The 57671-nt window shown below is 67.0% G+C and carries 43 protein-coding genes (2 of these 43 running past the window's edge); 19 read left to right on the top strand and 24 right to left on the bottom strand.

Annotated features, from left to right (window positions below):
- Positions 1 to 34, bottom strand: the 5' portion of a protein-coding gene (gene serB, locus F3I16_RS04920; protein ID WP_160492596.1) for a phosphoserine phosphatase SerB. Its footprint begins 1181 nt before the window's first position; the window shows 34 of its 1215 coding nt (coding positions 1–34); the start codon lies at positions 32 to 34; its stop codon lies off the left edge, out of view.
- Between the two features lie 166 nt (positions 35 to 200).
- Here serB and F3I16_RS04915 point away from each other — a divergent pair, with 166 nt between their 5' ends.
- Both F3I16_RS04915 and F3I16_RS04910 read left to right on the top strand, forming a co-directional pair.
- Complete coding sequence (locus F3I16_RS04915; RefSeq protein ID WP_160492595.1) at positions 201 to 1733, top strand: AhpA/YtjB family protein; 1533 nt, start codon at positions 201 to 203, stop codon at positions 1731 to 1733.
- Positions 1730 to 2284, top strand: a complete 555-nt coding sequence (locus F3I16_RS04910) for a metal-dependent hydrolase (RefSeq protein WP_160492594.1) — start codon at positions 1730 to 1732, stop codon at positions 2282 to 2284. The genes F3I16_RS04915 and F3I16_RS04910 overlap by 4 nt, the downstream gene beginning before the upstream one ends.
- On the opposite strand, the gene waaA is transcribed toward F3I16_RS04910, so the two are convergent.
- The gene (gene waaA, locus F3I16_RS04905; protein WP_160492593.1) at positions 2252 to 3532 is read right to left on the bottom strand and encodes a lipid IV(A) 3-deoxy-D-manno-octulosonic acid transferase; all 1281 of its coding nucleotides are present in this window, start codon (positions 3530 to 3532) and stop codon (positions 2252 to 2254) included. The genes F3I16_RS04910 and waaA overlap by 33 nt on opposite strands.
- Positions 3533 to 3672: 140 nt before the next feature.
- On the opposite strand from waaA, the gene F3I16_RS04900 reads away from it, so the two are divergent.
- Genes F3I16_RS04900 through F3I16_RS04890 form a run of 3 tightly spaced genes read left to right on the top strand, consistent with a single transcriptional unit; the run spans position 3673 to position 6635 of the window.
- On the top strand, positions 3673 to 4848 hold the full coding sequence (locus F3I16_RS04900; RefSeq protein ID WP_160492592.1) for an FAD-dependent oxidoreductase: 1176 nt from the start codon (positions 3673 to 3675) through the stop codon (positions 4846 to 4848).
- The gene (locus F3I16_RS04895) at positions 4845 to 5663 is read left to right on the top strand and encodes an aldo/keto reductase (RefSeq protein ID WP_160492591.1); all 819 of its coding nucleotides are present in this window, start codon (positions 4845 to 4847) and stop codon (positions 5661 to 5663) included. The genes F3I16_RS04900 and F3I16_RS04895 overlap by 4 nt, the downstream gene beginning before the upstream one ends.
- Positions 5664 to 5711: 48 nt before the next feature.
- A complete protein-coding gene (locus F3I16_RS04890; protein WP_160492590.1) occupies positions 5712 to 6635 on the top strand; it encodes a metal ABC transporter ATPase in 924 nt (307 codons plus the stop codon).
- Between the two features lie 100 nt (positions 6636 to 6735).
- On the opposite strand, the gene hldE is transcribed toward F3I16_RS04890, so the two are convergent.
- Positions 6736 to 8157 (bottom strand): bifunctional D-glycero-beta-D-manno-heptose-7-phosphate kinase/D-glycero-beta-D-manno-heptose 1-phosphate adenylyltransferase HldE, encoded by a 1422-nt coding sequence (gene hldE / locus F3I16_RS04885; protein WP_160492589.1) that lies wholly within the window; start codon positions 8155 to 8157, stop codon positions 6736 to 6738.
- A gap of 117 nt (positions 8158 to 8274) precedes the next feature.
- Positions 8275 to 10098, bottom strand: a complete 1824-nt coding sequence (msbA, locus tag F3I16_RS04880; RefSeq protein WP_160492588.1) for a lipid A export permease/ATP-binding protein MsbA — start codon at positions 10096 to 10098, stop codon at positions 8275 to 8277.
- Between the two features lie 34 nt (positions 10099 to 10132).
- Between msbA and F3I16_RS04875 the strand changes: the two genes are divergently transcribed.
- On the top strand, positions 10133 to 10747 hold the full coding sequence (locus tag F3I16_RS04875) for a lipopolysaccharide kinase InaA family protein (RefSeq protein WP_160492587.1): 615 nt from the start codon (positions 10133 to 10135) through the stop codon (positions 10745 to 10747).
- Here the strand turns inward: F3I16_RS04875 and F3I16_RS04870 are convergent.
- From F3I16_RS04870 to glnE, 17 genes are all read right to left on the bottom strand, one after another.
- Complete coding sequence (locus F3I16_RS04870) at positions 10717 to 11535, bottom strand: lipopolysaccharide core biosynthesis protein (RefSeq protein ID WP_160492586.1); 819 nt, start codon at positions 11533 to 11535, stop codon at positions 10717 to 10719. The genes F3I16_RS04875 and F3I16_RS04870 overlap by 31 nt on opposite strands.
- Positions 11532 to 12692 (bottom strand): O-antigen ligase, encoded by a 1161-nt coding sequence (locus F3I16_RS04865; RefSeq protein WP_160492585.1) that lies wholly within the window; start codon positions 12690 to 12692, stop codon positions 11532 to 11534. The genes F3I16_RS04870 and F3I16_RS04865 overlap by 4 nt, the downstream gene beginning before the upstream one ends.
- A 34-nt stretch (positions 12693 to 12726) precedes the next feature.
- Positions 12727 to 13836 carry a capsular biosynthesis protein gene (locus F3I16_RS04860; protein ID WP_160492584.1) on the bottom strand — a complete coding sequence of 370 codons (1110 nt, stop codon included), beginning with the start codon at positions 13834 to 13836 and terminating at the stop codon, positions 12727 to 12729.
- 57 nt (positions 13837 to 13893) lie between these two features.
- Positions 13894 to 14970, bottom strand: a complete 1077-nt coding sequence (locus F3I16_RS04855) for a polysaccharide pyruvyl transferase family protein (RefSeq protein WP_160492583.1) — start codon at positions 14968 to 14970, stop codon at positions 13894 to 13896.
- Between the two features lie 6 nt (positions 14971 to 14976).
- Entirely contained in the window at positions 14977 to 16242 is a 1266-nt protein-coding gene (locus F3I16_RS04850) for a capsule biosynthesis protein (RefSeq protein WP_160492582.1), read from the bottom strand.
- The gene (locus F3I16_RS04845; protein ID WP_160492581.1) at positions 16239 to 17375 is read right to left on the bottom strand and encodes a glycosyltransferase; all 1137 of its coding nucleotides are present in this window, start codon (positions 17373 to 17375) and stop codon (positions 16239 to 16241) included. The genes F3I16_RS04850 and F3I16_RS04845 overlap by 4 nt, the downstream gene beginning before the upstream one ends.
- Entirely contained in the window at positions 17362 to 19116 is a 1755-nt protein-coding gene (locus F3I16_RS04840; RefSeq protein ID WP_160492580.1) for a carbamoyltransferase, read from the bottom strand. Before F3I16_RS04840 ends, F3I16_RS04845 begins: the two co-directional genes overlap by 14 nt.
- 11 nt (positions 19117 to 19127) lie before the next feature.
- Positions 19128 to 20573: a lipopolysaccharide kinase InaA family protein gene (locus tag F3I16_RS04835; RefSeq protein WP_160492579.1), complete on the bottom strand. Its 1446-nt coding sequence runs from the start codon at positions 20571 to 20573 to the stop codon at positions 19128 to 19130.
- Positions 20573 to 21316 carry a lipopolysaccharide kinase InaA family protein gene (locus tag F3I16_RS04830; RefSeq protein WP_160492578.1) on the bottom strand — a complete coding sequence of 248 codons (744 nt, stop codon included), beginning with the start codon at positions 21314 to 21316 and terminating at the stop codon, positions 20573 to 20575. Before F3I16_RS04830 ends, F3I16_RS04835 begins: the two co-directional genes overlap by 1 nt.
- Positions 21313 to 22047, bottom strand: a complete 735-nt coding sequence (locus F3I16_RS04825) for a lipopolysaccharide kinase InaA family protein (RefSeq protein ID WP_160492577.1) — start codon at positions 22045 to 22047, stop codon at positions 21313 to 21315. The genes F3I16_RS04830 and F3I16_RS04825 overlap by 4 nt, the downstream gene beginning before the upstream one ends.
- Positions 22047 to 23042: a glycosyltransferase family 9 protein gene (locus F3I16_RS04820; RefSeq protein ID WP_160492576.1), complete on the bottom strand. Its 996-nt coding sequence runs from the start codon at positions 23040 to 23042 to the stop codon at positions 22047 to 22049. The genes F3I16_RS04825 and F3I16_RS04820 overlap by 1 nt, the downstream gene beginning before the upstream one ends.
- Positions 23043 to 23092: 50 nt before the next feature.
- Positions 23093 to 23914: a lipopolysaccharide core heptose(I) kinase RfaP gene (gene rfaP / locus F3I16_RS04815; protein ID WP_160492575.1), complete on the bottom strand. Its 822-nt coding sequence runs from the start codon at positions 23912 to 23914 to the stop codon at positions 23093 to 23095.
- Positions 23911 to 25032 carry a glycosyltransferase family 4 protein gene (locus tag F3I16_RS04810; protein ID WP_160492574.1) on the bottom strand — a complete coding sequence of 374 codons (1122 nt, stop codon included), beginning with the start codon at positions 25030 to 25032 and terminating at the stop codon, positions 23911 to 23913. Before F3I16_RS04810 ends, rfaP begins: the two co-directional genes overlap by 4 nt.
- Positions 25032 to 26036 carry a lipopolysaccharide heptosyltransferase I gene (waaC, locus tag F3I16_RS04805; RefSeq protein ID WP_160492573.1) on the bottom strand — a complete coding sequence of 335 codons (1005 nt, stop codon included), beginning with the start codon at positions 26034 to 26036 and terminating at the stop codon, positions 25032 to 25034. Before waaC ends, F3I16_RS04810 begins: the two co-directional genes overlap by 1 nt.
- A 1-nt stretch (position 26037) precedes the next feature.
- Positions 26038 to 27072, bottom strand: coding sequence for a lipopolysaccharide heptosyltransferase II (gene waaF / locus F3I16_RS04800; protein ID WP_160492572.1), 1035 nt, complete (start codon positions 27070 to 27072; stop codon positions 26038 to 26040).
- Positions 27073 to 27130: 58 nt separating this feature from the next.
- The gene (locus F3I16_RS04795; protein ID WP_160492571.1) at positions 27131 to 28054 is read right to left on the bottom strand and encodes a branched-chain amino acid transaminase; all 924 of its coding nucleotides are present in this window, start codon (positions 28052 to 28054) and stop codon (positions 27131 to 27133) included.
- Positions 28055 to 28146: 92 nt separating this feature from the next.
- Positions 28147 to 31050, bottom strand: coding sequence for a bifunctional [glutamate--ammonia ligase]-adenylyl-L-tyrosine phosphorylase/[glutamate--ammonia-ligase] adenylyltransferase (gene glnE / locus F3I16_RS04790; RefSeq protein ID WP_160492570.1), 2904 nt, complete (start codon positions 31048 to 31050; stop codon positions 28147 to 28149).
- A 242-nt stretch (positions 31051 to 31292) separates the two neighbouring features.
- Here glnE and aceE point away from each other — a divergent pair, with 242 nt between their 5' ends.
- The 3 genes from aceE (at position 31293) to F3I16_RS04775 (ending at position 36017) form a co-directional block, all read left to right on the top strand.
- Positions 31293 to 33938: a pyruvate dehydrogenase (acetyl-transferring), homodimeric type gene (aceE, locus tag F3I16_RS04785; RefSeq protein WP_160492569.1), complete on the top strand. Its 2646-nt coding sequence runs from the start codon at positions 31293 to 31295 to the stop codon at positions 33936 to 33938.
- 11 nt (positions 33939 to 33949) lie between these two features.
- Positions 33950 to 35623, top strand: a complete 1674-nt coding sequence (gene aceF, locus F3I16_RS04780; protein ID WP_160492568.1) for a dihydrolipoyllysine-residue acetyltransferase — start codon at positions 33950 to 33952, stop codon at positions 35621 to 35623.
- Positions 35624 to 35810: 187 nt separating this feature from the next.
- A complete protein-coding gene (locus tag F3I16_RS04775) occupies positions 35811 to 36017 on the top strand; it encodes a hypothetical protein (RefSeq protein WP_160492567.1) in 207 nt (68 codons plus the stop codon).
- A gap of 83 nt (positions 36018 to 36100) precedes the next feature.
- On the opposite strand, the gene F3I16_RS04770 is transcribed toward F3I16_RS04775, so the two are convergent.
- Complete coding sequence (locus F3I16_RS04770) at positions 36101 to 36634, bottom strand: hypothetical protein (protein WP_160492566.1); 534 nt, start codon at positions 36632 to 36634, stop codon at positions 36101 to 36103.
- 79 nt (positions 36635 to 36713) lie between these two features.
- Here F3I16_RS04770 and F3I16_RS04765 point away from each other — a divergent pair, with 79 nt between their 5' ends.
- The 3 genes from F3I16_RS04765 (at position 36714) to F3I16_RS21000 (ending at position 41498) form a co-directional block, all read left to right on the top strand.
- Positions 36714 to 39413: a bifunctional diguanylate cyclase/phosphodiesterase gene (locus F3I16_RS04765; protein ID WP_160492565.1), complete on the top strand. Its 2700-nt coding sequence runs from the start codon at positions 36714 to 36716 to the stop codon at positions 39411 to 39413.
- A gap of 100 nt (positions 39414 to 39513) precedes the next feature.
- Complete coding sequence (msrA, locus tag F3I16_RS04760) at positions 39514 to 40161, top strand: peptide-methionine (S)-S-oxide reductase MsrA (protein WP_160492564.1); 648 nt, start codon at positions 39514 to 39516, stop codon at positions 40159 to 40161.
- Positions 40162 to 40442: 281 nt separating this feature from the next.
- The gene (locus tag F3I16_RS21000) at positions 40443 to 41498 is read left to right on the top strand and encodes a methyl-accepting chemotaxis protein (RefSeq protein ID WP_178116639.1); all 1056 of its coding nucleotides are present in this window, start codon (positions 40443 to 40445) and stop codon (positions 41496 to 41498) included.
- A 79-nt stretch (positions 41499 to 41577) separates the two neighbouring features.
- Here F3I16_RS21000 and F3I16_RS04750 read toward each other — a convergent pair whose 3' ends face one another.
- Positions 41578 to 42417, bottom strand: coding sequence for a 23S rRNA (adenine(2030)-N(6))-methyltransferase RlmJ (locus F3I16_RS04750; RefSeq protein ID WP_160492563.1), 840 nt, complete (start codon positions 42415 to 42417; stop codon positions 41578 to 41580).
- 143 nt (positions 42418 to 42560) lie between these two features.
- Here F3I16_RS04750 and F3I16_RS04745 point away from each other — a divergent pair, with 143 nt between their 5' ends.
- Positions 42561 to 44363, top strand: a complete 1803-nt coding sequence (locus tag F3I16_RS04745; RefSeq protein WP_160492562.1) for an acyl-CoA dehydrogenase — start codon at positions 42561 to 42563, stop codon at positions 44361 to 44363.
- Between the two features lie 32 nt (positions 44364 to 44395).
- Here F3I16_RS04745 and F3I16_RS04740 read toward each other — a convergent pair whose 3' ends face one another.
- Entirely contained in the window at positions 44396 to 44968 is a 573-nt protein-coding gene (locus F3I16_RS04740) for a transposase (protein ID WP_160492561.1), read from the bottom strand.
- A gap of 651 nt (positions 44969 to 45619) precedes the next feature.
- Between F3I16_RS04740 and F3I16_RS04735 the strand changes: the two genes are divergently transcribed.
- From F3I16_RS04735 to F3I16_RS04710, 6 genes are all read left to right on the top strand, one after another.
- The gene (locus tag F3I16_RS04735) at positions 45620 to 46996 is read left to right on the top strand and encodes a sodium:alanine symporter family protein (RefSeq protein ID WP_160492560.1); all 1377 of its coding nucleotides are present in this window, start codon (positions 45620 to 45622) and stop codon (positions 46994 to 46996) included.
- 736 nt (positions 46997 to 47732) lie between these two features.
- The gene (locus tag F3I16_RS04730) at positions 47733 to 49481 is read left to right on the top strand and encodes a potassium/proton antiporter (RefSeq protein ID WP_160492559.1); all 1749 of its coding nucleotides are present in this window, start codon (positions 47733 to 47735) and stop codon (positions 49479 to 49481) included.
- Between the two features lie 237 nt (positions 49482 to 49718).
- Positions 49719 to 53078 carry a mechanosensitive channel MscK gene (gene mscK, locus F3I16_RS04725; RefSeq protein ID WP_160492558.1) on the top strand — a complete coding sequence of 1120 codons (3360 nt, stop codon included), beginning with the start codon at positions 49719 to 49721 and terminating at the stop codon, positions 53076 to 53078.
- Positions 53079 to 53158: 80 nt separating this feature from the next.
- Positions 53159 to 54622, top strand: a complete 1464-nt coding sequence (gene selO, locus F3I16_RS04720; RefSeq protein ID WP_160492557.1) for a protein adenylyltransferase SelO — start codon at positions 53159 to 53161, stop codon at positions 54620 to 54622.
- A 165-nt stretch (positions 54623 to 54787) separates the two neighbouring features.
- Positions 54788 to 56578, top strand: a complete 1791-nt coding sequence (locus F3I16_RS04715) for an SLC13 family permease (protein ID WP_160492556.1) — start codon at positions 54788 to 54790, stop codon at positions 56576 to 56578.
- A gap of 123 nt (positions 56579 to 56701) precedes the next feature.
- Positions 56702 to 57671: the 5' portion of a bifunctional O-acetylhomoserine aminocarboxypropyltransferase/cysteine synthase gene (locus F3I16_RS04710; protein ID WP_160492555.1), read on the top strand. The gene runs 308 nt beyond the window's last position; 970 of the gene's 1278 nt are visible here — the first part of the coding sequence; its start codon is at positions 56702 to 56704; the stop codon falls past the right edge of the window.

Genomic DNA, 57671 nt, shown 5'->3' with positions numbered 1-57671 from the left:
CCCCGGTGATGTTGATCAGGACGATTTCGCGCAAGGCGTTCACTCCCAGCTTGGCAGATGATCCGCACGGGGCCGGCGGCCCCATGAAAAGGCGCACATTCTAACCAGTTTCAGCGCTGCCGGGGCATGCACGGCGCTTTGCCCGCCTGGGGGTGGTGGTTATACTGCGCGGCAATTCCATTCAAGAAGAGCCGCGCTCTGTGAACCGGCCAGCCCAGGTCAAACCCGACAATTTCTTCCTGCTGCTGTTTCACGCCCTGCGCCAGCGGCGCGTGCCTCTGGCCCTGCGCATCGCCAGCCACAGCCTGCTGCTGGTGGCCCTGGCCCTGGTGATCTACGCCTGGGTGATGGGCATGCAGTTCAAGCAGGCCATGCAGCAGCAGGCCGACGCCCTCGGCCAGAGCCTGACCGTGCAGACCGCCGCCTCGGCCACCGAGCTGCTGGTGTCCAACGACATCCTCAGCCTCAACGTGCTGCTCAGCAACCTGGCGAAGAACCCGCTGGTGGCCCATGCGGCCATCTACAGCGTGGACAACCGCATCCTCGCCGAAGCCGGCTCGCGTCCGACCCAGGGCCTGCTGGGCGACACCGAAGGTCTCTACTCGACGCCGATCACCTTCCAGGAAGTGATCGCCGGGCAGCTGCGCATCAGCCTGGACATGCAGCAGTTCCAGCAGCCGATGACCATCAGCCTGCAGAGCATGGGCCTGCTCAGCCTGATCCTGCTGGCCCTGGCGCTGTCGCTGAGCCTGCGTCTGGGCCGCTACATCTCCACCCCGCTGCTGCAACTGCGCCTGTGGCTGCGTGACCCGGACGACCCGGCGCCCGGCGCCGGCCGCCAGGACGAGATCGGCGACCTCGCCCGCCAGCTGCAGGCCCGCCTGGTGCCGGAAAGACCAGCGGTGGTGGCGCCCGCCGCCGCTGACGACTTCGCCGACGAGCAGGCGTTCTACGTCGACGAGCACGCCGAGCCCGAGTTCCGCGCAACCGACCTCCACGAACCGGACTTCGACGAGCAGGCCGGCGACTACCTCGAACAGGGCGAGCCGCAGCAGCTGGCCGAGGACGATCCCTTCGCCGACCTGCGCCCGGTCGAGGACAGCACACCGCCGGAGGCCGCCGCCGCAGACTTCGCCGAGACGCCGGCCAGTGCGCCGGTGCTCAGCGCCGTGCTGGCCATCCAGCTCGGCGCCCAGGAGCAGCTGCGCCATCTGCCGCGCTCGCGCCTGCTGGAACTGCTGCAGCGCTACCGCGACTGCCTGGAACAGGCCGCCGCGCTGTACCAGGGCAAGCTGTACACCCTCAACGACGGCAGCAGCCTGATGCTGTTCAGCAGCGCCCACAGCGGCGAGGACTACCTGACCCACGCCCTGTGCTGCGGCGAACTGATGCGCGCCCTCGGCCATGCCCTGCAGATCGAGGTCGCGGACAGCGGCATCACCCTGCAACTGCAGCTGGGCCTGACCTGCAGCGACCAGGAAATCATCCCCAGCCAGGCCGAACTGCTGCTCAGCGAAGCGGCCCAGGACGCCCTGGCCCTGTCCCAGCACAGCCGCAACCTGCTGCTGGTGCAGCGGGCGATCGGCGATGACCCGCTGCTGCGCCAACGCGCACGCATCCGCCCGATCGCCAGCCCGGAAGGCGCCAGCTGCGTCGAGCGCCTGCTCGAACCCTACCCCTCGCTGCTGGAACGCCAGCTGACCCGCATGCACGAGCACCGCGGCCAGCCGTGACCACCCTGATCACCCACCCGCTGCCGCTGCTGGCCGTCGGGCTGGCCCTCGGGGCACGGGTGATTCCGCCGCGCCTGTTGCTGGCCGGCCTGTTCTGTACCCTGCTGCCGGATGCCGACGTGCTGGCGTTCAAGCTGGGCATCGCCTATAGCGACGCGTTCGGCCACCGCGGCTTCAGTCATTCCCTGCTGTTTGCCGGCCTCAGCGGAGTGCTAGGCGCACTGTGCTGCCGCCTGCTCGGCTGCGGCCCGCTCAAGGCCGGCGCCTGGATCGCCCTGGCAAGCGCCTCGCACAGCCTGCTGGATGCGGCCACCGACGGCGGCCTGGGCGTCGCCTGGCTGTGGCCATGGAGCGAACAGCGCTTCTTCCTGCCCTGGCGGCCGATCGAGGTGTCGCCGTTCGTGCGCGGCTTCTTCAGCACCCGCGGCCTGGCCGTGCTGGCCAGCGAGGCGCGCTGGGTCTGGCTGCCCTGCCTGGCCCTGGCGCTGGGCGGCATCGCCCTGCGCGCGTGGCTGGCCTCAGGCCGGCGCGTGCGGCAAGAGGCGCTCTAGGCCGTCGAGCAGGCGGCCCAGCGCGCCCTGGTTGGCGCGCAATACGCCCAGCCCGCCCGCGGCCATCTGCGCGGCCCGCTCGGGCTCGGCGAACAGCTGCTGCAGGGCGCCCAGCAACTCCCCGGCATCGCGCACCTGCAGCAGATCGCCGGCGGCCCGCAGCTGGCTGGCGATCTCGAGGAAATTGAACAGGTGCGGCCCGCTCAGCAGGGGCTTGCCCAGGGCGGCCGGCTCCAGCAGGTTGTGCCCGCCGTTCTCGACCAGGCTGCCGCCGACAAAGGCCAGGTCGGCCAGGGCATAGAGGAACAGCAGCTCGCCGAGGGTATCGCCGAGCAGCACGCGGGTCTGCGCCGACACCGCTTCCTGGCGTGAACGCCGCGCCGTGGCGAAACCTTCGCCCTGGCACAGCTCGAACACCGCGGCGAAGCGCTCCGGATGGCGCGGCACCAAGATCAGCAGCGCCGCGGGGAAGCGCGCCAGCAGCTGGCGATGGGCCGCGAGGATGATCTCGTCCTCGCCGGCATGGGTGCTGGCGGCGATCCACACCGGCCGCGCCTGCGCACCCCATTCGCCGCGCAACTGACTGGCGCGCTGCTGCAGCGCGGCATCCACCTGCAGGTCGAACTTGATCGAGCCGGTCACCGCGACGCAGCCCGGGCGCGCGCCGAGCTGGCGGAAGCGCTCGGCCTCGGCCTCGGTCTGCGCAGCGATCAGGCTCAGTTCGGCGAGCATCGGCGCGGTCAGCCCGGCAAAGCGGGCATAGCCACGCGCCGAACGCGCGGACAGCCGCGCATTGGCCAGCACCACCGGCACGCCCTGCTTGGCGCACTGGTGGATATGGTTCGGCCACAGCTCGGTTTCCATGATCAGAGCCAGTTGCGGCTGCACCCGGCGGAAAAAGCGCGCGCAGGCCCAGGGCAGGTCATAGGGCAGGTAGCAGTGCTGGATTCGGTCGCCGAACAGCGCCTGGATCCGCTCCGAGCCGGTCGGCGTCATGCTGGTGACGGTGATCGGCAGGTGCGGGTAGCGCAGCAGCAGCTCGCGGATCAGCGGTGCGGCGGCGATGCTTTCGCCCAGCGACACGGCATGCACCCAGATGCCGCCGCGGCGCAGGGGGGGCAGGCCCAGGGCGAAGCGTTCGCCGATACGCCGTGCGTAGGCCGGCGCCCGCCAGGCCCGCCACAGCAGACGCAGACAGATAATCGGCAGGGCCAGGTGCAGCAGCAGGGTATAGAGGGTTCTGTTCATGGGCGCGCAGCTTAGCAAAGGCGCGTGGCGCAATGCGCGCCAACCTGCCGGCCTGCGCTCGGCGCCATGGATCGCGGGGCCGCCGGCAGACAGCCGAGGGGGTTATACTGCGCGCCTGTTTTTTCAGCGAGCCGTTGCGCATGTCCCAAGCTCTCAGCACCGATGTCCTGATCGTTGGCGGCGGTATCGCCGGCCTCTGGCTCAATGCCCGCCTGCGCCAGCTGGGCTACGCCACCCTGCTGGTGGAAAACGCCAGCCTCGGCGGCGGGCAGAGCGTGAAGTCTCAGGGCATCATCCACGGCGGTGCCAAGTACGCCCTGCACGGTGCGCTGACCGGCGCCTCGGAGGCCATCGCCGACATGCCGCGGCGCTGGCGCGAGGCCCTGGCCGGCAACGGCGAGCTGGACCTCTGCGGCGTACGCCTGCTGTCCGAGGCCCACTACCTGTGGTCGCCGGGCAGCCTGGCCGGCAACCTGACCAGTTTCTTCGCCAGCAAGGCGGTGCGCGGGCGGGTCGACCAGGTCAAGGGCGAGCAACTGCCGCCGGCGCTGCAGCATGCGAAATTCAAGGGCAAGGTCTATCGCCTGGCCGAGCTGGTGCTCGACGTGCCCAGCCTGATCGCGCGGATGGCCACGCTCGCTGGCGACAGCCTGCTGGCCGGCCGCGAGATCGCCCCGCTGCGCGAGAACGACGAACTGGCCGGCCTGCTGGTGGATGGCCGCGAGATCCGCGCCCAGCGCGTGGTACTCAGCGCTGGCGCTGGCAATGCCGCCCTGCTCGCCGCCCTCGGCGTCGGCCAGCCGGCCCAGCAGCTGCGCCCGCTGCACATGGTGCTGGTCAAGGGCCCGAGCCTGAAGCCGCTGTACGCCCACTGCCTGGGTGGCGGGCCGAAACCGCGGGTCACCGTGACCAGCCATCCGGCGGCCGACGGCCAGTGGGTCTGGTACCTCGGTGGCGATATCGCCGAGGCCGACGGCGTGGCCCGCGACACAGCCGCACAGATCAGCGCCGCGCAGAAGGAACTGGGCGACCTGCTGCCGTGGATCGACCTGGCCGACGCACGCTGGGCCACCCTGCGCGTCGACCGCGCCGAGCCGGCGCAATCCGGCCTGGTGCGCCCGGACAATGCCTTCCTCGCCGACCAGGGCAGGCTGCTGGTCGGCTGGCCGACCAAGCTGGCCCTGGCCCCGGACTTCAGCGACCGGGTACTGGCCGCCCTGAGCCGCGACGGCATCCGCCCCAGCGCGCAAGCACCGCTGCCCGAGCTGCCGCGCCCCGCCCTGGCCCGCCCGGTGTGGGAGGAGCTGCTGCCATGAGCCTGCACGACCTGCATCGCCCACTGGGCGCGACCGGCCTGCGGGTTTCGCCGCTGGGCCTGGGCACGGTCAAGCTCGGCCGCGACCAGGGGGTGAAGTACCCCAACGGCTTCACCATTCCCGACGACGCCGCGGCGCGCAACCTGCTGGCCCAGGCCCGCGCGCTGGGCATCAACCTGATCGACACCGCGCCGGCCTACGGCGTCAGCGAACAGCGCCTCGGTCCGCTGCTGCGCGGCCAGCGCCAGGACTGGGTGATCGTCAGCAAGGTCGGCGAGGAGTTCGAGGCCGGCCAGTCGCACTACGACTTCACCCCGGCCCATGCCCGCCTGTCCCTGGAACGCAGCCTCAAGCGCCTGGAAACCGACTGCATCGACCTGCTGCTGGTGCACTCGGACGGCCGCGACCTGGCCATCCTGCGGGACAGCGGCCTCTACGAGGCGCTGGCCGGCTTCAAGCGCGAAGGCAAGATCCGCGCCTTCGGCCTCTCCGGCAAGACCGTCGAGGGCGGCCTGCTGGCCCTCGAACGGGGCGACTGCGCGATGGTCACCTACAACCTCGCCGAGCAGGGCGAGAAGCCGGTGCTCGACTATGCCGCCGCCCAGGGCAAGGGCATCCTGATCAAGAAAGCGCTGGCCAGCGGCCATGCCTGCCTGGCCGCCGGCCAGGACCCGGTGCGCGCCAGCTTCGAGTTGCTGTTCGCCCACCCGGCGGTGAGCAGCGCCATCGTCGGCACCATCAACCCGCAGCACCTGGCGGCGAACGTGGCCACCGCCGCCGCGGTGATCCGCGACTACACTGCACCGCTCCGATAAATCGCTGCCAGCCGGCAGTGCGCACCGCCCGCCGCCGCAGGAGCCGACATGCCGAGACTATTGGCCCGCAAAGACCCTGGCGCCTTCCAGACCCTGCCGCTGCAGGTCAGCGCCAGCGCGGACGGCCTGCACTATCGCAGCCAGGGCCTGCCGCTGAACTTCACGCAGATGCAGGAGCGCCGCCGCCCGATCGAGGTGGCCGACTGTCGGCAGTTCGCCGTGGAGCTGGCCAACCTCGGCGTCTCGGTGCGCCTGACTCTCAACTGGCAGGGCCGTGACTACTGGCTGCTGGTGCGCCAGCGCCGCCCGGATCGCGGCGACGTGGTGCTCAAACTGATTTCCGGCTACGTGCCGGCCCACGAGCTGAACCTGCCGCTGCTGACCGCCATCCAGGAAGTCGCCGAAGAGTGCCTGATCGAAACCGCCGATGGCTGGCTGGGCGGGCGCTTCGGCGATACCTGGCTGCCGACGCCCTACCAGCCCAGCCTGCGCTACCGCGAACGCAGCCACTTCCGCCTCGCCCCGCTGAGCGGCGCGGCACGTCCGGTGCAATGCGCCAACCTGACGCTGCTGGAGCGGCCGCAGGCCTACGTGCACCTGCCCACGGCCTCGCTGCAGCTGGTCTACGACCTGCGCCTGGAGCTGCCCCGGGACTGCCGCCAGCCCAGCCTGTTCCACGTCGACGAATGCCTGGAGGACGGCGCGCTGGTCGCCCGCCTGGAACGCCGCCGCCCCGATCTCTACCTGCTGCCACTGCACCAGGGCCGGCCGAGCGGCGAACTGTTCACCCTCCGGCGCGGCGAACTGCAGCCGACCAGCTGCCGCGGGCTGTGGCTATCGGAGAGTTTTGCCGAACAGGAAGGCTGGCTGGTGCGTGACGAGCGCATCGCATGGAAGGACTGGCAGGCGCTGCTGGGCGTGACAGAAAAACCACCCGGCCGGCGCTTCGCGCTTTCGGCTGAAGCCCTGTAGGTTGGGTTGAGCGCAGCGAAGCCCAACGGCAAACAAGCAGGTCACGACGCGGCCTGAGCCCTCACCCGCTGGGCTTCGGCGCTGTGCGCCTCAACCCAACCTACTTGCTGCGGATCTTCTCGACGATCGCGGTGGTCGAGCTGTTCTCGACCAACCCCAGCACCCGCACTTCGCCGCCATAGGCACGGACGATATCGGCACCGACCACGCCCTCGATGCCGTAGTCGCCGCCCTTGACCAGCACATCCGGCTTGATCGCGCGCAGCAGGTTTTCCGGGGTGTCCTCACTGAAGCTCACCACCCAGTCCACCGCACCGAGGCCGGCCAGCACGGCCATGCGCCGGTCGACCGCGTTGATCGGCCGGCCCGGGCCCTTCAGGCGACTGACCGAGGCATCGTCATTGACCGCCAGCACCAGGCGATCGCCCTGGGCGCGGGCCTGCTCCAGGTAGGTCACGTGACCGGCGTGGAGGATGTCGAAGCAGCCGTTGGTGAAGACGATCTTCTCGCCATGGGCGCGGGCATCCTCGATCACCACCAGCAGTTGCTCCAGGCTGACCACGCCGCGCTCGGAGCCCTGTTCGCGCTGCACCGCCCGGCGCAGTTCCGGCGCGCTGATGGCCGCGGTGCCCAGCTTGCCGACCACGATGCCGGCGGCCAGGTTGGCCAGCGCCACCGCTTGCGGCAGCTCCTCGCCGGCGGCCAGGCTGGCGGCCAGGGTGGAGATCACCGTGTCGCCGGCACCGGTGACGTCGAACACTTCGCGGGCACGGGCCGGCAGGTGCAGCGGCGCATGCTCGGGGCGCAGCAGGGTCATGCCGTGTTCGCCACGGGTGACCAGCAGCGCGCCCAGCTCCAGTTCCTGCATCAGCTTGGCGCCGCGACTGACCAGCTCGGCTTCGTCGGCGCAATGGCCGACGATGGCCTCGAATTCGCTGAGGTTCGGCGTGATCAGGCTGGCCCCGCGATAGATGGAGAAGTCCTTGCCCTTGGGGTCGGCCAGCACCGGAATGCCCTTGGCCCGCGCCAGCTGGACCAGGGCCTGGTGGTTCTGCAGCGCGCCCTTGCCGTAGTCGGACAGCACCAGCACCTTGACCCCGTCCAGCAGCGCGTCGACGTCGGCGGCCAGGGCCTCGGCATCGGTATGGAAGGGCTCCTCGAAGTCCATGCGCAGCAGCTGCTGGTGGCGGCTCATGACGCGCAGCTTGACGATGGTCGGCTGGTCGTCGATGCGCTGGAAATGCGCCTGCACGCCGGCGGCATGCAGGCTGTCGGTGAGGCTGTGGGCCGCCTCGTCGCGCCCGGTCACGCCGACCAGCAGGGCCGGGGCGCCGAGGGCGGCGATGTTCAGCGCGACGTTGGCCGCGCCGCCCGGGCGATCCTCGATCTGCTCGACCTTGACCACCGGCACCGGCGCCTCCGGGGATATCCGCGAAGTGCCGCCGTGCCAGTAACGGTCGAGCATGACATCGCCCACCACCAGAACGGGGGCTTGATCGTAACGGGGCATGGACAACTTCATGGGGACTCCGGAGCGGCAAAATCGCCGCAGATCATAACATGTGGGCGCAAACAGCCCGGCCAGCTGCGGACTTCGCGCAGCCCCGCCCTGCGGCACCTGCCGCAGGGCGGCATCCGCTCAAACTTCCTGAGCGACTGCCAGCTCGCCAGGCTCTTCGAAATGCCGGGCATGCAGGCGGGCGTAGTAGCCATTCATGGCCAACAGCTCGGCATGGGTGCCGCGCTCGACGATCTGCCCCTGATCCATCACCAGGATCAGGTCGGCCTTCTCGATGGTGCTCAGGCGGTGGGCGATCACCAGGGTCGTACGGCCCTTCATCACCTCATCCAGCGCGCCCTGGATATGCCGCTCGGACTCGGTATCCAGGGCCGAGGTCGCCTCATCGAGGATCAGCAGCGGTGCATTCTTCAGCAGCGCACGGGCAATCGCCAGGCGCTGGCGCTGGCCACCGGAGAGCAGCACGCCATTCTCGCCGACCAGGGTGTCGTAACCCTGCGGCAGCTTCTCGATGAACTCTGCGGCAAAGGCGGCTTCGGCAGCCTTGCGCACGGCCTCCTGCGGGGCCCCGGCCAGGTCGCCGTAGGCGATGTTGTTGCTCACGCTGTCGTTGAACAGGGTGACGTGCTGGGTCACCAGGGCAATGTGCCGGCGCAGGTTGCGCAGGCCGTACTGTTCGACATCCAGGCCATCCAGCAGGATCTGCCCGTGTTCGTGGTGATAGAAGCGCGGGATCAAGCTGGCCAGGGTCGACTTGCCGCTGCCGGAACGACCGACCAGGGCGACCATCTGCCCCGGCTCGGCGACGAAGGAGATGTTGTTCAGCACCGGTTTCTCGGCACCTGGGTACTGGAAGGTCAGGTCACGCACCTCGAGACGGCCGCTGACCCGCTCGCGCTGCTCGGTACCGCGGTCGACTTCCTGCTCTTCGTCGAGCTGCTCGAAGATGCTCTCGGCACCCGCCACCCCACGCTGGATGGTCGAACTGACTTCGGACAGCTGGCGAATCGGCTTGGGCAGCAGCCCCGCCAGGGTGATGTAGGCCACCAGGTCGCCCGCCGAGGCATCGCCACGCATGTACAGGACCATAAACATCAGCACTGCCATGGCGCTGTAGATCACCAGTTGCAGCATGGGCGTATACACCGCGCCGGTCTTGACCATGCGCAGCTGCTTGCGGCGGTTGTCATCGGTCACCGCCAGGAAGCGTGCCCGCTCGTATTCCTCGCCACCGAAGCTGCGCACCACGCGATAGCCCTGGATGGTTTCCGACGCGACGTGGGTGACGTCGCCCATGGCCACCTGGATCTTCTTGCTCTGCTTGCGGAATTTACGGCTGGCGCTGGTGACCATCAGCCCGATCACCGGAAGAATGGCCAGCATGACCAGGGTCAGCTTCCAGTTCATCCACAGCAGGGACGCGAACAGGAAGATGACCGTCATGCCTTCGCGCACCACCACCTTGATCGCATCGGTGGCCGCCCCGGTGACCATGGTGACGTTGTAGGTGATGCGAGAAATCAGATGGCCCGAGTTGTGGTTGTCGAGGTAGCGGTTGGGCAAGGTCAGGAGATTGTTGAACAGGGTGACGCGCAAATCGTGCACCAACCCCAGCGAGACCCGCGCCAGGAAATAGTTACCCAGGAAAGAACCGATACCCTGCCACAGGGCGATCAGCACGATCAGCAGTGGCACGACCTGAACCAGCTTCAGCTGGACGAGAAAAGGCACGTCCTGCAGATACGGCACGGCGGCAAAGAAGCTGGCATCCGGATTGGCCAATCCATCGACGAAATACTTCAGGATGTAGCCGAACATGGGCTGGGTAGACGCAAAAATCAGAAAGCCGAGGAGACTGATCGCGAATAGCCCGGAATAGGGCAGGACATATTTCAGCAACCGCAAGTAAACCTTGAGACCGGATTGCTGGGTAGAATTGGCCATTCGGCACGCCTCGTACGACGACTAGAGAGACAAGATGCGGATTGTAACAGCGAACGAATTACAAGATTGGCTAAGCCAGGGCGAGGTGCTGGAAAAAGACAGTCACGGGGTGAAGGTGGTTCGCCTGGCCGATGGCAAGATCCTGAAAATATTCCGCAGCCGCCGCCATCCGCTGCTCGCCAGGCTACGCCCCGACGCCCGCCGCTTCAGCGAACATGCCAGCCGCCTGCAGAGCCTGGGCATCCAGACTCCGCAGATCCTCGAGCTCGGCTGGATAGAACGCAACAAAGCCGTCAGCGCCTGCATCTACCAGCCCCTGGAAGGCCAGCCGCTGGACAAGCTATTCCGCGATTCCCGCCGGCAATTCGATGCGCTGCTGCCGCAACTGGCGGCCTATATCCACGGCCTGCATCAACGTGGCATCTATTTCCGCTCCCTGCACCTGGGCAATATCCTGCGCACCCCGGATGGCAGCTTCGGCCTCATCGACTTCCTCGACCTGCGCTTCAAGGGGCGCCCGCTGGGGCGCATGCTGGTGCGGCGCAACTTCCGCCATCTGCACAGCTACCTGCAGCGGCGCAAGGTAGCGCTGTTTCCCTGGAATGAGCTGCTGGCCGCCTACGAGCTGGCGAGCAAGCGATCCAACTGATCCAGACCGAGCTTGGGCACGATCCGCGCAGGCAAGCGGCTGTGCGGTGACAGGTTGAACACCTGGAAGTCCGGTTTGATCACCCTCTCAGCCAGCAGCTCGAAGCAGGGCAGGATGTAATCGTCGTAGTCGCCATCGAGGCGACTGCGCACCGCATCGCCGCCCTGCTCGTAGAAGCGGCCCTTGCTCGAATCGAGATCCATGCCGACCAGGAAAACCTGGCGGAACCCCAGGTGGTAGGCCATCTGGACTCCGGCGTAAGGGATGGTCCTGCTGCTGAAATACCCCTTCTCCAGATTGCGGCTGAAGCCGATGCGATTGGGTTTCTGACGGAACCAGGAAAACCCGCACTCGAAGTCCGGATCACGCCGCGCCATTCGAGCAAACGCCCGGTCGCCCAGCGCCTCACCCCCTTCCGGCGGACGATTTACCCGTTCGAAGTCGTATACCGAACGGCCATCCAGCGCGTGAGGCTCGCGTTCCAGCAACGTCTCGATCACGCGCGGACTCAGGGCCAGATTTTCGGCCAGCGCGGCGGCTTGCAGCAGCAGCGGTAAACGATTGCGCACGAAACTGCTGTCATCGCAGAGATAAAAATACGGGGCGATAGCCGCCTCGGCGAAGCAGCTGATCGAACCGTTCATGGCCAGCATGGGGTAACTGGCATAGCGCTGCAGCGGGAAGTCTTTGACCGACGGCCCCGAGGCGATGATAAAGACCGCACCCTGCCGGGTGCTGCGCAACGCGGCAAAGGAACGCAGAGGCGCATGGGTTGCTGGCGACATCATTTTCCTGTTCTTTCTTGAAGGCTGGATGCTGGATTAAGGCCACCGGCCGGCTGCCGCGAGGCAAGCACCAGGCTCAGGGCGATCGGCAGCCAGGTAATCAACCAGTCGGCATTGGGCTTGAGCCACAGGCCGATGCCATCGGTTAGCAGGGCCACGCTGGAGAATACCCAAAGCGCCAGCAGCGCCCGCCCCAGGGGTTCCGCTCGGTTCTGCCAGCCACGCCAGGCGACGCAGCCCCAGAGCAGGGCAAACAGCAGCAGCCCGGGCAAGCCCAGGCGGATGGCCAAGTCCAGGTACATATTGTGTGGATGCTTGAACACCAGCCCGGTGCCTGGTACCGCGATTTCGTAGGTATTGAAACCGAGCCCCAACAGCCAGCTCTCCCCCAGGTGGCGCATGCCGCCGGCAAACAGTTCGGGCCGGTATGACCCCCCTCGCTGCAACAGGATCTCCGGCGCCAGCAGGGCCGCCAGCAGGCCTCCAGCCAATAGCGTTACAGCAGCCCAGGCACTGAAACGCCGCGGCCTAACAAAAGCCATGACCAGCAACGTGGCAAACAATGCCAACCACACCCCGCGGGTCTGGCTAAAGCCCAGAAAGGCCAGGTAGCCGAGCCCGCTTACCAGCCAAAGCACCGACCAAAGTGCACCTCGTGGCCGCTGGAAGAGAAAGACGCCCATAACGGCCAAAGCGCCCACCGCATGGGCGGCCATGATCGCTGTATCCCAAAGACCTATGGCAATCAAGCGCTGCCCCTGCGGATGGGGAGAGGACCACCGGAAATACAGCACGGACACCAGTGCACCCAGGCCACCGAGCAGAGCCGCAGCGCGGAGCAGCCCTTCGAACGACCACTGGCCACGGGCAGCCAACAGCACACCGAGCTGGGATAGCAGGATATACACGGGCAGTTTGGCATCGCGGCCCAGGTCCTCACCGCCCTGCGCCAACAGCACTACCAGGGTCCACAGGGACAGCGCCACGAACAGCAGCAGCTCCGGCAGCCTTAGCCACACACAGAAATCGCGTCGCCCCAGGGCCAGCAGCGCCGGCAGCCATAGCAGGGCAATCAGGGCCTGGTGATAGAGCTTGTTGCTGGGCAGCACCCAGGCCCCGCAGAGCAGCACCAGCAACCCCAGCGAGGCCCAGCGCGACAATCGCGGCAACGCCAGCAGCTCGGCCGGCCGCACGTTATCGCCCCAGCCGCTGCATCCGGCTCGCTACCCGCTGCAACTGCGCCACATCGGCATTCAACCAGCCACCCTCGACACAGTATTCGCCAGCCATGTAGCGCAGAAAGTTCTCGCGGATGCGCTCATCCAGCGACCAGTCGGGGAATGCACGAACCCGAGCCATCAGCTCGTCGGCGGAGTCCGCATGGGTGACCAGCCCCGGGATATTGAAGAACGCCTGCCCGAGGGTCAGCACCGGCTTGCCGAGCAGGATGCTTTCCAGCCCCACGGTCGAGTTCAGCGTGATGACGAACTGGCTCGCCTGGATCAGCGCCTGGGTATTGTTGCCATTGGCGAACAGCAGCCGCTCATTGCTGCGCGCATGCAGCTCCGGATAGGACTCTCGGCTGGCGGGGTGCTCCTTGAACACCACCGTCATGCCGGTCTCGGCCGCCAGGCGCTCACCCAGGGCGAATAGCTGACGCATATCCGCGACCCAGGGGGAGAACAGCCGCACCTGGGTGTCGCGGTCATCCTGGAACGGGATGAAGACGAAACGCTCGGGCAGCGCGATCACCGGCAGCCCGGTATTGCGCGGTTTGCGCGGCACCAGCGCCAGCTCTGCGCTGGCGGCGCCCTCCGGCGCCTGGTAGTCGCGGAAGAAGGCGGCATCGCGCGGCACCGAGTTGCGGTAGTTGACGCCCTTGGTATCCAGTGTCGTGGTGTTCGGCAGCAGGCCATTCTCGAAGAAGAACGTCTGGCAGTCCTGCGGCAGCAGCGCCAACAGCAGCTGGCAATAGCGGTGCGAGCCGTTCCACATCGCCACATTGACGGGCTTTTCACGCAGCAGCAAAGCCTGTACGCGCAGAGCCAACCAGGCCAGTTCCAGACGCAGCAACAGCTTGTACAGCCCGCCCTCGTACTTGCGCTTGACCCGCCGCTCGTGGCACTTCTCCTCAATCAACTGCGCCCAGTTGATGCGCTTGATCACATGCGGCAATTGCCAGGGCCTTGGCCAGGGCATCTGGGCGGGAACCACCACCTTGCCCTCGAGTGTCGTTTCATCGAGCAGGCGCTGGAAATACAGGCGTTGATGCTTGGCCAGGGCGAAGAATAAAACCTTGTTCATCTCTTGATCTCGATAGCTTCAATTCACTCGGGGCCTACACCCCGAGCCGCCGTCAGGCTATTGGGGGCGCCCTTGCGACGAGCGCGCGGCCAGCACAGCCGCGGCAATTTCAACAAACATCTGCTGCGCTTGCTTGCGACTTCCTTGCACAAAGTCAGCCACCGCCAGGCGCTCGGCATCGTCGAAGGCGATCCGCGCACGCGCCGCCAGCGCCGAGGCATAGTCCGGGTAGACACGGCCTTGCAACTGGCAGGCCTCAAGCAGGGCTTCGATCTTGTGGGTATTCGAGCCGATCGCGAAAAACGGCGTGCCCGTCAGCAGGCAAAGCGTGACGCAATGGAAACGGCCGGTGATGACGCCCTGGCTACCGGCCAGACGCTCCAGAAAAGCGAAATCACTGGTCGCACAGTACTTCCAGCGCAGCAGCTTGATCTGCTTGCGCTCGATTGTCCGCCCCAGCGTTGCTTGCTGCGCCTGGCGGCGCGCCCGCCAGGCCTTGAAACGGCTGCGCAGACTCTTCCAGATGTAGGCCGGAAAGCCCTTGCCGGTTTGGATTAACGGCAGCGCCTGGATACTCAGGTAGCCCAGCGCAGGATCCGCCACCTGCTGCAGCGCCGCCCAGGCTTCCTGAGTGCGCTCCTCATAGAAGCTGCCATTGACCAAATAGCCCTGGCGTTGCGCCTGCGAGGGCGGCGGGATCATGCTCAGGGTCAGATCGGGCACCACTCGGCTGGTGATCCCGGCAGCTGCCAGTTCTTCCTGGCTGCGATGATCGCGCAGGTAGATCCCGCTAAAGGCCCGGGCCGGTTCGATCAGTTTGGCATTGCGCTGCCAGACACTATTGATCAGGAAGCACGGCACCCCGTGCTCGCGGCAGAACGGCGCCAGCGCCACCAGCATCTGCGCCGCGCGTGCATCATCGTGCAGCGTGCCTTCGCCATTGATCAGGCACAGATCGGCACCGGCGATGTCCTTCTGCAAGCGCAGATCGTCGCGCCAATCGTGGCGCATCGGACAGGCCCTGACGATGTGAATTCCCGCCGCCGCCGCGAGCTCATAGATCTGCTTGACGACGATCTGACAGCCGTGATGCTTGTTGTGCGACGTGTCGTTGAAGAGGATGGCCTTCAGCATGCTCGGTTACTGCTCGACAGTGGAGGTGAGTGCGACGGACACGCCCGATGGGCAGCGGCCTTCCAGAAGGCTGGTGAGCGCCTGGATATTCCAGGCGAGCCCTGCGCAGCCATGGGCGAGATGGAACTCGGCAAAAGCGGCACTGCGCGCCAAGGCCGCCGCATGATCCTGCTCAATGCTGCTGACTGCCTCTTGCAGGCTTTCGAGGGTCGCAACACAGGGACCCAGAAAGCGTTCCTGGGCGAAGATATCTGCATCATCGCTGGCATTCACATAGAGCAGCGGGCGCCGCGCCAAGGCGGCTTCGATCACCGCATTGGACATGATGTTGACCACCACCGACGCGCGCGCCAAGGCCTCGGCCAGACCACACTCGCGCGGCAGCACCTCGATGTTATCCAGCACCGAAGCCTCATGCTGCCAGAACGGTACCTGGCTGCGCGGATGCGCCTTGACCAACACCTGGTAGTCGGGATTTCGTGCAGCCCAATCGCGCAACAGCCGATAGGTGCGCTGGTAGCCCGCTTCCTTTTCCTTGTCCGGCCCGACACCCAGCACCAGCAGCACCCGCCGCGCCGGATCGGCCGCCGGCAGGTCGAAGGCCGTGTCGATCATGTGCGAGCCGGCCAGCAACGCGGTCGAGCTGCCGAAACGCAACTCACGCGCCTGCAGGGCGTCCAGCGAGCTTTGCCCGAACAGGAAGTAATAGTCGTAGTCGTTCATGCCCAACCGCCGCGAGCTCTCCACCGTGGTGGCATGCGCCAGGTGCACCAGCAGAGCTTGCCGAGCGTTCAGCGCCAGGCGCAGGAACGGCGAATACAGGCTGCCATTGCGATCATTCAGCACGATCTTCGGCGTGTAATGCTCGACCAGCCACTCGGCATGCGCCGCATAGCCGAAATAGCGCAGCGGCACAGGTTGGGGTGGCCGCCGCAGGAGACGCTCGCGCAGAATGCTTGGCGCCTCGGGCAGGGCCGTTTCAATCAGGACGTAGCCACGGCTGCGCAACGCCTCAATCAGCAGCTTCTTGCGCTGGAAGGCAATGACCTTGGGCGCCGACTGCAGAAGCAAGAAGTCGCAAGGCTGGCTACCCGTCCGTGATGCCAGGCGAAAGCGCGCCAGCAAACCGAACAGCGTGTCGCCCAGCGCCTCGCGCAGGAAGCGTAATGCGCTGCCGAGCCAGCCATGCCGCTCGCGCAGCAGCAACCAGCGATAGCGATCCAGGGCTACCGCCTTGCTGGCCCACTGCATCCCTACGGCATCAATACTCATGCTGGCCTCAGCGCAGCCAGTTGCGGCAGCGCCCAGAAGCACTGGCGCACCGCCGCATCGGAAAACACCTCACGCAAGCGCTGCGCCATGCGCTGCTGCAGTGCTAGGTCGGCAGGCTCCTGCGCCTGCAGCACCAGGGCCTGGGCCAGCGCCGCAGCATCACCCAGGGGGAACAGCCGGCCACAGCCGAGCACCACCTCGCGGCCGCCGCCACAATCACTGCCGATCAGCGGCACACCGGCGGCCATGGCCTCCAGCAACACCATGCCGAACGGCTCGTGATCGGAGCTCAGGGCGAACACATCGAAGGCCTTGAAGTAGTTGCGCCCGTTGGCCACCTGGCCGAGAAAGCGCACTGACTCGCTCACGCCCAACTCGTCAGCGAGGCACTTGAGCGCGGCCTCCAGCCGGCCACTGCCCATGATCGCCAGCAGGCTGCCGGGGGGCAGCGCGGGCAGGGCCTGGGCAAAGCCGCGGATCAGGGTGGCCTGGTCCTTGTCCGGATGCAGGCGGCCGACATTGCCGACCACCCAGGCATCCTGCGGCAGGGCCAGGGCCTCGCGGGCCACCGCGCGGCTGCACTGGGCGGCCTGCACGGCGGCGATATCGATGCGGTTGTACAGGGTCTCGATGCGCTCGGCCGGCCAGCCCGGCAAGCAGGCGCGCATGTCGTCGCGTACCGCATCGGATACACCAAGCAGGCTCAGGCGCCGCCGAAAAAAATTGACGAACCACTGGCGCGAACGCCGCCGGTACACGCCAAAGGCATGCTGCACGCCGAGCACCGGCAGGTCACTGCCGAGCAGGGCGATATAGATCGGTTTGAAGCGATGGGCGATGCACAGCTTGAAGTCGCGCGAGGCGGCGATGCGTTTGAGGTCGCGGATCGCCTTAAGCTTGAGGCCACGCACCTCGCGACTGGAGTAATCTAGGAAAATCACCTCGTCGGAAGCCGAGCCTTGCTCGACTTCCGTACTCGGCTTGCCCGTCAGATAGACCGTACAAACTTTGTACGGCGTACCGTCGAATAGCGCAGCGTACTGCCGCGCACAGTCGAGGAAGGGGCCGTCATAGCCGTGGCAGAACTGCAGCACCCAGGCCTGACCAGTCCCCGCAACCTCAGATGTTGTCATACCAGTCCTTGCCGTCCTTGACCACGAGGATGTCTTCCATGATCAGGTACTGCAGGTCGGAGCCGTAGAACATGTTCAGCGCGTCGGTCGGTGAGCAGATCATCGGCTCGCCGCGGCGGTTGAGTGAGGTGTTCAGCGACACGCCGTTGCCGGTGAGTTTCTCCAGCTCCAGCATCATGTCGTAGTAGCGCGGGTTGTATTCGCGCTTGAGCACCTGGGCGCGCGAGGTGCCGTCTTCGTGCACCACTTCGCCGACGCGGCTCTTCCACTCGTCATTGACCTCGAAGGTGAAGGTCATGAACGGACTCGGGTGATCGACCTTGAGCATCTGCGGGCCGACGGTGTCGAGCATCGACGGGCAGAACGGCCTCCAGCGCTCACGGAACTTGATCTGCTCGTTGATGCGGTCGGCCACACCGGCCACGCTCGGGCAGCCGATGATCGAGCGACCGCCGAGGGCGCGCGGGCCGAACTCCATGCGGCCCTGGAACCAGGCCACTGGATTGGCGTCGACCATGATTTTGGCGATGCGCTGCGGCATGTTATCGATCTGCTTGAACACCGGCTTGCTCGGGTGACGGGCACAGGCGGCAATCACGTCCTCGTTGGAGTACGAAGGGCCGAGGTAGACGTGCTCCATCTTCTCCACCGGCACGCCGCGCTGGTGCGAAACGTAGGCGGCGGCGCCGACCGAAGTACCGGCGTCGCCGGAGGCCGGCTGGACGAACAGTTCCTGCACTTCCGGGCGGGCGATGATCTTCTGGTTCAGCTTGACGTTCAGCGCGCAGCCGCCGGCGAAGGCGATCTTGCCGGTTTCCTTGATGATGTCACCGAGGTAGTAATCCATCATTTCCAGCGCCAGTTTCTCGAACAGCGCCTGCATGCTGGCGGCGTAGTGGATGTAGGGATCGTCGGCGATGTCGCCCTGGCGCTTCGGCCCCAGCCACTCGATCAGCTTGGGCGAGAAGTAGTAGCCCTTGCCGTTTTCCTTGTAGCGACGGAAGCCGATGACGTTGGCGTAGTCGGTGCTGATGATCAGCTCGCCGTTCTCGAACTTGGCCAGGCGCGAGAAGTCGTACTTGGCCGCGTCGCCATAGGGCGCCATGCCCATCACCTTGAACTCGCCGTCGAGCATCTCGAAGCCGAGGAACTCGGTGATCGCGCCGTACAGGCCCCCGAGCGAATCCGGGTCGTAGAATTCCTTGATCTTGTGGATCTTGCCGTTCTCGCCGTAACCGAAGAAGGTGGTGGCGTACTCACCCTTGCCGTCGATGCCGAGGATCGCCGTCTTCTCGCTGAAACCGGAGCAGTGGTAGGCACTGGCGGCGTGGGCCAGGTGGTGCTCGACGGGCTCGATCTTGATCTTCTTCAGGTCGAAGCCAAGCTGCTGCAGGCACCACTGGATGTGCTTGTAGTAGCGCTTGTAGCGGCGGTTGCCCATGAGGATGGCGTCAAGAGCGCGATCCGGCGCGTACCAGTAGCGCTTGGCGTACTGCCAGCGGGCCTTCTCGAAGATGCTGATCGGCGCGAAGGGAATGGCCACCACGTCGACGTCACCGGGCTTGATCCCGGCCTGCTCCAGGCAGAACTTGGCCGACTCGTAGGGCATGCGATTCTTCGCGTGCTTGTCGCGCACGAAGCGCTCTTCTTCCGCCGCCGCGATCAGCTTGCCGTCGATGTACAGGGCAGCGGAAGGATCGTGACTGAGGGCGCCGGACAGGCCAAGAATCGTCAGTGCCACAGAGAAAACCTCTATTCAGGGCAGGTGCCGGGCACCTGCGGTAAACGTTCGTCGAGCAGCTGGTACAGCGCTGAATCAGCCGGCCAGTTGCGCAGAAAGCGGGCGCGATCGCGGGCGTAGGCCCTGGCGAAGCTGCGCCTGTTGCGGTGCTGCTGCATGGCATCCAGATCGATCAGTGACCAGCATGCCCGCGCCTCATCCCAAAACAGGTTAGTGCCCTTGAAATCCCCGTGACTGATGCGCTCGCGCAGCAGGGCGGCGAACAGGCGATCCAGCGCCAGCAGATCAGCTTCCGGGGGCGATCCTTCGTGGAACGCCTTGAAACGCGTGATTATATCCTGCCCGCCACAGTATTCGGTAATCAGGTAGGCGCGCCCGCGCAACCAGCACCAGCGCCGCTCCAGCACAGCCAACGGACGCGGGGTGGCGATGCCCAGCAGTTCCAGGCGGTGGCCTTCGCACCAGCTGTGCCAGGCGCGACTGGGGCGCCAGCAGCGCTTGAGCCAGTGGGCGAAGCCCTTGATGTTGTAGCGTTTGACCACCAGTTCGCGCCCGCCCTGGCGCACCTGGGCCACCGTGGCGGAACCGCCCAGCTTCAGGGCCAGCCCCTCGGCGAGCACCGCCTCGGGCTGAGCGAGCAGCGGCGCCAGATCGTCGGCACAGTCACGGCGTACCACGCGCAAGCCGAATGCGCCGATCCGGGCGCTGAACAGGCTGCAATCGCGGGCGATCTTCTGCATGTAGTCGCGCAGGCGCCAGCGCCGCACCTTGCCCACTTCGGCCAGCAGCGCCTCCAACGGCAGGGCGTGCTCGCCATTGGCCAACAGGTAGTGCACCAGCAACTCCTCGATGAAGGGCGCAAGCTCCGCCGGCAACTGAGCGAAGAACATGCCCAGATTGGCCAGTACCCGCGCCCGCGACAGCGGCTGGCCGGCGACTTCGACCTGCACCCCGCCACCATCGATGATCGCCACGCCGCCGGCATGGCGCAGCAGGTTGTCCAGGTGCAGGTCGGACTGCCACAGCCCCTTGGCGTGCATCTGCGCGATCGCGCTCAGGGCCTCGCCCAGCACGGCCTGCTGCGCCTCGCTCAGCAGCGGCTGATCTGCCACTGCCCGCCAGGCGTCCCACAAGCTCTCGGCGCCGTCCAGGTAGTCGAACAGCAGCCAGCCGCCCTCGCCCGCCTGCCAGCCCTGGGCCAGCAGTTCGGGCGTGTGCAAGCCCTGCTCAGCGAGCAGGCGCGCGCCTTGCAGCTCACGCTGGAAGTGCCGCTCAGCCTTGCCACCGACCAGCAGCTTGGCCAGTACCGGGCGCCCGCGCCACAGGGCGAGGCCGACGTAGCGCTGATCCGGCAGCACGCGCAACAGGCGTTGCAGCTCCAGCACCTCGCCGGCCAGCTCGATGCGCAGCGGCAGCACCGGCTGGCGGCCGGCCTGGGCCAATTGGGCAAGCCGCATCAGCGCACCTCCTTGCGCCGACGGCGGGCACCCAGGCGCTGCCACCAGCCCTCCAAGTCACCCGCCGCGCCCAGGTAAGCTACCAGCAGCTCGCGCACCTCGGCCTCGCTCCAGACACCGGCGCGCCGCAGCAGCGGTTCCAGATCCTTGATCCGGTCGCGCCGGCCGAACAGCAGCGGGCGGGTCTTTTCCAGATCGATCAGCTGCGCGGCGAAGCCCTCGCCGTCCGCCTTGAGGAAGATATGCTTGGGATAGAAGCAGCCGTGCATCTGACCCGCCTCGTGCAGGCGCCGAGCCAGCCCGCCGCAGGCGCGCAGAATGGCCTGGCGAGTCGGCGCAGGCACGCCCGCCCAGCCTTGCAGCCAGTGGTCGAGATCCTGCCAGCCGTCCAGCGCACGGGTCAGCAGGATGGCGCGCCGCTCACCGGGCATGCGCCGCGCGGCGAAGAAGGCCGCCTGCAACGCGGGAATGCGCAGGCGGCGATACGCCTGGATATTGCGGAACTCGCGGGCGAAGGTCGGCTCGCCACAGGGGTGCCGCAGGCTGCGGGTCAGGTGGTTGCTCTGGCGCTTGAGGTAGAAGGCCGCCTCGCCCAGTTCCAGGCGATACACGCTGCTCCAGCCGCCGCGCTCGGTATTGGGCTCATCCACCGCCTCCAGCTGCAGCGCCCACAGCGCCTCGAAACTGGCCAGGCCGTGGCCTTCGAGAACGGCACGATCCTCGGCCGCGATAAAGTCACTCATTCCCGCCCCTCGAAGAATTTGACGATGCGCCGCACCTCGCGCTTGTCCGCCTCGCCCAAGCGCTCGCAGCCGCGGTATTGCCGGTAGAAACGCAGGCGCTGGGTACGGCTCAGCTGGTACTTGGCCACCTTGTCCAGGCAGGCCAGGTCCTTGACGATGCGGTAGCTGAGCAGCGGCCCCCACCAGAACGCCCCGGTCGGGCAGTCGATGAAGAACAGTTCGGCCCGGTCGTTGACCAGCAGGTTGCGCCACTTCAAATCGTTATGGGTGAAGTGGTGGTCATGCAGGGTGCGGGTCGCGCGGGCCAATTGCACACTGACCTGCTCGACCCAGGCGCGATCGGCCAGGCGGGCATCCTTGCGTCGCGCCAGCAGCGCCAGGTCCTGGGTGTCGGGCAGCTCGCGGGTGATCAGCGCACCCCGCACGAAGGCTCCCGCCTTGCGCTCCAGGCCGCAGGCCACGATGGGCGCCGTGGGGATGCCCCACTTGGCAAAATGCCTGAGGTTCTGCCACTCGGCCTTGACCCGCGGTCGGCCGAGAAAGCGCCGCAGGCCCTTGCCCGCGCCCCAGTAGCGCTTGACGTAGTAGCGCACGCCGGCGCGCTCGACCAGGATCACCTCCGACAGCGGATCGGAGGTCAGGCGCTGCCCCTGCAGGGCAAAGACCGCCGCCAGCGAGCCGAACTCACCCTGCAAGGCGGCATAGTCGGACTCCAGCTGCCAGCCTGCCATCAGCGCGCCTCGCCCTGTGCCACTGCCTCGCCTGCCGGCGCATAGACGCCCAGCGCCTCGACGATCCGCCAAACTGGCACGAAGGGGCGCCAGATGTAGTCGCCGAACCACTTGATGCGCAGCAGCGGGGTCAGTACCCGGTTCTGCCCATTGAAGCCGGGGCGCCAGACGAAGCGCTCATGCCTGCGCGTGATGGTGAAGGTGCGCAGCCCGAGCAGCGAGGCCAGATGGCCGCCACCCGAGTCGTTGCTGATGACACAGGCCGCCCCCAGCAGGTGGCTGATCAGGCCCTTGGTATCGGCAAATGAATACACCGGGAAAGCGGGAAAGCGGGCCTGGATCTGCGCTTCCTCGCGCGGCAGGCAGACGAACTCGACCCGCCAGCCGCGCCTGGCGAGGCGCTGCGCCAACCGGCGGAAGCCGCCCATGGAGTAATTCTTGCTGGCATGCGGCGTGGTCGGAAATATCACCACTCGCCCGCTCGCCGGCGCCGCGGCCTCTACCGCCGTGAGCATGCTGGCGCAAGCGTCCGGAGCGATGCCGAACACCGCCTGCGCATAGCGATCGATCCACTGCACCATGTTCAGCCCGGCCTTGGTGTCCAGGCACAGGGCGGTACTCGCGCCGCGGAAGCAGCGCTCGCCGACCATCACCTCGCGCCCCTGCAGGGCCAGGCTCGGCGGCAACTTCTTGGCCGTGACGAAGGCGATATTGCGCAGAGCGAGGCAATGCTCGCGCGCCGTGGTTTCGGCCGGCAAGTGGTTGAAATGGGAGACCACCAGATCATGGCGCGCAGCCAGTGCGGGCAACCCGCCCGTCGCCAGCGGCTCGATCTGCAGCCAGTCGAAAAACGCCCGGGCCGAATACAGGGTGTCGGAGAAAAAATCGACCACGGCCCCTTCCCGATGAAACAGCCAGGCCAGGCGCAAATAGAGCGTGGCATCGCCCAGCGCCCTGGGCGGAACGATCGCAACACGTATGCCTTGAAACTTCATGGTTGCCCCTCAACTCCAGCCTGCAGATGCCAACCCGCCGCCGAGCCGGCTCACAGCGCGCCACCGTAGCGCAGCCGGCGGTCATACAGCTTGTCCGCCTTGCGCTGCAACCAGGCCAGCAGTTGCGCCTCGTCACGCAGGATCTGGCGCAGCGGCTGCGCACCTTTGAGCGCGGCGAAATAGTCGCGCAGGAAGCGCAACTTGTCGCCCCGGGTCAGACCGATATCCATGATCGAGAAATACAGCGCCGCCAGGTCCTTGTTGCGCCAGCGCAGGGGCACGGCGCGGCGCACCTGGGCGCGGTGCAGGTCGATCACCGACAGGCGAAAATCGTCCGCCGTCACCGGCTTGTCGGTGTGCAGCAGGAAGTGGCAGATGTAGCAGTCGCGGTGGTTGACCCCGGCGCGGTGCATGCTGCCAACCATCCGCGCCACCTCGGCGATCAGCGCGCGCTTGAGGCGCGGTTCGGGCGGCTGCTGGGCCCAGTTGAGGCTGAGCTGCTCCAGGTCGGTGGTCGGCGCCAGCTCCTCGGTGACGATGAAGGAATGCTGCGTCGCCGGGTTGGCGCCACGCTCGCCATAGGCGACGGCGGTCATGGTCGGCACGCCGACCTCGGTCAGGCGGGCGATCGCCTGCCACTCCTGGGCCGCGCCGAGCACCGGCAGCTTGGCCGTGAGCAGGTTCTTGGCGATCTCGCCCCAGCCGATGCCGCGGTGGATCTTGACGAAGTAGCCGCGCCCGGCGACTTCGGTGCGCAGGGTGCGGCGGCCTTCCAGCTCGCGGTAGACCTTACCCTGCAGGGCCTCGACCGCGGCGAAGGCGTCCTGCCCGGCCCACAGCGACTCGAACGGTTCGGTGAGGATCAGTTTCATGCCCGCTCCGCCAGGATCACGTCGGCCGCGTGCTGCGGCATGGAATACAGGTCGGCCGTGTCGGCGAAGGCCAGGCCATTGGCACTCCATTTCGCCCGCGCCTCGGCGTCGGTCAGCATCTCGGCGAGCAGTGCGTTGAGTCGCTCCTGCTGGAATGGGCTGGTCAGCACGCGCCCGGCATCGGCCTCGGCGATGTAGTGGGCATAGCCGCAGACATCGCTGACCAGCACCGGTAGGCCGGAAACCAGGGCTTCCAGCAGTACGGTGCCGGTGTTCTCGTTGTAGGCCGGGTGGATCAGCAGGTCGGCGCCGAGCAGGAAGCGCGGGATATCGCTGCGCCCCTTGAGGATCTGCACCTGCTCGGACACGCCCAGCGCCTTGGCCTGCAGCTGGAACGAGCGCGGATCGTCCTGGCCGATGGCGATCAGGCGGGTGCGCTGCTTCAGCTCGCGCGGCAACGCGGCCAGGGCCTTGAGGCTGCGGTCCAGCCCCTTGGTCTTGAAGCCGGAGCCGATCTGCACCAGCAGCAGGTCGTCGTCCGCCAGCTTGAACTCGCGGCGGAACTCGGCGCGGATCTCAAAGGCATTGGCCGGCGCGCGGCGGTCGGCTGCGATGCCCGGCGGCAGCAGATGGAAGCGCTCGACCGGCGTGGCGTAGTGCTTGATGAACAGCGGCTGCTGCACCTCGGAAATCATCAGGATCTCGGTCTTCGACTCGGGCGCAAACACTGCCCGCTCGTAGTCGGCGAAGTGCTTGTAGCGCCCCCAGCGCTTGTAGAGCGGGTTGCGCAGGGTCTGCGCCTTGTCCTCGTAGCAGCCGTCGGCGGCGTAGTAGACGTCCAGACCCGGCATCTTGTTGAAGCCGACCAGCCGGTCCACCGGATCACGGGCCAGATCGGCGGCCAGCCAGGCGCTGAACTTCTCGTTGCGGTGATGGTTGAACAGGGCCTTGATCGGCGCCACCCGCACATCGAAGCCGGCGGGCACCTCGCCCTCCCAGATCGGCGTGTAGACGCGGATGGCATGGCCGCGCGCCTGGCACTCCAGGGCGATGCGCAGGAAGTCGCGCTGCAGGCCGCCATAGGGGAAATACTTGTAGAGCACGAAAGCCAGTTGCATCACACCGTCTCCTGCTGCGCCAGGAGCAAGGCGTTCAGCTCGTTACCCACACGCTCGGCATCCAGCCCGTCGAAGCAGGGCTTGTGGCGATCACCGCTGCCGGCGTTCGGCCCGCTGGCGCACAGGTGCACCTGGCCGCGGCCGTAGGCGCCGACCCGGCCCGGCAGGGTCGGGCCGTACAGGGAAATGCAGGGTACATCCAGCGCCGCGGCCAGATGCCCGAGGCCGGTATCCACCGCCACGCAGGCCGTGGCGCCGGCGATCACCTTGGCCACTCCGGCCAGGTTCAACTTGGGCAGCACCGAGGCACCTTCGATGCCGGCGGCGATGCGCTCGGCGCGAGCCTTCTCCGCCTCGTTGCCCCAGGGCAAGCGGATCGCCCAGCCCTGTTCGCTCATGCGCCGGGCCAGGGCGCGCCAGTCGGCTTCCGGCCAGTGCTTGCTGGCCCAGGTGGTGCCATGCAGGAACAGCAGGTAGGGCTGCGGGCCCGGTGCGGCCATGGCCGCGCGGTCCAGGCCGTAGTCGCCGATGCCGGTCGGCAGCGCATAGCCGAGGGCCTGGGCGAACAGCTGGCGGGTGCGTTCCAGGGCGTGCTGGTCCTTGGCCACCGCGTACAGGCGGTCGTAGAAGCGACAGGCGATCGGCTCGCGCGCCGAGTCGCGGTCCAGGCCGGCCACCGGCGCCTTGACGTAACGGGTCAGCCAGGCGCTCTTCAGCAGGCCCTGGGCGTCGAGCACCAGGTCATAGTCGGTCTCGCGCAGGCGCGCCTTGAAGCGGCACCAGTCGCCGTTCTTTAGGGTCTGCCAGAGGTTCTTGCGCCAGCGGCGGATCGCCACCGGGATCACCTGGGCCACGGCCGGGTGCCAGGCGGGGATCTCGGCGAAGCCCTCCTCCACCACCCAGTCGAACTGGATGCCGGGGATGGCGCGCGCCGCATCGGTAAGCGCCGGCAGGGTGTGGATCACGTCGCCCAGCGACGAGGTCTTGATTAGCAGTACCCGCAAACTATTCGACCTCGACCGGATCGGCGACCAGGCGATCCAGCGCCTCGATCACCGGGCGCGGCTTGAGTTCGCGCAGGCAGTTGTAGTGGCCGTAGCGGCAGGTGCGCTCGAAGCACGGGCTGCAATCCAGGCCCAGGCGGACGATTTCCACCTGGTCGGCCAGCGGCGGGGTGAACTGCGCCGAGGTGGAGCCGTAGACGCCCACCAGCGGACGATTCAGCGCGGCCGCCACGTGCATCAGGCCGGAGTCGTTGGAGACCACGGCGCCGGCGGCGGACATCAGGTCGATGGCCTCGGCCAGCGAGGTTTCCCCGGCCAGGTTGGCCACTTCCTCGCGCAGGCCGGGAATCAGGCGATTGCGGATGTCCTCGCCGACGGCATGGTCGTTCTTCGAGCCGAACAGCCACACCTGCCAACCGGCGCGAATCTTCAGCTCGGCGACCTTGGCATAGTGCTCGGCCGGCCAGCGCTTGGCCTCGCCGAACTCGGCGCCGGGGCACAGCGCCAACACCGGGCGGTCCAGGCTCAAGCCGAACTTGGCCAGGGCCGCGGCGCGGCTGGCCTCGTCGATCTGCAGGCGCGGCTGCGGATAGGGCTTGGGAATCTCTGCTCCGTTTTCGTAAGCCAGCGCCATAAAGCGCTCGATCATCAGCGGGTAGCGTTCCTTGTCCAGCGTGCGGATGTCGTTGAGCAGGCCGTAGCGCATCTCGCCCTTCCAGCCGGTACGCCGCGGAATGTCGGCGAAGAACGGCACCAGGGCGGACTTCAGCGAGTTGGGCAGCAGGATCGCCTGATCGTACTGGCCGGCCAGGGACTTGCCGATGCGCCGGCGGCTGGCGATATCCAGCACGCCGTGGCCGAGCGGGAAGCTCAGCGCCGCGCGCACTTCGGGCATGCGCTCGAGGATCGGCCGGCTCCATTCGGGCGCCAGCACGTCTATCTCGCAGTCGGGGTGACGCCGTTTGAGGCAGACGAACAAGGTCTGCGCCATCACCATGTCACCGACCCAGCTGGGCCCAACGATCAGTATTTTCATGCGTGTTCCAGAAATGCACAGGGAGGCACAACGCCTCCCTGTCATGACCTAATGGAGCTTATTTGACCAGGGTGCGCCACTCGGGGTGGGCATCGGTCTGGCCGGTGACCAGGTCAAAATAGGCCTTCTGCAGCTTCTCGGTGACCGGGCCGCGGCTGCCGATACCGATGGTGCGCCCATCCACTTCGCGGATCGGCGTGACTTCGGCGGCGGTGCCGGTGAAGAAGGCCTCGTCGGCGATGTACACCTCGTCGCGGGTGATGCGTTTCTCGACCACCGGGATGCCCAGCTCGCCGGCCAGGGTGAGGATGGTGCTGCGGGTGATGCCGTTCAGGCAGGAGGTCACTTCCGGGGTGTACAGCACGCCGTTCTTGACCAGGAAGATGTTCTCGCCCGAGCCCTCGGCCACGTAGCCTTCCGGGTCCAGCAGCATGGCCTCGTCGGCGCCGCCGGAGATGGCTTCCTGCAGGGCCAGCATCGAGTTGATGTAGTTACCGTTGGCCTTGGCGCGGGTCATCGCGATGTTGACGTGGTGGCGGGTGAAGGAGCTGGTGCGCACCTTGATCCCGCTCTGCAGCGCCTCGTCGCCCATGTAGGCGCCCCAGTGCCAGGCCGCGACTATCACCTGGGTCTTCAGGCCGGTGGCGCGCAGGCCCATGGCTTCCGATCCGTAGAACACCATCGGGCGGACGTAGGCGCTTTCCAGGTTGTTCTCGCGCACGGCGGCGCGGGTGGCCTCGTTGATCTCGTCTTTGCTGAACGGGATCTTCATGCCCATGATGTGCGCCGAGTCGAACAGGCGGTCGGTGTGCGCCTGCAGGCGGAAGATCGCCGTGCCCTGCGGGGTGTTGTAGGCGCGCACGCCTTCGAACACGCCCATGCCGTAGTGCAGGGTGTGGGTCAGCACATGGGTGGTGGCGCTGCGCCATTCCACCAGCTTGCCGTCATACCAGATCACGCCATCACGGTCGGCCATCGACATATTGCCTGCTCCTCGAGTGTTCGCTTGGTTCATCGGTTGCACTGCCGGTGGCGCGCCGCGAACGGCGGCCGCCGACGGATTTGTTCGGCGCCTCAGCGCAGGCCCAGCTCGCCCCAGATGCGCATCACCCCGCGGCGCTCGGCCGCGAACTGCTCGCCGCCGACCGTGCCCGGCTGCTTCTGCAGGGCCTGGCGGTGTGCCGCGGCGCGGTAGGCCTTGTAGGCATCCTGCAGCAGGGCGACGTCTTCGGCGGGGATCAGGCCGGCATCACGCAGGCCGTCGAGAATGCGCATATTGTCGGTGAAACGCAGCAACTGCGGGTGTTCTCGCGACCACGCCAGGGCCGCGTATTGCACCATAAATTCAATATCGACGATACCTCCGGCGTCCTGCTTCAGATCGAAGGAAGTCGCCGCATCGAAGGCATTGGCCGCGGTGCCGGCAGCGGTGGCCGGGCTACCGAGGTTGTCGCGCATCTTCGCGCGCATCTCGCTGACTTCGCCGCGCAGGGTCGCCAGGTCACGCGGGCGGCAGAGCACCGCGGCACGCACCCGCTCGAAGGCGGCACCCACCCGCGGGCAGCCGACCAGCACGCGGGCGCGCACCAGCGCCTGGTGCTCCCAGGTCCAGGCCTCGCTCTCCTGGTAGCGCTGGAAGGCACCGAGCGAGCTGACCAGCAGGCCCGAGGCACCGGACGGGCGCAGGCGCATGTCCACCTCGTACAGTTGCCCCGAGGTGGTCTGGGTGGTCAGCAGGTGAATGATGCGCTGGCCCAGGCGGGCGAAGAACTGCGCGCCGTCGATCGGCTTGGCGCCGTCGGTCTCGGCCTGGGAGTCGCCGTCGTGGATGAACACCAGATCCAGGTCGGAACCATGGCCCAGCTCGATGCCGCCGACCTTGCCGTAGCCGACTATGACGAAATCCGGGTCGCACTGGCTGCCGTCGACGCGTTTCGGCGCTCCGTGCTTGGCCACCGTGTGGCGCCAGGCCAGGGCCAGCACCTGTTCGAGGATGGCCTCGGCCAACCAGGTCAGGTAGTCGCTGACCTTCATCAGCGGCAAGGTGCCGGCGATCTCCGAGGCGGCCACGCGCAGGCGGTGGGCCAGCTTGAAGTGGCGCAGGGCCTCCATCTGCTGCTCCAGGTCGTCCTCGGGGATGCGCGTCAGGCGCTCGCGCAGCTCGGCGGACAGCTCCTCGCCCTGGGGCGGGCTGAACAGCCGGCCCTCGTTGAGCAGCTCGTCGAGCAGCAGCGGGAAGCGGCTGATCTGCTCGGCGATCCACGGGCTGGCCGCACACAGATTGAGCAGGCGCTGCAGCGCCGAAGGGTTCTCGGTGAGCAGCACCAGGTAGGCCGAGCGCCGCGCCACCGCCTCGACCAGCGGCAGCACGCGCTCCAGCACCAGATCGGGGTTGGCGTGCTCCACCGCCTGGGCCAGCAGACGTGGAATAAAGGCATCCAGGCGCTCGCGACCGAGACGCTGCATGGTGCGCACCTGCGAGCCGCCGCGCAGGTCGACCAGGCGCTTGAGCGCCGCCGCCGGCTCGCCGAAGCCGGCCTCGGCCAGCTGGCGGCAGGCCGTTTCCTCGTCCAGCGCCTCTTCCCACAGCGGCAGCCATTCGCCACCGATGCCCACCTCGGCCTCGGCGCCCCCCTCCTCGTCCGGGTCGGCGATGACCTGGCGGAAGTGCCACTCGATACGCCCGCGCCAAACCATCAGCTGCTCGTGGAACGCGGCCCAGGAGTCGAAGCCCATGATGCAGGCGACCCGCAGGCGGTCCTGCTCGTTGTCCGGCAGCATCTGCGTCTGCCGGTCGGCGATGGCCTGCAGGGCGTGCTCGACATAGCGCAGGAATTCGTAGCCCTGGCGCATCTCGGCCACCACCGCCGGCGGCAGGTAGCCCTGCCCCTCCAGGGTGGCCAGCACCTTGAGCAGCGGCCGCTGCTGCAGACTGAGGTCGCGACCGCCGTGGATCAGCTGGAAGGCCTGGGCGATGAACTCGATCTCGCGGATGCCGCCGGAGCCCAGCTTGATGTTGTCGGCCATGCCCTTGCGCCGCACTTCCTGCTGGATCAGCAGTTTCATCGCGCGCAGCGCCTCGATGGCGGAGAAGTCCAGGTAACGCCGGTAGACGAACGGCCGCAGCAGCTCCAGCAGCTGCCGGCCGGACTCCTGGTCGCCGCCGACCACCCGCGCCTTGATCATCGCGTAGCGTTCCCAGTCGCGACCCTGATCCTGGTAGTACTGTTCCAGGGCATTGAAGCTGAGCACCAGGGCGCCGGACGAGCCATAGGGGCGCAGGCGCATGTCGACGCGGAACACGAAGCCCTCGACGGTGGTGGAATCCAGCACCTTGATCAGGCGCTGCCCAAGGCGAATGAAGAACTCCTGGTTGTCCAGCGAGCGCTTGACCCCCTCGGTCTCGCCGCCCTCGGCGTAGCCGAAGATCAGGTCGATATCCGAGGACAGGTTCAGTTCATGGGCACCCAGCTTGCCCATGCCCAGCACCACCAGGTGCTGGGGCAGGCCACTGCGCCGGCCGATCGGCGTGCCGAACTGGGCGCAGTGCTGCGGGTAGAGCCACTGGTAGGCCAGGTCGATGCAGGCATCGGCCAGATCGGACAGATCGCGGCAGGTCTCGCCCAGATCGGCCAGGCGATTGACGTCGCGCCAGATGATGCGCAGCTGCTGGCGATTGCGGAAACGCCGCAGGCGCCGGGCCAGCTCGTCTTCATCGGCGCAGTCGAGCAGGCAGGCCTGCAGCTGGCCGCGCAGCTCACCCGGCGCCAGCGCGCGCTCCAGCTCGCCGCTGCCGGCCAGCTCCGGCAGCAGCGAACCATCGCGCTGCACCTGCTGATAGACGAAGTCGCTGAGGGCGCACGCGCGCTGCCAGGCGGCCTCGCGCGCGGCGGGCCAGCCCGCGGGCTGCAGGGCACTGGCGCGATGGGCGAGGGACTGAAGCGGGGCCGGCAAGGCGGCCAATGACGGCAGGCTCATGGTCTATCCTTGGGAGCGGAACGCGACACTCGGCGATGGCCGGCGCCGCCTTCCGGCGGTCGAATACTTGTAGTTTTACTACTAAAGATTGTGTCTCCAGCACTGCGCGAGCCGTCGATTTGTAGTAAAACTACAGACAGCCGGTCTAACCCCGGCAACAACGACTTTAACGTAGCCCGCCCAAAAAGCGTGCACGAGCCCAGGCTTCCGATTCTGGAAGCCTTTCCGCCCTGGAGCAAGCCATGCAAGACCTTGATCCCGTCGAAACCCAGGAGTGGCTGGACGCCCTGGAATCCGTTCTCGACCAAGAGGGCGAGAAACGCGCCCACTACCTGCTGACCCGCATGGGTGAACTGGCCACCCGCAGCGGTACCCAGCTGCCGTATGCGATCACCACGCCCTACCGCAACACCATCCCGGTCGGCCATGAGGCACGCATGCCCGGCGACCTGTTCATGGAGCGGCGGATCCGCTCGCTGGTGCGCTGGAACGCGCTGGCCATGGTGATGCGCACCAACCTGAAAGACCCGGACCTGGGCGGCCACATCTCCAGCTTCGCCTCCAGCGCCACCCTGTACGACATCGGCTTCAACTACTTCTTCCAGGCCCCGACCGAGGAACACGGCGGCGACCTGATCTTCTTCCAGGGCCACGCCTCACCGGGCGTGTATGCCCGCGCCTTCATGGAAGGGCGGATCAGCGAAGAACAGATGAACAACTTCCGCCAGGAAGTGGACGGCAAGGGCCTGTCCTCCTACCCGCACCCCTGGCTAATGCCGGACTTCTGGCAGTTCCCCACCGTGTCCATGGGTCTGGGTCCGATCCAGGCGATCTACCAGGCGCGCTTCATGAAGTACCTGGAAAGCCGCGGCTTCATCCCCGCCGGCAAGCAGAAGGTCTGGTGCTTCATGGGCGACGGCGAGTGCGACGAGCCGGAATCCCTCGGCGCCATCTCCCTGGCCGGCCGCGAGAAGCTGGACAACCTGATCTTCGTGATCAACTGCAACCTGCAGCGCCTCGACGGCCCGGTGCGCGGCAACGGCAAGATCATCCAGGAACTCGAAGGCGTGTTCCGCGGCGCCGAGTGGAACGTCAACAAGGTCATCTGGGGCCGCTTCTGGGACCCGCTGCTGGCCAAGGACGTCGACGGCATCCTGCAACGGCGGATGGACGAGGTGGTCGACGGCGACTACCAGAACTATAAGGCCAAAGACGGCGCCTTCGTCCGTGAGCACTTCTTCAACAGCCCCGAGCTGAAGGAGATGGTCAAGGACCTCTCCGACCAGGAAATCTGGAACCTCAACCGTGGCGGCCACGACCCCTACAAGATGTATGCGGCCTACCACCAGGCGGTCAACCACCAGGGCCAGCCGACCGTGGTGCTGGCCAAGACCATCAAGGGCTATGGCACCGGCGCCGGTGAAGCGAAGAACACCGCGCACAACACCAAGAAAGTCGATGTCGACAGCCTGAAGAAATTCCGCGACCGCTTCGACATCCCGGTCAAGGACGACGAGCTGGAACACCTGCCCTTCGTCAAACCCGAGCCGGGCAGCGCCGAAGCGCGCTACCTGCAGGAACGCCGCGACAAGCTCGGCGGCTTTGTGCCGCAGCGCCGCGCACAGAGCTTCAGCCTGCCCACCCCGCCGCTGGAAACCCTCAAGGCCCTCCTCGACGGCACCGGCGACCGCGACATCTCCACCACCATGGCCTTCGTGCGCATCCTCTCGCAGCTGGTCAAGGACAAGGACCTGGGCCAGCGCATCGTGCCCATCGTGCCGGACGAGGCCCGCACCTTCGGCATGGAAGGCATGTTCCGCCAGCTCGGCATCTACTCCTCGGTCGGCCAGCTTTACGAGCCGGTCGACAAGGACCAGGTGATGTTCTACCGCGAGGACAAGAAGGGCCAGATCCTTGAGGAAGGCATCAACGAGGCCGGCGCCATGTCCAGCTGGATCGCCGCCGGCACCTCGTACTCCACGCACAACCAGCCGATGCTGCCGTTCTACATCTTCTATTCGATGTTCGGCTTCCAGCGCATCGGCGACCTGGCCTGGGCCGCCGGCGACAGCCGCGCCCGAGGCTTTTTGATCGGCGGCACCGCCGGGCGCACCACGCTCAACGGCGAAGGCCTGCAGCACGAGGACGGCCACAGCCACATCCTCGCCTCGACCATCCCCAACTGCCGCACCTTCGACCCGACCTACGCCTACGAGCTGGCGGTGATCATCCGTCACGGCATCAAGGCGATGACCGAAGAGCAGCAGAACGTCTTCTACTACATCACCGTGATGAACGAGGCCTACGCCCAGCCGGCCATGCCGGAAGGGGTCGAGGACGGCATCATCAGGGGCATGTACCTGCTCGAAGAGGACAAGAAGGAAGCCGCCCACCACGTGCAGTTGCTGGGCAGCGGCACCATCCTGCGCGAAGTGCGCGAGGCGGCGAAGATCCTGCGCGACGAGTTCAACATCGGCGCCGACGTGTGGAGCGTGCCGAGCTTCAACGAGCTGCGCCGCGACGGCCTGGCCGTGGAACGCTGGAACCGCCTGCACCCGGGGCAGAAGCCGCAGCAGAGCTATGTCGAGCAGTGTCTGAGCGGACGCAAGGGCCCGGTGGTGGCCAGCACCGACTACATGAAGCTGTTCGCCGAGCAGATTCGCCAGTGGGTACCGAGCAAGGAATACAAGGTGCTCGGCACCGACGGCTTCGGCCGCAGCGACTCGCGGCAGAAGCTGCGCCACTTCTTCGAGGTGGACCGTTACTGGGTCGCGCTGACCGCCCTGGAGGCCCTCGCCGAGCGCGGCGAGATCGACGCCAAGGTGGTGGCCGAGGCCATCGTCAAGTTCGGGCTCAACCCCGACAAAGCCAACCCGCTGGATTGCTGAGGAGCTGAGCGATGAGTGAATTGATTCGCGTGCCCGACCTCGGCGGTGAAGGCGAGGTCATTGAACTGCTGGTCAAGGTCGGCGACCGTGTCGAGGCCGAGCAGAGCATCCTGACCCTGGAGTCCGACAAGGCCTCCATGGAAGTCCCCGTGCCCAAGGCCGGGGTGATCAAGGAGCTGAAAGTCAAACTGGGCGACCGCCTCAAGGAAGGCGATGAGCTGCTGGTGCTGGAGGTCGAGGGCGCTGCCCCGGCCGCAGAACCTGCTGCGGCCGCTGCTGCGGTCGAAGCGCCCAAGGCCGCCGAACCGGCCCCCGCGCCTGCCGCCGCTCCCGCAGCGGCTCCGGCCGCCACCAGCGTGCAGGACGTGCATGTGCCGGACATCGGCACGACCGGCAAGGTCAAGGTCATCGAAGTCATGGTCAAGGCCGGTGACAGCATCGAAGCCGACCAGTCGCTGATCACCCTGGAGTCGGACAAGGCCAGCATGGAGATCCCCGCGCCGGCTGCCGGCGTGGTGGAGGACGTGGTGGTCAAGCTGGACGCCGAAGTCGGCACCGGCGACCTGATCCTCAAGCTGCGCGTGGCAGGAGGCACTGCGTCAGCATCCGCCCCGCAAGGGGCCGCTGCTGCAGCGCCAGCCCCGGCACCTGCTGCCTCGGCGCCGGTACACACCACTCCGGCCGGCGCCGCGCCGGCCGTGGTGGCGGAAGTCGGCGCCATCGCCGCGCTGTCCGCCGCGGCAGCCGCGGTCACCGCACCTGTGCGTGACGGCAGCAAGGTTCACGCCGGCCCCGCCGTGCGCCTGATCGCCCGCGAGTTCGGCGTCGACCTGGCCGCCATCAGCGGCAGCGGGCCGAAAGGCCGCATCCTCAAGGAAGACGTGCAGGCCTATGTACAGGCCATGCTGAAGAAGGCCAAGGAAGCGCCGGCCGGTGCCAGCGGCGGCATGGGCATCCCGCCGATTCCGGAAGTCGACTTCAGCAAGTTCGGCGCCATCGAAGAAGTGCCGATGACCCGCCTGATGCAGGTCGGCGCCGCCAACCTGCACCGCAGCTGGCTCAACGTGCCGCACGTGACCCAGTTCGACAACGCCGACATCTCCGAGCTGGAAGCCTTCCGGGTTGCCCAGAAAGCGGCCGCGGAGAAGGCCGGGGTCAAGCTGACCGTGCTGCCGCTGCTGCTCAAGGCCTGCGCCTACCTGCTGCGTGAACTGCCGGACTTCAACAGCTCGCTGGCACCCAGCGGCAAGGCGCTGATCCGCAAGAAGTACGTGCATATCGGCTTCGCCGTGGACACCCCGGACGGCCTGCTGGTGCCGGTGATCCGCGACGTCGACCAGAAGAGCCTGCTGCAGCTGGCCGCCGAGGCCGCCGAACTGGCGGAGAAGGCGCGCACCAAAAAGCTCTCGGTGGATGCCATGCAGGGCGCCTGCTTCACCATCTCCAGCCTCGGCCATATCGGCGGCACCGGCTTCACGCCGATCGTCAACGCGCCGGAAGTGGCGATCCTCGGGGTGAGCAAGGCGACCATGCAGCCGGTGTGGGACGGCAAGGCGTTCCAGCCGCGCCTGACCCTGCCGCTGTCGCTGTCCTACGATCACCGGGTGATCAACGGCGCCGCCGCCGCGCGCTTCACCAAGCGCCTCGGCGAAGTGCTCGGCGATATCCGCACCATGCTCCTGTAACAGCGTGACCCAAGCCGCCATGCCCTGCCGGGCATGGCGGCTTTTTTGTGCCCGCACGATTTGCCCGGCGGCGCGACAATCGCCCAGGCCGGTCATCCACCCAGGCAGGCCTCGCGTCAGCGACGCCTGGCAGGATCGCCAGCAGGCTCTAAGGTTTAATGACCAGCCCACGCAGTGTGGAGGGAGCATGGAGATTCGCATCGTCGCCATCGAGAGTCAGCCTCCGGTATGGCGGGTCTACCTCAACAGCTCGTTCATCGTCTGCCACAGCGCGGCCGCGGCCCGGGACACCGCGCACCGGGCCCTGGCCAGCAGCCGGCCATCCTGGCGCCAGCTGCTCGGCCGGCCGCGGAATCGATGGGGCACCGACCGCACGCCCTTCATCGTGCTCTAGCAGGCTGTTGAAAAACTACCTGCGTTGCCGATGCGTCGTTAAAAACACAAGGCCCGGAGTGCCGGGCCTTGGTGGCAGAGCACTCAGCTCTTCTGCAGATTGCGGATCAGAAAGCTGATCGCCTTGGCCAGTTCGGCCGCGCCGTCATGGTCACGCAGCACCCGCAGCCACGGGCTGCCATCGGCCGGGTTCTGCAGCACGCAGACGATGCCGCTGGCCGGGCATTCGTAGCGGATGTAGGGATCGAGACCGAACACCGACAGACGCTGGTTGCTCACGGTCAGCCCGGTGCCCTTCTCCGCTCGCGACTCCTGGCGCACCAGCAGTTCGCCCGGGGCGGAAACGCTCAGCTGATAGCGCAGGTCGCTGCGCTGCGCCTGGCCCACCTGGTAGGCGGCGCGCAGGGCGTAGGTGTCGAGCAGGGCGTTGCTGTGGGCCAGCAGCGCCTTGCGCTCGTCGCTGGTCAGATACAGGCGCTTGAGCTCGCTCAGGTAACGTCCCTGCTCGTCGCCACCCAGCTGAGCCTCGGCCGCCGTCACCGCCGTGGAGCTGGCGGCGCCACCCAGGCTCAGCACCAGCAATAACCCGCTCAGTCTTCTTGTCAGTCCCAGCCGCATAATGCACCCTTGCCGAACTTGATTGATGACACAGGCTCCTGGCCTGAACCCCGGCAGCATACTGGAAGCCAACCGCTTGATGAAAAGCCATCCCGATGCTGCCAGCCGTAAGGCAGCCGAGGTTGTGACGCAGTTGCCAGTGCCCTCGCGGCTCGGCATGCTGCGCTTCGAGCGTTTGAACGAACCGAGCTGGACCCTGCTCTACCTCGACCCGGCCTGCGAACGCCAGCTCGGCGTGGCCGCCAGCGAGCTGTGTAGCCTGCTCGACTCGCCCTTCGCCAGCCTGATGGAGCCGCAGGCGCGCTACCACCTGCATGACCAGATCCAGCAGCAACTGACCAGCCTGCCGCACTACTCGGTGCACTACAGCCTGCACACGCCGCACGGCCCGCTCAACCTGCTGGAAATCGGCGAGGTCTTCCAGCAGCACAACCATGCCTTGCTGCGCGGCTACCTGATGGTCACCGCCGAGGCCGGCGCGCCGCAGCACGCAGAGCGCCAGGCCCAGCTGGAGGCGCAGAACAGCCGCCTGCAAAGTTCCCTGGAACTCTACCAGCGCGCGCAGGAAGACCACCTGCAACACCTGGTGCGCTCGCGCGCCCAGCAGAGCCTGATCGTGCGCCTGGCGCGGCATCGCTACAACGCGCTGGCGCCGCTCAAGGAAGCCGCCGAGCTGATCACCCAGGCCGCCTGCGAAACCTATGACGTGGCCCGCGCCAGCATCTGGCAGCTGCGCGGCAGCCTCCTGGAGCCGGTGGCCCTGTACCGCCGCGACCTCGGCCGCCACGAGCTGCCCGCCAGCATCGATGCCAGCCAGTTCCCGAACTACCTGGAAGCCCTGCACGGCGGCCGCGCCATCGACGCGCACAATGCCCTGCGCGACCCGCGCACCGCCGAACTGGCGCACAGCCATCTGAAGGCGCTGGACATCGGCGCCCTGCTCGACGCCAGCATCCGCCTGGGCGGCGAAGTGGTCGGCGTGCTGTGCCTGGAGCACGTCGGCACCACCCGGGTGTGGCAGGCCGACGAAATCGCCTTCGCCGGCGAGCTGGCCGACCAGTTCGCCCAGGTCATGAGCACCCAGCAGCGCCGCGATGCCACCAGCGCCCTGCACCTGTTCCAGCGCGCCGTCGAGCAGAGCGCCAGCGCCTTCCTGCTGGTCGACCGCGACGGCCGGGTGGAATACGTCAACCCCAGCTTCACCTCGATCACCCAGTACGGGGGCGACGAGGTCCAGGGCCGGCTCATCGCCGAGCTGCCGGCGCTGGAGAACCTCGGCGACCTGCTGTTCGACGCCCGGTCCAGCCTGGCCGAGCGCAACAGCTGGCAGGGCGAATTCCGCAGCCGGCGCAAGAATTTCGAGCCGTACTGGGGCCAGCTGTCGATCTCCAAGGTGTACAACGACGACGGTGAGCTGACCCACTACATCGGCATCTACGAAGACATCACCCAGAGCAAGCTGGCCCAGCAGCGCATCGAGCGCCTGGCCTATAACGACAACCTCACCGGCCTGGGCAACCGCCCCTACTTCATCCGCGGCCTGGAGGAGCGCTTCGCGCGCGGCAACGGCCAGCCGTTCTGTTTGCTGCTGGTGGACATCGACAACTTCAAGCGGATCAACGACAGCCTCGGCCACCAGACCGGCGACAAGCTGCTGCTCAGCCTGGCCCGGCGCCTGCGCAACAGCCTGGCGCAGGACACCAGCCTGGCGCGCTTCGCCAGCAACGAATTCGCCGTGCTGCTCGATGGCGCCGACGAGCAGCAGGGCCTGCGCCTGGCCGCCGAACTGCTGCAGATCCTCGACAAGCCGCTGTTCGTCGACAACCAGCTGATCAACATCACCGGCTCGCTCGGCCTGGCCTGCGCCCCCGGCCACGGCGACGATCCGCACAGCCTGATGAAGCACGCCGGCCTGGCCCTGCACAAGGCCAAGGCCAACGGCAAGCACCAGGTGCAGGTGTTCACCGAGGCGCTGAACGCCGAGGCGCACTACAAGCTGTTCGTCGAGAACAACCTGCGCCGCGCCCTGACCCAGAACGAGCTGGAGGTCTACTACCAGCCCAAGCTGTGCCTGAAGAGCGGCCAGCTCATCGGCCTGGAGGCCCTGCTGCGCTGGCAGCACCCGGAGAAGGGCATGATCAGCCCCGACCAGTTCATCGGAGTGGCCGAGGAAACCGGCCTGATCATCCCCATCGGCAAGTGGGTGGCGCGCCAGGCCTGCCGCGCCAGCCTGGAGCTGGCAGCGCTCGGCATGGGCCAGGTGCAGGTGGCGATCAACCTGTCGCCCAAGCAGTTCACCGACCCCGACCTGGTCGGCTCGATCGCCGCCATCCTCGACGAGGAGCAGCTGCCGCCGCATCTGCTGGAGCTGGAGCTGACCGAGAGCCTGCTGCTCGAAGGCAGCGCCGACACCCGCGAGCAGATCGCCCGCCTCAAGGCCCTCGGCCTGACCCTGGCAATGGACGACTTCGGCACCGGCTACTCCTCGCTGAGCTACCTGAAGAAGTTCCCGATCGACGTGATCAAGATCGACCGCAGCTTCATCAAGGACATCCCGGACAACCAGGACGACATGGAAATCACCGCCGCGGTGATCGCCATGGCCCACAACCTGCGCCTCAAGGTGGTCGCCGAGGGCGTCGAGACCGCCGCCCAGCTGGCCTTCCTGCGCCGCCAGCACTGCGACGTCGGCCAGGGCTTCCTGTTCGACCGGCCGATCCCCGGCCGCGAGCTGATCGACAGCCTGCGCCGCTACCCCTGCCGCAGCGGCGCAGACTGAGCCGCGCGCGGCAACCCTCGCCACGTCCATCAGCCAACCGCGGCAGCCCGCCGTCACGGGGTAGACTGTAGCCATCACCTGTTGCCCCGAGACTCCCGCCATGGTCCTGCGCTCGCAAATCCTCGCCCACAAGCTCGAACTGCCGACAGCCGAACAGGCCCTGCCCGGCCGTGCCACGCCCATGCCGGTGCCGGCCCAGCACCATGTCAACGGCAACCCGCTCAAGCCGCCCTTCCCCGCCGGCCTGCAGCAGGCGGTGTTCGCCCTCGGCTGCTTCTGGGGCGCCGAGCGGCGTTTCTGGCAGCAGCCCGGAGTGTGGAGCACGGCGGTGGGCTACGCCGGCGGCCATACGCCGAACCCGAGCTACGAGGAAGTCTGCTCCGGCCTGACCGGGCACACCGAAGTGGTGCTGGTGGTGTTCGACCCGCGACAGACCAGCTACGAGGCCCTGCTCAAGGTGTTCTGGGAGGCGCACAACCCGACCCAGGGCATGCGCCAGGGCAACGATGTCGGCACCCAGTACCGCTCGGCCATCTACTGCAGCGATGCGGCCCAGCTGCAGGCCGCGCAGGTCAGCCAGGCGATGTTCCAGGGCCAGCTGGAAAAGGCCGGCTTCGGCCCGATCACCACCGAAATCGCCGCCGCGCCGCCCTTCTACTATGCCGAGGGTTACCACCAGCAGTACCTGGCGAAGAACCCCGGCGGTTATTGCGGGCTGGGTGGCACGGGCGTGTGCCTGCCCGGCTGAGAACCTGTCTACGATCTCTTGATCGTCGGCCATGCTGCGTTGAAATTGGACTCGGGCTGCTCATTTACAGCTCGTAAACTCCGCGCCCTCGCCCAATTGATTCGCTGGCGCTTACCCTTCGGGCCAGCCTGCGGCTGTTACTCCCGTTGGTCGTTGCGCCTTGCCTGGCTCTAGCTCAAAAGACCCTAAACAGGTTCTGAGAAACGCTTACACTCACGGGCTGCCCGCCCGCGCAGGGCGGGCCACTCATTCCAGCCAGGAGTCCGTGCCCACGGCCAGCCATGCACAAGCCGCGCTTTTCCGATATCCACGAGATCCCGCCAAAGGCCTTCAGCCCGGGCGCCCTGGCCCTGCAGATCGGCCCCTGGCTGCTGATCGGCGCGGCGCTCTGGGGCGGTCTGCCGCTGTGGATCGCCCTGCCCTGTGGCGCCATCCTCAGCCTCGGCCTGCTACCGGCGCTGGCCACCGCGACCCACTGGCCGGCGCTGATGCAGCCGCGCCCGGCCATCGCCAGCCCACCCGACTGGCTGGCGCCGCTGGCCGCCGAGCTGGGCGCCCATAGCGCCACGCAGGCGCAGCAGCTCGCACAGCTGCAGCACCAGCTGCACGCCCATGCGGCCGCCCAGCAGCAGCCGTGGCGCATCCTGGCCGAACAACTGGCCGAGCAGTGCGCCCAGGCCGCGCGGGTGCTGGCGCCCGTCCAGACGACCGAGCGCGAGACGCGGGGCGATCTGCAGGGCAGCCACGCCGCCCTCGCCACGCTGAGCGCCAGCCTGCAGCAAAGCCGCGAGCAGGCCGACGAGCTGGCCGGCCACATGCGCCGGATCAGCGGCCAGGCCGAGGCCATCCTGCGCGCCAGCGACGACATGGACTCGATTGCCAAGCAGACCAACCTGCTGGCCCTGAATGCCGCCATCGAGGCGGCGCGGGCCGGTGACAGCGGGCGCGGCTTCGCCGTGGTCGCCGACGAGGTGCGCGCCCTGTCCAGCCGCTCGGCCGACTTCTCCCAGGAGATCCGCCGCACCGTGGTCGGCATGCGCGACGACCTGCAGCGGGCCGACCAGCACGCCAGCAGCCTGGCCCAGGCCGATCAGTCGACTCTTGCAGAAGCCCAACAACGGATTGCCGGGCACCTGACGGCGCAGGCCCAGCAATACGCCCAGGCCCTGGGCGCCGCCGCCCAGCTGGAGGCCCTGCTGCAGGCTGCGGAAACCCAGGCCAACGCCATCCACCCGGCGCCACTGGCCTCCAGCGCGGTGAGCGACCTGCAGCAACACTGTCAGGCACTCGGGCAACTGGCCGGGCAGCTGCAACAGCGGGCCATGGACGTCGGCTAAGCGCCGCTTCAGCGCCGCACGCCGGGCAGGCTCACGCCCGGGGCCTGCCCGGCATGGCGCACCCGACCGGGCTTTGCGCCTACTTCTCTTCCACCAGCCAGTCCAGGCGCCAGTCGCCCTGGCTCTGCGCCAGCTTGCCGGCCAGCCAGGGCAGCAGCTGTTTCAGCTCCTCTTCCAGGCCCCAGGGCGGGTTGGCGATGGCCAGGCCGGAGCCAGACAGGCGACTGGCGTCGTCGGGGGCATGCACGAACAGCTCGACGCGCAGCAGCTTGGGCGCGCTGGACTTGCCCAGCGCCTGATAGAAGCGCTTGAGCTGGCGCTCGTCCTTGATCGGGTACCAGATGGCGACCACGGTCTGGCGCATGCGACCGATGGCCTCGTCCAGCGCGGTCACGCAGCGCTCCAGCTCGTCGGCCTGCTCGAATGGCGGGTCGATCAGCAGCAGGGCGCGCTTTTCCGCCACCGGCAGCAGGGCACGCGGCACGTGCCAGCCCTCGCCCAGGTGCACGGCCACGCGGCGGTCGCCCTTCATGTTGTCCTTGAGCAGCTGGCCGTCCTGCGGGTGCTTCTCGTTGAGCAGCACGCGGTCCTGCATGCGCGTCAGCTGGCGCGCCAGCTCCGGCGAGCCGGGGTAGTAGCGCAGCTGGTCGTCCGGGTTGAGTGCGTGCAGCACGCCGAAGTAGTCGGCGCACAGCTCGGGCAGATCGGGCGCCTGCCACAGGCGGGCGATGCCCTCCAGCCATTCGCCGGTGCGGCTGGCCTGATCGCCCTGGAGGTCGTAGAGGCCGACCCCGGCGTGGCTGTCGAGGCAGACGAACGGCGCCTCCTTGCGCGACAGCAGGGCGATGAGGCGGCTCAGGGTGATGTGCTTGAGCACGTCGGCGTGGTTGCCGGCGTGGAAGGCGTGACGGTAGTTCATGGCAATTTCCTCGCGAGGCGCGGATTGTAGCCCGAAGGGACGACGCGAGCAGGTTCTGGCGAGTCATCAGGCACATGAATCTTGCTAGGCACCCTCTATTCACGACCTTAGACTTCAAGAAGATCCCACCGGAGACGAGTTCCATGTCCGAGACCCTGCTCAGTTCCCGCAACCTGGCCTTCGAACTCTACGAAGTGCTGGACGCCGAAGCCCTGACCCAGCGCGAGCGCTTCGCCGAGCACAACCGCGAAACTTTCGATGCGGCGATTGCCACCGCCCGCGGCATTGCCGAAGAGCTGTTCGCCCCGCACAACCGCAAGAACGACGAGCACGAGCCGCAGTACGTGGACGGCGCCGCCGTGCTGATCCCGGAAGTGGCACCGGCCCTGCGTGCCTTCCACGAGGCCGGCTTCCTCAACGCCACCCGCGACTTCGAGCACGGCGGCATGCAGCTGCCCAACCTGCTGTCGCAGGCCTGCTTCGCCCACTTCCAGGCGGCCAACATCGCCACCAGTTCCTATTCGATGCTGACCATGGGCGTGGCCAACCTGATCGAGGCCTTCGGCAGCGACGAGCAGAAGAGCAAATACCTGCAGCCGATCATCGACGGTCGCTTCTTCGGCACCATGGGCCTGACCGAGCCGCATGCCGGTTCCTCGCTGTCGGACATCCGCAGCAAGGCCGAGCCCCACACCGACGGCAGCTACCGGATCAAGGGCAACAAGATCTTCATCTCCGGTGGCGACCAGCCGATCTCCGAGAACATCGTGCACATGGTGCTGGCCAAGCTGCCGGACGCGCCGCCCGGAGTGAAGGGCATCAGCCTGTTTCTGGTGCCCAAGTTCCTGGTCAACGACGACGGCTCGCTGGGTGCGCGCAACGACGTGACCCTGGCCGGCCTGTTCCACAAGATGGGCTGGCGCGGCACCACCTCCACGGCGCTGAACTTCGGCGATAACGGTGAGTGCGTCGGCTACCTGGTGGGCAAGCCGCACCACGGCCTGAGCTACATGTTCCAGATGATGAACGAGGCGCGCATCGGCGTCGGCATGGGCGCCATCATGCTCGGCTATGCCGGCTACCTGTACTCGCTGGACTACGCGCGCAACCGCCCGCAGGGCCGCCAGCCGGATGGCAAGGACCCGAGCAGCCCGCAGATTTCCATCATCGAGCACGCCGATGTGCGGCGCATGCTGCTGACCCAGAAGGCCTATGTGGAAGGCGCCTTCGACCTCGGCCTGTACGCCGCGCGGCTGTTCGACGACACCCAGACCCTGGCGACCGAGGAGCAGCGCAAGACCGCCCTGGAGCTGCTCGACCTGCTCACGCCGATCGTCAAATCCTGGCCGTCGGAGTTCTGCCTGAAGGCCAACGAGCTGGCCATCCAGGTGCTCGGCGGCCACGGCTACACCCGCGAATACCCGGTGGAGCAGTACTACCGCGACAATCGCCTGAATCCGATCCACGAAGGCACCCACGGCATCCAGTCGCTCGACCTGCTCGGGCGCAAGGTCTCGATGAACGGTGGCGCGGCGCTCAAGCAGCTGCTCAAGCTGATCCACGGCACCTGCCAGCGCGCCACCGAGCATGAATCGCTCAACGCCCTGCGCCAGCCGCTGGAACAGCTGCTGGCCCGCCTGCAAACGGTGACCCTGGCCCTGCTCGGCGACCTGATGGCCGGCAAGGTCAACCAGAGCCTGGCCAACTCGGCGCTGTACCTCAAGGTGTTCGGCCACACGGTGATCGGCTGGCGTTGGCTGGAACAGGCGATCCGCGCCGAGCAAGGCCTGGCGCGCGGCAACGCCGCCGATGCCGACTTCTATCGGGGCAAGCTGCAGGCCGCACGCTACTTCCTGACCTGGGAAGTGCCGGGCTGCCACCACGACCTGGCCATCCTCGAAGCGCGCGACGACACCTGCCTGGGCATGCACGACGCCTGGTTCTAAGCGCCAGTACGAATCCGTAGATACCGTCTTGCCTAACCCTGAGCAAGGGCCAGCTGAGGGTCAAATGGCTGAGCCGATTTCAATACGCCGTAAACGATATGCAGCAGCTTGCGCATGGCTGCGCAGACGATTTGTTTGCCAGCCTTGCCGCGGGCTCTCAGGCGCTTCGCCAGGGCATTGATCGCTATGTTGTAGGTCATTGAGACAACCGCCGGGATGTAAAGACCGGCACGGAGCCGAGCTGAGCCCGTGCGGGAAATACGCACCTGCCCTTTGTGTGTGCCCGCATCCTGCAATTTAGGGTTCAGTCCGGCAAAGGCGGTGATCGCCCGAGCACTCTCGAAGTGCAGCGGATCACCCAGCTCCGCCAAAAGCAGGGCGGCCGTCCGCTCGCCAATACCGTCGATGCTGGTCAGCAGATCGCGCCTACCTCGCAGGTCTGGATCATCATCGATCTGTTTGCGGATGGCGTTCAGCGTCTCGGCAATCTGTTCTTCGACACGCTGCAGCACCGAACGAATCGAATCCTTGACGCTGGCAGCGGCCACCTCCAGGCGATTGCGCTCCATCTGCTCGATCTCGTTGAGATCCTGCAGACGACGCATCAGGGCACGTAAGCGGCGAATCGCGATGGGCTCGGGTTGCCAGGCGCGCAGCTCATTTCTGTGGCCTTCGGGGTAGGAACACGATCTACGCCGCAGGCTCGCGGCCTAAGGGTGCGCTCGGTTTCGATACCCTCCCCCGATGATCAGTCGGGGTGTACTACCCCTTCGCAGGAAGGGAGGGAGTAGTTCTTGGGTCAGCCTTGGCGCCCGGCCTCCCGCCCAATCCTCGTCTGCGCAGCCGCGCGCCTCCATCCCCCGTCCCACCAAGCCAGCCATCGACACTGGCGCAGGTCGGAAAACCGTCAGACGGCGTCAAGCGCTCCCGACATGCTTCGGTGATTTCTCGCGCAACCGTTATCACAAACAGCGAAATCCCCCAAACCATCCCCCCTATACTCGGCTCGCCACAAGAGCTGCCAAACCTTCCGGCGGAACGCTTCCCCCTAGGCCTCCGCCACGAAAGCTTGCCCTTGCCGGCACAAGGATCGTCTGCATGCAGCCAGCTGCCGCCACCCCGGCAGTGCCCCCCGGAGCATGACGGGACCGACGAGGGCGACGCCTTATCCGGGCGCGCTGCTCCCCGGCCACGCACCATCTAACCCGCAGGGAATACCCCTACTGCGGTACACAACAACAAGAGGAACCCCCTGGATGGAATCCCTGAACAATCTAGTCAATGGTCTCAACGGTCTGGTCTGGGGTCCGCCCATGCTGGTCCTCATTCTCGGCACGGGCCTGTTCCTGATGCTGAGCCTCAAGTTCATGCCGCTGGCCAGAATCGTCTCCGCCTTCCGCCTGCTCTGGCAGGGCCGCAAGAAGGACGACGACGGCTCCGGCGAGATCAGCCCCTTCCAGGCGCTGATGACCTGCCTGGCCGCCACCGTCGGCACCGGCAACATCGCCGGCGTCGCCACCGCCATCTTCCTCGGCGGCCCCGGCGCGATCTTCTGGATGTGGTGCACCGCCCTGGTCGGCATGGCCACCAAGTACTGCGAGGTGGTACTTGCCGTGCACTACCGCGAGAAGGACGAGCGCGGCGAGCATGTCGGCGGGCCGATGTACGCGATCAAGAACGGCCTGGGCAAGAAGTGGGCGTGGATGGGCGGCGCCTTCGCCCTGTTCGGCGGCCTGGCCGGCTTCGGCATCGGCAACATGGTGCAGGTCAACAGCATGGCCGACGCCCTCAGCGGCTCCTTCGGCGTGCCGGACTGGGTCACCGGCGTGGTCACCATGGTGGTCACCGGCGTGGTCATCCTCGGCGGCATCAAGCGCATCGGCAAGGTCGCCGAGGCCCTGGTGCCGGCCATGTGCGTGGGCTACATCATCGCCGCGCTGAGCGTGCTGGCCCTCAACTATGAGGCCATCCCCGGCGCCTTCGCGCTGATCTTCGAGCACGCCTTCAACCCGGCCGCGGCCACCGGTGGCTTCGCCGGCGCCGCAGTCATGGCAGCGATCCGCTTCGGCGTGGCGCGCGGCATCTTCTCCAACGAGGCGGGCCTGGGTACCGCCGGCATCGCCCAGGCGGCCGGCACCACCCACAGCTCGGTGCGCTCCGGCCTGATCGGCATGCTCGGCACCTTCATCGACACCATCCTGGTGTGCAGCATGACCGCCCTGGTGATCCTCACCACCGGCGTATGGACCAGCGGCGCCAGCGGCGCGGCGCTGTCCAGCGCGGCCTTCGAAGCCGCCCTGCCCGGCGTCGGCCAATACCTGCTGGCCCTGGCCCTGATGGTGTTCAGCTACACCACCATCCTCGGCTGGAGCTACTACGGCGAGCGCTGCTGGGAGTACCTGGTCGGCACCAAGGCGATCCTGCCGTTCCGCATCCTCTGGGTGCTGGCCATCCCCTTCGGTGCCATCGCCCAGCTGGACTTCGCCTGGCTGGTCGCCGACACCCTCAACGGCCTGATGGCGATCCCCAACCTGATCGCCCTGATCCTGCTCAGCCCGGTGGTGGTCAAGCTGACCCGCGAGTACTTCGCCAAGCCGGCGAGCGCACGCGGCGGCGTCCCACAGAGCAACTGAGCCCCTGGCGGCGGCCAGCCGCCGGCACCTGACGCCTCTCGCATGCCCCCGATGCCCCATCGGGGGCATGCTCATTTCTGGGGCAGGACTTCAGCGACGCCCCATGACCGCTGCGGCAAACATGCCGGCAACGCCCAGCAACATGCCGCTTGCAGCCGTCAAGAGCGACCCTTCGTCCCGCCATGCCAGGCATGTCAAAGACTGGTACGGAACGTGCTGATTGAATGGCAACTGAACGATGCGGAGCCACCTTGCCGTGTACGCCCCGGGTGGCGGCACTGGTCTGCCGACCAGCGCCCCTTCTGGCTGTACCGCACAGCAACAATCCGTGATGACAAGCTAGCGAGCCGTGACCGGCGCTGTCCCGCGCCGTTCCCGCTGCGTAGAGGTGCACCATGCTCAACCCCGTCTTCCGTCTCGAAACACCCGCCAGCCTTGGCCTCAAGGCCATCGCCTGCACCCTGCACGGCCTCGACAACCGGCACTATTCGCCCCGATAGTCGAGATACAAGGGTGCGCCGTGCGCACCACACGCCCCGCACAACCCCTGGTGAGCGCGGCGCACCCTACGGCCTGGCAAACCCCGCCAGCAGCGCCTAAGCGCCTGATTTATCTAGCAAGAATAGCCCCGCCCAGGCGGGGCTATTCTTTTGACAGCCCGGCAAAGCCACGGGTTAGAATCCGGCATGCCCCCTGCATAGCAGCGGCGCCCCCGCCCATTCGCCCGGAGTACGCCTTGGACGCCAGCACCATCAACAGCCTGTTTCTGATCGGCGCGCTGCTGGTGGCCATGAGCATCCTGGTCAGCGCCTTCGGCTCGCGCTTCGGCATCCCGATTCTGGTGATCTTCCTCGCGGTCGGCATGCTCGCCGGCACCGACGGCCCGGGCGGCATCGTCTTCAACAACTATTCGCAGGCCTACCTGGTCGGCAACCTGGCGCTGGCCATCATCCTCCTCGATGGCGGCATGCGTACCCGCGTGTCGAGCTTTCGCGTGGCCCTGTGGCCGTCGCTGTCGCTGGCCACCCTCGGCGTGCTGGTCACCGCCGGACTGACCGGCCTGGCTGCCGCCTGGCTGTTCCAGCTGAGCTGGCTGGAAGGCCTGCTGATCGGCGCCATCGTCGGTTCCACCGATGCCGCCGCGGTGTTTTCCTTGCTCGGCGGGCGCGGGCTCAACGAGCGGGTCAGCGCCACCCTGGAGATCGAGTCCGGCAGCAACGACCCGATGGCGGTGTTCCTCACCGTGACCCTGATCGAGATGCTCGCCAGCGGCGAGTCCGGCTTCAGCGCAAGCTTCATCGTGCACCTGGTCCAGCAGTTCGGCATCGGCGGCCTGCTTGGCTTCGGTGGTGGCTGGCTCCTGCTGCAGGTGATCAACCGCATGAGCCTGGCCAACGGCCTGTATCCGCTGCTGGTGGTCAGCGGCGGGATCATGATCTTCGCCATCACCAACGCCGTCGGCGGCAGCGGCATCCTGGCCATCTACCTGTGCGGCCTGCTGCTGGGCAACCGGCCGATCCGTTCGCGCCACGGCATCCTGCACATCCTCGACGGCCTCACCTGGCTGGCGCAGATCGGCATGTTCCTGGTCCTCGGCCTGCTGGTCACCCCCCATGAACTGCTGCCGATCGCCCTGCCCGCCCTCGGCCTGGCGCTGTGGATGATCCTGTTCGCCCGACCGCTGTCGGTGTTCCTCGGTCTGCTGCCGTTCCGCGCCTTCCATGACCGCGAAAAGGCCTTCATCGCCTGGGTCGGCCTGCGCGGCGCGGTGCCGATCATTCTCGCCGTGTTCCCGCTGATGGCTGGCCTGGCCAATGCCCAGCTGTTCTTCAACGTGGCCTTCTTCATCGTCCTGGTCTCGCTGGTACTGCAAGGCACCAGCCTGCCGTGGGCGGCCAAGCTGCTGAAAGTCACGGTACCGCCGGACCCGGCGCCGATCTCCCGCGCCGGCCTGGAGACCCACCCGACCAGCGAGTGGGAGCTGTTCATCTACCGCCTGGGCGCGGAGAAATGGTGCATCGGCGCGCCGCTGCGCGACCTGAAGATGCCCGAAGGCACGCGCATCGCCGCACTGTTCCGCGGCCGCGAACTGCTGCACACCTCCGGCAGTACCAAGCTGGAGGCCGGCGACGTGCTCTGCGTGGTCGGCCACGAGCATGACCTGCCGACCCTGGGCAAGCTGTTCATCGAGGCGCCGACGCGGACCCAGGACCTGCGCTTCTTCGGCGACTTCATCCTCGAGGGCGACGCCCAGCTCAGCGCCGTGGCGGCCCTCTACGGCCTGAAACTGGAAGGCGCCGAAGGCCAGCTGCACCTGGGCCGCTTCATCGCCCACCAGATCGGCGGCCAGCCGGTGGTCGGCGACCAGGTGGAATGGAACGGCCTGACCTGGACCGTGGCCGTGATGGAAGGGAACAAGGTGCGCAAAGTCGGCGTCAGATTCCCCGAAGGCCAGGGTAAGCCCGGCCCAGGACTATTCCTGTAAGAACCTGTCTACGATCTCTTGATCGTCGGCCATGCTGCGTTGAAGTTGGGCTCGGGCTGCTCATTTACAGCTCGTAAACTCCGCGCCCTCGCCCAACTTCGCCTTGCCTGGCTCTAGCTCAAAAGATCGTTAACAGGTTCTAAGCACTTGACCGGCAATCGGCAGCCACGCACGCCACGCGACTGCCGGCCTGGCATATCATTAGCCGCATCATTTCCCGAGCCGCCCGAAGCGACCATGTCCGTATTACGCCCCTACCTCGCCGCCGCCCTGCTGGGTTTCTGCCTCCTGTCCGCCGGCCCTGTCGCCGCCGAAGCACCGACCCGCGCAGCCGTACAGAAGAGCCTGGACGGCCTGGCCGAGCGCAAGCTGCCGGAAGCCGAACAGAAGGCCCTGCAGCAGACCCTGGAGCAGACCCTGGCATTCCTCGCCAGCCAGGCCGACAGCGAGCAGCGCCTGACGGACCTCAAGCGCCAGCTCAGTGATGCGCCGCGCCTGATCGGCGAAGCCCAGCGCGAATTCACCCGGCTCAAGGCCAGCCCGCTCAAGCCGGTAGGCGAGCGCCATGGCAAGTCCAGCGCCGCCCAGCTGGAGACCCTGCTCGCCGAACGCACCAGCCAGCTGTCCACCTGGCAGCAGGAGCTGGCCGAGGCCAACAGCATGCTGATCACCGCGCAGACCCGCCCGGAGCGTGCCCAGGCCGAGATCAGCAGCAACCAGACCCGTGTGCTCAAGATCAACAACCTGCTCAAGGTCGGCAAGGATGCCGGCAAGCCGATCGGCGCCGAACAGCGCGACCAGCTCAACGCCGAACTGCTGGCGCTGACCGCCCTGACCGAGCTGCGCCGCCAGGAACTGGCCGGCAACAGCCTGCTGCAGGATCTCGGCAACAGCCGCCACGACCTGCTCACCGAGCGCATCCGTCGCCTGGAGCAGGAAAGCCTCGACCTGCAGTCGCTGATCAACGATAAGCGCCGCGAGAGCAGCGAGCAGACCGTCGCCGAGCTGTCGCGCGAAGCCGAGAAGGCCACCCCGGACAGCCTGCTGGCCAAGGAAAGCGCGGAAAACCTCAAGCTCTCCGACTACCTGCTGCGCGCCACCGACCGCCTCAACGAACTGACCCGCCTCAACCTGCAGGCCAAGCAGCAGCTGGACAGCGTCAGCCAGGCCGACCAGGCCCTGGAAGAGCAGATCGACGTGCTCAGGGGCAGCCTGTTGCTGGCCAAGATCCTCTACCAGCAGAAGCAGGCCCTGCCGCAACTGCAGCTGGACAAGAACCTGGCCGACCAGATCGCCGACATCCGCCTGTACCAGTTCGAGCTGAACCAGAAACGCGACGCCCTGAGCAACCTCGCGGAGCATGTCGACAAGCTGCTGGCCTCGCAGCCGCCAGAGCAGGTCACCGCCGAGCTGCGCCAGACCCTGCTGGAACTGGTCACCACCCGCAGCGGGCTGCTTGACCGGCTGAACCGCGAGCTGAATGCCCTGCTCAACGAATCGATCACCCTGCAGCTCAACCAGAAACAGCTACAGGCCACCGCCAGCACCCTGAGCAACACCCTCGAAGAACAGATGTTCTGGATTCCCAGCAACAAACCGCTGGACCTGGCCTGGTTGCAGCAGGTACCGACCCTGCTGGAGCGCCAGCTCAACGCCGTGCCCTGGGGTGCCGGGGTGCGCGAGCTGGGCGCCGGCCTGGTCGACCGGCCCTGGCTGTTCATTCCGCTGCTGCTGCTGATCGGCGCCCTGATCTGGCGGCGCAGCTGGCTGTACGAAAAACTCCGCGGCCTGCACCAGGACATCGGCCACTACAAGCACGACAGCCAGCTGCACACGCCCATGGCGATCTTCATCAACATCCTGCTGGCCCTGCCGGTCACCCTGTTCCTCACCCTGTGCGGCGTGGCCCTGCTGATCGATGCGCGCGGACAGAACGCCAACCTGGGCACCGCCCTGCTGGAAATGGCCCAGGCCTGGCTGGTGTTCTACACCCTCTATCGCATCCTCGCCCCGCATGGCGTCGGCGAACTGCATTTCCGCTGGGAGCGGCCACGGGTGGCCTTCCTCAACACCCAGGTACGCCGCCTTGGCCTGGTGGTCATGGCCCTGGTCAGCGTGGTGGCGGTGGCCGAGCATCAGCCGGCGGCACTGGCCGAGGACGTCATCGGCATCGGCGTGGTACTCAGCTGCTACGCCCTGATGGCCTGGCTGCTCGGCCGCCTGCTGCTGGCCGGGCCGATGCATGAGCGCTCCACGGCATTTCGCGTGCTGGTCGGCGTGGGCTTCACCGCCCTGCCGATCGGCCTGTTCGCCGCCGTGTGCTTCGGCTACTACTACACCGCGCTGAAACTCACCGACCGCCTGATCGACACCCTCTACCTGCTGGTGCTGTGGTTCGTTCTGGAGGCCACCTTCGAGCGCGGCATGGCCGTGGCAGCCCGGCGACTGGCCTATTCCCGGGTCCTGAGCAAGCGCCAGGCGCAACCCAAGGAAGGCCTGGAAGGCAGCGAGGCGGTGGTCGAGGAACCGACCCTGGACATCGAGCAGATCAACCAGCAGTCCATGCGCCTGATCCGCCTGGCCCTGCTCAGCGGCTTCGTGCTCTGCCTGTACTGGGTGTGGGCCGACCTGCTCAGCGTGTTCACCTACCTGGACAACATCACCCTCTACGAATACAGCAGCGGCAGCGGCGATGCCGCGACCATGGTGCCGCTCAGCCTGCTCGACCTGCTCGGCGGCCTGATCATCGTCGCCATCACCGTGGCCCTGGCCAGCAACCTGCCCGGTCTGCTGGAAGTGCTGGTGCTGTCGCGCCTGTCGCTGGCCCAGGGCAGCGCCTACGCCACCACCACCCTGCTGTCGTACGCGATCAGCGGCATCGGCTTCGTCATGACCCTGTCGGTGCTCGGCGTCAGCTGGGACAAGCTGCAGTGGCTGGTGGCCGCCCTCTCGGTCGGTATCGGCTTCGGCATGCAGGAGATCTTCGCCAACTTCATCTCCGGCCTGATCATCCTGTTCGAACGCCCGGCGCGCATCGGCGACGTGGTGACCATCGGCAACCTGTCCGGCACGGTGAGCAAGATCCGCATCCGCGCCACCACCATCACCGATTTCGACCGCAAGGAAATCATCGTCCCGAACAAGACCTTCGTCACCGACCAGCTGGTCAACTGGTCGCTCAACGACACCATCACCCGGGTCATCATCAAGATCGGCGTGGCCTACGAGACCGACCTGCCGCTGGCACGCAAGCTGATGATGCAGGCCGCCATCGAGAACCCGCGGGTGCTGCGCGAGCCCGAGCCGCTGCTGTACTTCCTGACCATCAGCGCCAGCACCTTCGACTACGAGCTGCGCTTCCACGTGCGCGAGCTGGGCGACCGCAACGCCGCCACCGACGAGATCCTCACCCGCATCGCCCTGAGCTTCCGCGAGCACAAGGTGGAGATGGCCTTCAACCAGGTCGAGGTGATGATCAAGAACCTGCACGGCCAGGAACTCAACCTGACCACCGGGCAGATGGTAGCCGGCACCGCGGCCGCAGATAGCCAGCAGAAACCCCTGCCGCCCGCCGCGCCGGCCGTCGACCCGCAGTAGTCCGCACCGACCGGGAGGGCCGGCTGGACGCCCCGCGACAAAACCGAGCAAAATACTCGGAATTGTCGCGGAGCCCTGCAGTGAAAGCCCTCACCGACCTCGTTTTCGATAACCGCTACGCCCGCCTGGGTGACGCCTTCTCCAGCCACGTGCTGCCCGAGCCGATCGAGGCGCCGCGCCTGGTGGTGGCCAGCCCGGCGGCCATGGCCCTGCTCGACCTCGACCCGGCCGAGGCCGACTCCGAGCTGTTCGCCCAGGTCTTCGCCGGGCACAAGCTGTGGAGCGACGCCGAGCCGCGCGCCATGGTCTATTCCGGACACCAGTTCGGCAGCTACAACCCGCGCCTGGGCGACGGCCGCGGCCTGCTCCTGGGCGAGGTGGTCAACGCCGCCGGCGAGCACTGGGACCTGCATCTGAAAGGCGCCGGGCAGACACCCTGGTCGCGCATGGGCGACGGCCGCGCGGTGCTGCGCAGCTCGATCCGCGAATTCCTCGCCAGCGAATACCTGCATGCCCTGGGCATCCCCACCAGCCGCGCGCTGTGCGTGACCGGCTCGAGCACCCCGGTGTGGCGCGAGAAGCGCGAAAGCGCGGCGATGGTCCTGCGCCTGGCGCAGAGCCATGTGCGCTTCGGCCACTTCGAGTACTTCTACTACACCCAGCAGCACGAGCGCCTGCGTGAGCTGGCCGAGCACGTGCTGGCCTGCCACTTCCCCGAGTGCCAGGCGCAGCCCGAGCCCTTCGCCGCGCTGTTCCGCGAAGTGGTGGAGCGCAACGCCGCGCTGATCGCCCAGTGGCAGGCCTACGGCTTCTGCCACGGGGTGATGAACAGCGACAACATGTCGATCCTCGGCATCACCTTCGACTACGGCCCCTACGCCTTCCTCGACGACTTCGACGCCAACCATATCTGCAACCACTCCGACGACAGCGGCCGCTACAGCTTCAGCAACCAGGTACCGATCGCCCAGTGGAACCTGGCCGCCCTCGGCCAGGCGCTGACGCCCCTGGTCGAGGTCGAGCAGCTGCGCGAAAGCCTGGCCCTGTTCCTGCCGTTGTACCAGGCGCACTACCTCGACCTGATGCGTCGCAGGCTGGGCCTGAGCACTGCCGAGGACGACGACGAGGAGCTGATCCAGCAGCTGTTGCAGCTGATGCAGCAGGGCGGCGCGGTGGACTACCACCAGTTCTTCCGCCGCCTGGGCGAGCAGGCGCCCGACGCGGCCGTGGCCGAGTTGCGCGATGACTTCCTCGACCGCGCCGCCTTCGACGCCTGGGCCAGCGCCTATTGCGCCCGCAGCGCCCGCGAGAACGGCAGCCAGGAAGAGCGGCGCACGCGCATGCACGCGGTCAACCCGCTGTATGTGCTGCGCAACTACCTGGCGCAGCAGGCCATCGAAGCCGCCGAGGCCGGCGACTACGCCCCGGTGCGCGAGCTGCACGCGGTACTCGCCCGCCCCTTCGAGGAGCAGCCGGGCATGGCCCGCTACGCCGAACGTCCGCCGGAATGGGGCAAGCACCTGGAAATCAGCTGCTCGTCCTGATGCCAGCCCGCACGAATATGGCCTATCGATTAAACCGAATAAGCATATAAACCTATCCAAACATTCTTAGACTATCTAAGCGAAGGCCATTATCTTTTCGCCCCTGTGCGGCCGCCTAGCGCGTGCCCGATACCTCGTACGAGATTCGCACGCTAAAGGAAGCCCATGTCCTGGGACTCGCTACCCCTGCTTTTCGTCGCCGCCCTGCTGGTCTGGGTGCTGGTTGCCTTCGTCCGCGAGAAGTGGAGTCCGGATATCGTCGCGGCCATTGCCGTGGCCGCGCTGCTGGTCACCCAACTGCTGACCCCGGCGGAAGTGCTCAGCGTGCTGAGCAACTCGGCGCCGGTGACCATCGCCTGCATGTTCGTGCTGTCCGCCGCGCTGGAGCGCACCGGCTGCATCGACGCCCTGGGCAACTGGCTCGGCGACCTGGTCGGCACCAGCCCGATTCGCGTGCTTACCGGGCTGACCGTTACCGCCCTGGTGATTTCCGCCGGCCTGAACAACACCCCGGTGGTGGCCATCCTCACCCCGGTGGCAATCTCCCTGGCCCGCCGCGCCGGCACCCTGCCGTCCAAGCTGCTGATCCCGCTGTCCTACGCCACCATCCTCGGCGGCACCCTGACCATGATCGGCACCTCGACCAACATCCTGGTCGACGGCGTGGCACGCAAGGCCGGCCTGGAACCCTTCGGCATCTTCGAAATCACCGGCGCCGGGCTGATCCTCGCTGCCGCCGGCATGGCCTACCTGCTGACCATCGGCCGCCACCTGCTGCCCGAGCGCGAGACCCTGTCCAAGCAGCTGCGCCCGGACCTGGATCGCACCTTCATGAGCGAGCTGCTGGTGCCGCACGACTCGCCGATGATCGGCAAGACCCTGGCCGAGGCCAACCTCAACGGCGGCAGCGGCCTGCAGGTACTGAAGATCTTCCGCGATCAGGAAGAAATTACCGAACCGGGCCATGACACCCTGCTGGCCGCCGGCGACCAGCTGGTGATCCACGGCCAGGTCAAGGACGTGGTCGAGCTGCGCGGCAGCGGCCACCTGAGCTTCAGTCGCAGCGAAGCCTTCGAAACCATCTCCAGCCACGACGTGGTGCTGGCCGAGGCCATAGTCGGGCGCAACTCGCGCTACAGCCACCGCCCCATGCGCGACCTCGACCTGACCGCGCGCTACGGCATCGCCGTGCTGGCCGTGCACCGCCAGGACGAGAACGTTTCCGGCAACCTCGACGAGTTCCAGTTGCAGTTCGGCGACGTGATGCTGGTCGAAGGCACCCCGGCACAGATCAAGCGCTTCGCCGACAACGGCGAGCTGATCAGCCTGAACACCGTGCAGGAACGCTCCTTCCGTCGTGAAAAGGCGCCCATCGCCATCATCGCCACCCTGGCCGTGATGCTGCTGGCCGCCTTCGGCGTGATGCCCATCGAAGGCCTGGCGATCATCGGTGCGGTGGTCGTGCTGGCGACCCGCTGCCTGGATGTGGAAGACGCATACAAGGCGGTGGACTGGAAGATTCTCAGCCTGATCTTCGGCATGCTGGCCATCAGCATCGCCATGGACAAGGTCGGCCTGGTCAAGCTGATGGTGGAGAACGTCATGGGCTGGCTACCCTGGGCCGGGCCGCTGCTGATGCTGAGTTTCATCTACCTGTTCACCTCGATCCTCACCGAAGTGCTGTCGAACAACGCGGTGGCGGTACTGGTCACCCCCATTGCCATCGGCATGGCCCAGCACCTGGGCGTCGACCCGCGCGCCTTCGTGGTCGCGGTGATGTTCGCCGCCAGCGCCAGCTTCGCCACGCCCATCGGCTACCAGACCAACACCTTTGTGTATAACGCCGGCGGTTATCGCTTCACCGACTTCATGAGGGTCGGCATTCCGCTCAACCTGATTCTCTGGGTGGTGGCCAGCTTCGTCATTCCCTGGTTCTGGCCGCTGGTACCGGCGTAGCGGCATAAGCTCAGCACCTATCGTTCCAAAGCAAAGCCCGTTTCATTGCTCCAGCGCATTGACCGGGCCTTGGCGTTTTCTCCATGCTGCGAACCTTCCAATCTGCCCCGAAGGAGCGCATGCATGAAACTGGAAACCCTGGCCATCCACGCCGGTTACAGCCCTGACCCGACCACCAAGGCGGTGGCGGTACCGATCTACCAGACCAGCTCCTTCGCCTTCGACGACACCCAGCACGGCGCCGACCTGTTCGACCTGAAGGTCGCCGGCAACATCTACTCGCGCATCATGAACCCGACCAATGCCGTGCTCGAAGAGCGCGTGGCGGCGCTGGAAGGCGGGGTCGGCGCGCTGGCCGTGGCCTCCGGCATGGCGGCCATCACCTACGCGATCCAGACTCTGGCCGAGGCCGGCGACAACATCGTCTCGGTGGCCAAGCTGTATGGTGGCACCTACAACCTGCTGGCCCACACCCTGCCGCGCTTCGGCATCCAGACCCGCTTCGCCGCCCACGACGACATCGCCGCCCTGGAAGCGCTGATCGACGACAAGACCAAGGCAGTGTTCTGCGAATCCATCGGCAACCCGGCCGGCAACATCGTCGATATCCAGGCCCTGGCGGATGCCGCACACCGCCACGGCGTGCCGCTGATCGTCGACAACACCGTGGCCACGCCGATCCTCTGCCGCCCGTTCGAGCACGGCGCCGACATCGTCGTGCACTCGCTGACCAAGTACATCGGCGGCCACGGCACCAGCATCGGCGGCATAGTCGTCGACTCCGGCAAGTTCCCCTGGGCCGACAACAAGGCGCGCTTCCCGCTGCTCAACACCCCGGACCCGTCCTACCACGGCGTGACTTACACCGAGGCCTTCGGCCCGGCGGCCTTCATCGGTCGCTGCCGCGTGGTGCCGCTGCGCAACACCGGTGCGGCGCTGTCGCCGTTCAACGCCTTCCTTATCCTGCAAGGCCTGGAGACCCTGGCCTTGCGCATGGAACGGCACTGCGAGAACGCCCTCAAGGTGGCGCACTACCTGCAGAACCACCCGCAGGTGGCCTGGGTGAAATACGCCGGCCTGCCCGATCATCCCG

It is taken from the genome of Pseudomonas sp. L-22-4S-12, assembly GCF_009799935.1.
Taxonomy (GTDB): Bacteria; Pseudomonadota; Gammaproteobacteria; order Pseudomonadales; family Pseudomonadaceae; genus Aquipseudomonas.
The sequence above is the reverse complement of the archived record's forward strand: the minus strand, read 5'-3'. Positions and strand labels throughout refer to the sequence as shown.

What these genes read in the sequence shown, in the direction of transcription:
- msrA (WP_160492564.1), top strand. Translation starts at nt 39,514, where the DNA reads ATGGTCCTGCGCTCGCAAATCCTCGCCCACAAGCTCGAACTGCCGACA.
- F3I16_RS04855 (WP_160492583.1), bottom strand. Translation starts at nt 14,970, where the DNA reads ATGCTGAAGGCCATCCTCTTCAACGACACGTCGCACAACAAGCATCAC.
- F3I16_RS04835 (WP_160492579.1), bottom strand. Translation starts at nt 20,573, where the DNA reads ATGCGGCTTGCCCAATTGGCCCAGGCCGGCCGCCAGCCGGTGCTGCCG.
- waaF (WP_160492572.1), bottom strand. Translation starts at nt 27,072, where the DNA reads ATGAAAATACTGATCGTTGGGCCCAGCTGGGTCGGTGACATGGTGATG.
- F3I16_RS04830 (WP_160492578.1), bottom strand. Translation starts at nt 21,316, where the DNA reads ATGAGTGACTTTATCGCGGCCGAGGATCGTGCCGTTCTCGAAGGCCAC.
- F3I16_RS04850 (WP_160492582.1), bottom strand. Translation starts at nt 16,242, where the DNA reads ATGAGTATTGATGCCGTAGGGATGCAGTGGGCCAGCAAGGCGGTAGCC.
- rfaP (WP_160492575.1), bottom strand. Translation starts at nt 23,914, where the DNA reads ATGAAACTGATCCTCACCGAACCGTTCGAGTCGCTGTGGGCCGGGCAG.
- F3I16_RS21000 (WP_178116639.1), top strand. Translation starts at nt 40,443, where the DNA reads ATGCACAAGCCGCGCTTTTCCGATATCCACGAGATCCCGCCAAAGGCC.
- F3I16_RS04870 (WP_160492586.1), bottom strand. Translation starts at nt 11,535, where the DNA reads ATGATGTCGCCAGCAACCCATGCGCCTCTGCGTTCCTTTGCCGCGTTG.
- glnE (WP_160492570.1), bottom strand. Translation starts at nt 31,050, where the DNA reads ATGAGCCTGCCGTCATTGGCCGCCTTGCCGGCCCCGCTTCAGTCCCTC.
- F3I16_RS04895 (WP_160492591.1), top strand. Translation starts at nt 4,845, where the DNA reads ATGAGCCTGCACGACCTGCATCGCCCACTGGGCGCGACCGGCCTGCGG.
- F3I16_RS04860 (WP_160492584.1), bottom strand. Translation starts at nt 13,836, where the DNA reads ATGAACAAGGTTTTATTCTTCGCCCTGGCCAAGCATCAACGCCTGTAT.
- F3I16_RS04875 (WP_160492587.1), top strand. Translation starts at nt 10,133, where the DNA reads ATGCGGATTGTAACAGCGAACGAATTACAAGATTGGCTAAGCCAGGGC.
- F3I16_RS04795 (WP_160492571.1), bottom strand. Translation starts at nt 28,054, where the DNA reads ATGTCGATGGCCGACCGTGATGGCGTGATCTGGTATGACGGCAAGCTG.
- F3I16_RS04715 (WP_160492556.1), top strand. Translation starts at nt 54,788, where the DNA reads ATGTCCTGGGACTCGCTACCCCTGCTTTTCGTCGCCGCCCTGCTGGTC.
- aceE (WP_160492569.1), top strand. Translation starts at nt 31,293, where the DNA reads ATGCAAGACCTTGATCCCGTCGAAACCCAGGAGTGGCTGGACGCCCTG.
- aceF (WP_160492568.1), top strand. Translation starts at nt 33,950, where the DNA reads ATGAGTGAATTGATTCGCGTGCCCGACCTCGGCGGTGAAGGCGAGGTC.
- F3I16_RS04900 (WP_160492592.1), top strand. Translation starts at nt 3,673, where the DNA reads ATGTCCCAAGCTCTCAGCACCGATGTCCTGATCGTTGGCGGCGGTATC.
- F3I16_RS04750 (WP_160492563.1), bottom strand. Translation starts at nt 42,417, where the DNA reads ATGAACTACCGTCACGCCTTCCACGCCGGCAACCACGCCGACGTGCTC.
- mscK (WP_160492558.1), top strand. Translation starts at nt 49,719, where the DNA reads ATGTCCGTATTACGCCCCTACCTCGCCGCCGCCCTGCTGGGTTTCTGC.
- F3I16_RS04770 (WP_160492566.1), bottom strand. Translation starts at nt 36,634, where the DNA reads ATGCGGCTGGGACTGACAAGAAGACTGAGCGGGTTATTGCTGGTGCTG.
- F3I16_RS04890 (WP_160492590.1), top strand. Translation starts at nt 5,712, where the DNA reads ATGCCGAGACTATTGGCCCGCAAAGACCCTGGCGCCTTCCAGACCCTG.
- F3I16_RS04765 (WP_160492565.1), top strand. Translation starts at nt 36,714, where the DNA reads ATGAAAAGCCATCCCGATGCTGCCAGCCGTAAGGCAGCCGAGGTTGTG.
- F3I16_RS04775 (WP_160492567.1), top strand. Translation starts at nt 35,811, where the DNA reads ATGGAGATTCGCATCGTCGCCATCGAGAGTCAGCCTCCGGTATGGCGG.
- F3I16_RS04825 (WP_160492577.1), bottom strand. Translation starts at nt 22,047, where the DNA reads ATGGCAGGCTGGCAGCTGGAGTCCGACTATGCCGCCTTGCAGGGTGAG.
- F3I16_RS04820 (WP_160492576.1), bottom strand. Translation starts at nt 23,042, where the DNA reads ATGAAGTTTCAAGGCATACGTGTTGCGATCGTTCCGCCCAGGGCGCTG.
- F3I16_RS04740 (WP_160492561.1), bottom strand. Translation starts at nt 44,968, where the DNA reads ATGCGTCGTCTGCAGGATCTCAACGAGATCGAGCAGATGGAGCGCAAT.
- hldE (WP_160492589.1), bottom strand. Translation starts at nt 8,157, where the DNA reads ATGAAGTTGTCCATGCCCCGTTACGATCAAGCCCCCGTTCTGGTGGTG.
- F3I16_RS04745 (WP_160492562.1), top strand. Translation starts at nt 42,561, where the DNA reads ATGTCCGAGACCCTGCTCAGTTCCCGCAACCTGGCCTTCGAACTCTAC.
- F3I16_RS04845 (WP_160492581.1), bottom strand. Translation starts at nt 17,375, where the DNA reads ATGACAACATCTGAGGTTGCGGGGACTGGTCAGGCCTGGGTGCTGCAG.
- waaA (WP_160492593.1), bottom strand. Translation starts at nt 3,532, where the DNA reads ATGAACAGAACCCTCTATACCCTGCTGCTGCACCTGGCCCTGCCGATT.
- msbA (WP_160492588.1), bottom strand. Translation starts at nt 10,098, where the DNA reads ATGGCCAATTCTACCCAGCAATCCGGTCTCAAGGTTTACTTGCGGTTG.
- F3I16_RS04810 (WP_160492574.1), bottom strand. Translation starts at nt 25,032, where the DNA reads ATGCAACTGGCTTTCGTGCTCTACAAGTATTTCCCCTATGGCGGCCTG.
- F3I16_RS04735 (WP_160492560.1), top strand. Translation starts at nt 45,620, where the DNA reads ATGGAATCCCTGAACAATCTAGTCAATGGTCTCAACGGTCTGGTCTGG.